Origin of the sequence: Vibrio cholerae ATCC 14035 (assembly GCF_000621645.1) — a bacterium.
Classification (GTDB): Bacteria; Pseudomonadota; Gammaproteobacteria; order Enterobacterales; family Vibrionaceae; genus Vibrio; species Vibrio cholerae.
Genome location: NZ_JHXR01000028.1, coordinates 1 through 42,367, shown reverse-complemented (window position 1 = coordinate 42,367; position 42,367 = coordinate 1). Strand labels below are relative to the sequence as shown.

Here is a 42,367-nt window from a genome sequence, read left to right as displayed (position 1 = left end):
TTTGGGTTTTGTGGGTTGTGGTTTAAGTGTGAACGCCACAGCACTTCGGCGATATCCGCCATGCCCATTGGGGCTCCCGGGTGACCAGAGTTAGCTTTTTGAACGCCGTCCATGCTCAGGGCGCGGATAGCATTGGCAAGTTGTTTGCGATTCATAGTGTTACTCATTTCAATAAAGGAGGTTGAACGGAGTGCGTTCAACAAAAATAAAAAGCAGAAAGAAGCGAGCCGGAGCTCGCTTCAAAATCAGGATTACAGCTTAGCCGCGATCATCGCTTCCAGTTTGCCTTGGTCAACCGCGAAGTTACGGATGCCTTCAGCCAGTTTTTCAACGGCCATAGCGTCTAGGTTGTGTTCCCACAGGAATTCGCTGTGCGTCATTGGAGCAGGGCGAGCTTTAGAGCCTTTTGAGTCAACCAGTTTCGCAACTAATTCGCCTTCAGCCGCTTCAAGCTCAGCCAGTAGCGAAGGTGCGATAGTCAGGCGGTCACAGCCAGCCAGTTCTAGGATCTCACCGATGTTACGGAAGCTAGCGCCCATTACTACGGTTTTGTAGCCGTGCTCTTTGTAGTAGTTGTAGATCTTGGTGACTGACAGTACGCCTGGATCTTCGCTTGCCGCGAAATCACGACCTTCTTTAGCTTTGTACCAGTCCATGATGCGGCCAACGAAAGGAGAGATCAGGAACACCCCTGCTTCAGCACACGCACGCGCTTGTGCGAAAGAGAACAGCAGAGTCAGGTTACAGTTGATGCCTTCTTTCTCAAGAATTTCCGCCGCGCGGATGCCTTCCCAAGTTGAAGCCAGTTTGATCAGGATACGATCGTTGCTGATGCCCGCATCGTTGTACATTTTTACTAGCTGACGTGCTTTCGCTACGCTGCGTTCCATATCGTAAGAAAGACGTGCGTCAACTTCAGTAGAGATACGGCCCGGAATGGTTTTTAGGATTTCTTTACCGATGTTGACCGCCAGCATGTCACAAGTGTCTTGTACTTGTTGTGCTTTGTCGTTGCTTTGAGTTTTTGCGTAGGCGATAGCTTGATCAATCAGAGGTGCGTATTCAGCAATCTGCGCAGCTTTTAGAATCAGAGAAGGGTTAGTGGTTGCGTCTTCTGGCTGGTATTTTTTGATTGCATCAATTTCACCAGTGTCGGCCACGACTGTGGTCAGTTTACGAAGTTGCGCTAATTTATTGCTCATTTCGATCGTCCTATTTCGTTGGGCTTATCTGCCGATGAGGGTCAGATAGGGCAAGCAGTTGAATGACTCAATCACTTTATCCCCTTCCTACTTGAAGCTGCAGCGGTGTTGGCTACGTTCGTTCACCCCAATCACATAGTGCATCTATGCTCATGGGGATGAACTCACTTGCCGCCTACCTGCAACTCCAAGTAGTTTGGGCAGATTTAGAGAGTGCGAGTCAGTAAATGCAAAATTTTCAGCGCCCGAACTTTTGCTCTGAACATTTGCTCGTTCGCTGAGTAAATGATGGAGCCATATTTATCCTATCTGTCGGGAAAGTCAATTCAACAACCCGGTTTATGACGCGTTGAGCGGAGTTTTTTTTCGCCTTCGCAGCCCTTGTTGCCATTAAATCGTTTGCTCAAATTTGGCCTCACTATGGGCCATCTATCAAAGGTGAGAAAACCACACTGAGAAAATGTTATGACTAAGATCATTTGCTCACTCCAAAAAGGCGAGTAACATAGCGCGCATACTGATGTTGAGCTGAATGTTGAGCGCTGCGGCATGCAAGGCCGCGGCCATAGAAGGATAGCCCATGAGCCAAATTCCAGAGATTTCGGTTGAAAGTACCGATCTGCTGACTGAAATCGCCGTCTCTTATTATCAAGATGGCGCAACACAGGAAGAGATTTCCAAAAAATACACCATTTCACGCGCCAAAGTGGGGCGGTTGCTCAAGCAAGCCCGTGATGAGGGGATTGTTGAAATTACTGTGAAATACCATCCGGTGTTCAGCGCCAAAATCGAGCAGCGCTTGATTGAGCGTTTTGGTGTGCGCCGCGCCTTGATTGCCCTTGATCAACCCAATGATGAAGCGCAGCGCCAACAAGTTGCAGGTTTGGTATCCAACTATCTTACCAGCACGCTAAAAAACGGCATGGTAGTGACGGTTGGACAGGGGCGTAATGTGTCAGCCGTAGCGCATCATGTTGGGGTGATCACGCCGCGAGATTGTAAATTTGTGTGCAGCATCGGCGGCATTCACCCACGCGGCGGTATGTTTAACGCTGACCATATTTGTCGTCAACTCGCAAAAAAATACGGCGGCAGCTCGGAAACCTTGTACGCGCCGGCCTACGCAGAAAACCCGGAGCAGAAACGGGTTTTCATGCAAAACAGTACGGTGAAGCAAACCCTCGATCTTGCTCGTAAAGCGGATATCGCACTGGTCGGAATTGGCGATATGAGTGAAAACAGCTACATGGTTGATCTTGGCTGGTTTACGCCGGAAGAGGTGGTGCAATCACGCCTGAATCAAGGTGTGGTCGGTGATTTCGCCGGGCATGACTTTTTTGATGTGCATGGACGTATCGCGAATACCGTGATGAATGATCGCGTGATTGGCTTGGGGATTGACGAGTTCCGCCCAATTGCTGAAGTGATCGCAATTGCCGCAGAAAACAGTAAACCGCTTGCTCTTTTGGGTGCACTGCGCACCGGCGCGATTGATGTGATCGCGACCAGTGTGAGTAACGCTTTGACCGTGCTCAACTTAGATGAGCAGATGCAAACGGCATTATCTGCGTCTTAAATCGCTATTTAATGGATATTTTGTAGGCCAATTTCTGTAGAAAAGAAGTGCAGCGAGCTCCGCTGCACTCTAACGACTTAGACATTACTCAATCGGCAGATCTTGCCGTTGTCCCCATTCTGTCCACGAACCATCGTAAACCGAGAGGTTTTGATAACCGCACACATACGCCGCGAGCAGCACAATACATGCGGTCACGCCTGAGCCGCAGCTAAACAGATATTCTTGTGCTGTCTCGGGCAACATATGAGTCAGTAGCGGGCGTAACTCGGCTTGCTCTTTTAGCTTGTGACCAGTGATGAGCTCTGCAAAAGGCAAGCAGGATGAGCCGGGAATATGCCCACTGCGCACGCCGGGGCGAGGTTCTGGCACTTCACCGAAAAAGCGCGCTAATCCGCGAGCATCAATGGTTTGGCTATGTGGATTATCGATCTGTTTGAGAACATAACTCGCATCAACAAAGGCTTGTGGGTTGAGTTTGCCGTCAAAGTTCCCTTTTGTTGTGGGTTCACGATAGTTTTGAGTGACGTTGTAACCCTGAGCTTTCCATTCGGTTAATCCGCCATTGAGGATATACACCTTGTGGTGTCCCATGGCTTTGAACATCCACCATGCTCGGGGAGAAGCAAAAGTGCCGCTGTTGTCGTACACCACAATAATGGAATCTTGGTTGATACCCAGTTCGCGAGCGAGAGTGTTAAAGCGCTGCTCAGAAGGCATCATGTGCGGCAAGGGCGAATCAGGGTCGCAAAACTCTTTGTCGTAATCAAAGCGCTGCGCGTTGGGAATTTTGTTGATCCAATCTTTTTCAGACTCGGTTGGAATTTGAAACTCGATGCTGCTATCGAGGATCACCAAATTGGGGTCGTGCAGATGTTGTTGCAGCCATTGCGCCGTGACGAGTGGGGAGGTCATTGTTATTCCTTATTTTTGTGATTACCCAATACGTTGACCAATACGCCACAGAACATCACTCGGGTCAACTAAACAAAACTCCAACATGCCCCAAGGTTGAGTGATGAGAGCAGTCACTTTGCTTTCAAAACGCTCTTCCAGTTGCAACGTTTTGACGTGATCGAACCAGCTCTGTGCATCTTCCACTAACAGATGCATCATAGTGTTGCCTTGATGGGGGCGCTGATGGGTGTTTTGCAGCAAAAAAGCGCATTGGCCTAAACGCAAATAAGCCACATCGCCAAATTCTGTAATCAGTTCAAAACCGAGGGATAAGTAAAACTGTTTGGACGTGGTGAAGTCCTGAGCGGGAACGAAAGATTTAATTTCCAAAACGTTGAGATTGGACATGGCTCAGCTCCTCTATTTGATCTTATTCCCATCCTGCTGAAGCTGCAGCCGTGTGAGCAGCAACTCCAAGTCGTGTGGGTATAACTTTAGTCGGCTTTAGAGGATTTAACTTCGCCATCTGGCACAGAATGGGTAGCCAGACCGTGTCAGCGTCGCAAAATTGTGACGTTAATACGGCAGGCGTTAGCTTTGCGGGTGGCAAACTGGACACTGAGGTAACTGCATCAGGTTCATTTCACGCCATGACATGCTCATCGCGTCAAGAATCAAGATCTTACCTTGCTTAGGTGTCCCCAAACCGGTCAACACCTTAATCGCTTCCATCGCCTGAACAGCACCAATAATGCCTACCACTGGAGCCATTATGCCCGCTTCAACACAACTGAGTGCCGATGAGCCGAATAGGGCGCTTAAGCATTGATAGCAAGGCTGCGCGGGATCTTGATACGTAAACACGCTCACTTGGCCTTCCATGCGAATCGCCGCACCGGAAACCAGCGGTGTTTTGTGTTTGAAGCAGAGGCGATTGAGCTGGTTACGCGTGTCGACATTATCGCAAGCATCCAGCACCAGATCGTGGCGTGCAATCAGCACATCCAATTCGTCATCACTCATACGTGCTTGGATCGTTTCTACTTGAAGATGCGGATTGAGTAGACGCAGTGAATCAGCCGCAGAATCCACTTTCGCACGGCCAATATCCGCATCATGGTGTAGTACTTGGCGCTGGAGGTTAGAGAGCTCAACCACATCATCATCAATCAATGTGATGTGACCGACCCCCGCCGTCGCTAGGTATTGGCTACTCGCACAACCCAAACCACCCGCACCGAGGATCAGCACTGAGCTCTGCTTTAGTTTCTCTTGTCCTTCAAAATCAAACGCTTTGAGAATGATCTGTCGGTTGTAACGCAGCATTTCTGCATCGCTGAGAATATCCACCATCACTCCTAGTACAGGGTTGGGTTAAACAGTTGGATTTGAACCGTTTCGCCGACTTCCACGCGGCCACGTTCACGCTCAAGCACCACAAAGCAGTTAGCCAAGCTCATTGAGCGGAACGCGCCAGAGCTTTGGTTGCCGGTGCTTTCCACCACGAATTGGCCATTTTCAATGCGGTAAATTCCCCGTTGGAAATCCGTCCGTCCCGGTGCTTTTTTAAAGGGGCTGCGAGTGATCGCCGGGATCGATTCTGGGGCTTGCCAAGCACTGTGTCCCGCCAATTTGGCAAGCATAGGTTGCACCAGCACGTACATGGTCAGCACAGCGGAAACAGGATTGCCCGGTAAACCGCAGAACCATGCATTTTGCAGCGCGCCAAATGCAAAAGGTTTACCCGGCTTGATTGCCAGTTTCCAAAAACCGATTTCACCCAGCTCTTCCAAAATATCTTTGGTGTAATCGGCTTCACCCACGCTGACGCCGCCGGAGGTGACCACCACATCCGCCAAGCTTTGCGCTTGCTCAAACGTGGCTTTCAGAGTGGCAGGGCAATCTGGCACGATGCCGAGATCAATCGCTTCGCAGCCGAAGTTTTCAATCAAGGGTTTAATGCCGTAGCGGTTGCTGTCGTAAATTTGTCCGGCTTGCAGTGGTTCACCGAGTGGTTTGAGTTCGTCGCCGGTGGAGAAAAACGCGACTTTCGGTTTGCGATAGACGGTGACATGGCTAATGCCGAGAGTCGCAATCATCGGGATATCACGTGCGGTTAAGCGCGCACCGCGTTCCAGCACCACATCATTTTGGCGAATGTCATCACCGGTTGGGCGGATATTGTCATTGAGTTTGACCTCATGCTGGCAGAACACCACACCCTCTTCGGTGATGGTCGCTTGCTCTTGCATGATCACCGCATCACAACCGGCAGGGATTTGTGCACCCGTCATAATGCGCACGCAGGTCATTGGCGGCCATTCTTCTGTAAAGGGTTGACCAGCAAACGATTTTCCTGCAACGGGCAACGGCTTTTGCTGCGCAAGTTCAGCGCGACGGACGGCATAACCATCCATCGCTGAGTTATCAAACGGTGGCACATGAATGGGCGATAAGATCGCCTCGGCGAGCACATAGCCGAGCGCCTCAGGCAGAGGCAAACGTAAAGTGGTTTGCACGGGTTGAATGCGTGACAGCATTTTCTTAAGTGCATCTTCAATCGGCATTAAGCCGGGAGCATCGCAACAGCCCATCGGGAATGTCCTATGTTGTTGTTCTTTTGCGGCAAACTGTAGCACAGAATCCTTCTGCGATGCAGAATCCACGTGAATTTTGGGGTGTAATTGTCGCTAAATCCGAGTATTCTTGTCAGCCATCCGAAAGGGGTATTTAAGAGGTAGAGGAATGTCAGGTCTTAGCGAATCCGCGAAGTTGGTGAAAGATGCGCTAGAGCGCCGAGGGTTGGAAACACCAATGCAGCCCAACTTGGCGACACCAGCAGAGAAAAAGGAAAAAATCGAACAGCATATGCGTGAGATCCTCAACCTGCTCGGACTGGACTTAACGGATGACAGTTTGGAAGAAACCCCACAACGCATCGCTAAGATGTATGTGGATGAGATCTTCTCAGGGTTGGATTATGCCAACTTCCCCAAAATAACTGTTATCGAAAATAAGATGAAAGTGAGTGAGATGGTTAAAGTGAAAGACATCACGCTGACCAGCACGTGTGAACACCACTTAGTCACCATCGATGGCACGGCAGCGGTGGCGTACATCCCGCGCGGCAAAATCATCGGCTTATCGAAAATTAACCGTATTGTGCGCTTTTTTGCCCAGCGTCCGCAGGTGCAAGAGCGTATGACGCAGCAGATCCTAGTTGCGCTGCAAACGTTGCTTGAGTCGGATGATGTGGCAGTTACCATAGATGCGACTCACTATTGCGTGAAATCTCGCGGCGTGATGGATGCAACCAGCGTCACCACAACAACCGCTTTGGGGGGGATTTTTAAATCTAACCCTGCAACGCGTGCGGAATTCCTACACGGTTTGCGTTAATTCATTCTCTTAGTTAATTCATTTTCTTAAAAGTGAATATGAATCAGCCCTCAATTTGAGGGCTGATTGCTTTTCTGGGATAGAAATAGCTATACCCAAACTACTTGGAGTTGCAGGTAGGCGGCAAGTGAGTTCATCCCCATGAGCATAGATACACTATGTGATTGGGGTGAACGAACGTAGCCAACACCGCTGCAGCTTCAAGTAGGAAGGGTATAATTATTTGAATAGAGCTAAATATTCGCCATAGCCTTGCGTTGCCATCTCTTGTTTGGGGATGAAACGCATCGCGGCGGAGTTCATGCAATAGCGCAAACCGGTTGGAGCAGGGCCATCGTTAAACACATGGCCGAGGTGTGAATCGGCAAAGCGGCTACGCACTTCGGTACGCGTGTAGAACAGGCTATTGTCATCTTTGGTGACAATGTAACTTGTATCTATCGGCTTGGTAAAACTCGGCCAACCGGTTTTGGAATCGTACTTGTCGGTGGAAGAGAACAGCGGTTCACCCGAGACGATATCGACATAAATCCCTTCTTCTTTGTTATCCCAATACTCGTTATCAAACGGACGCTCTGTACCGTCGCGTTGAGTCACCTTGTATTGCAAGCTGGTCAGTTTGGCGCGGATCTGATCATCCGATGGGCGGACATAAGCTTTGACGTTCGCTTGCCCATTTTTCTCATCAATCCACTGGCGAAGGGTTTTCGGATTCGTGTTACGGTCAGCGCCGAAAATCTCATCTAAATACTGATCGCGTCCTGATGCGTAGCGATAGTAGTTGTAGCGAACTTTATTCTTCTTGTAGTAGTCCTGATGGTAATCTTCTGCTGGCCAGAACTTTTTAAACTCAATCAACTCGGTTTTGAGTGGCTTTTTGAATATGCCGAGTTGGTCAATCTCCATCATAAAACGTTTAGCCACTTCAAGTTGCTCGGCGTTGTGATAGAAAATCGCCGGGCGATATTGCTCACCTCTATCCACAAACGAGCCTTGATCATCGGTTGGGTCGATGTGTCGGAAAAACTGATCCAGCACTTGTTCATAAGTGACGATCTTCGGGTCAAATGTCACTTGAATGACCTCGATGTGTCCCGTTTTACCCGATGAGACTTGCTTATAAGTCGGGTTATCGACATCTCCACCGGCATAACCTGAAATCACATCCACGACACCGGGAAGTTTCTCCATATCCGATTCCGTACACCAGAAGCAGCCACCAGCCAATGTCGCTTGCTGGTAATTGGCTGAAGTTGAGTCGATGGTACTTGGTTTGGTGTCCGCTTGGCTAAACAGAGAAAGGGTGAGTGCCAGCAAGGCGAAAAGTGGCGCTCCCCAAGTAAAGAGTCGTTTCATGAGCATTTCCTTTTGGTTCTTTACAAAGTTATAGAAAAAGAACGGCAAACTGGATCAGAAATTTCAGCCTTGGAGATAACTTTTTGCCAGAGATAACTTTTTGTTAGGGGAAACTTTTTAGGAAAGAATCACCGTGCTGCTACTAAGAGAAGCACGGGAGTAAGTTGGAAAAGAATTAACTTAAGCCGACGATGTTGCCGTGCTGATCGATATCGAGCGCCATAAAGGAAGGTTTTTCCGGTAAGCCGGGCATGGTCATTACACTGCCACACAAGGCGTAGACAAATTCGGCGCCTGCACATAAACGCAGCTCGCGGATCGGTACGATAAAATCACGTGGCGCGCCTTTGATTGCGGGATCGGTAGAAATCGACAGCGGTGTTTTCGCCAAGCAAACCGCAAGATGATCAAAGCCTTGGGCTTGCAGTGTGGCTAATTGCTGTGCGGCTTTATCATTCAGTGCAATCTCGGCAGCGCCATAACCTTTTACCGCGACCGCTTTGAGTTTTTCATCCAATGGTATGCCTGAATGGTAGAGCGGAGTGAATTTCGTTGGATGTTGACACTGCTCAACCACTTTTTCGGCAAGGAGTTGGGTGCCTTCACCGCCTTTGGCAAAGCCTTCTGAAATGGCTACCGATACACGGTTGGGCAGGGCTTCTATCAGCTTAACCAGTTGTTCCAGTTCTTCGGCACAATCTTGTGGGAAGCGGTTAATCGCTACCACGGCAGGCACACCATACTGGTTAACGTTATCAATATGCCATTTCAAGTTTGCAAAACCGGCTTGCAAAGCGGCGCTGTCTGGCGCGAATAGGGCATCCGGTACCGCTTGGCCGGGGCGTAAATCATACAGGCCTGAGTTGGCTTTTAAGCCGCGTAAGGTGGCGACAATCACCGCACAATCTGGTGTTTTACCGGATGCTTTGGCTTTGATGTTGCACGCTTTCTCAAACCCCATATCGGAGCCAAAACCGCCTTCGGTCACGGTGTAGTCGGCCAAACGGGTGGCAATTTCATCGGCAATGATCGAGGAGTTACCGTGCGCGATATTGGCAAATGGGCCGGCGTGGATCAGTGTTGGGACGCCTTCTAAAGTTTGCATCAAGGTCGGCTCAATCGCTTCTTTCATGCTGACTGCCATTGCGCCAGCTACTTTCAGATCTTCTGTAGTTACCGGATTACCGTCCAAATCATAAGCCAACACCACATTACCGATGCGGCGACGCAAATCACGTAGATCCGAGGCGAGAGCCAGAATCGCCATCAATTCGGAGGCGGCAGAGATATCGAAACCATCTTCGCGCTCATAACCATTAATATTTTTTCCCGGTTCATTGCGGCCGACCGTCACCATGCGCAGCGCGCGATCGTTATGATCCATCACGCGTTTCCATATGACCTGTTTGGAGTCAATGCGCAGCGCTGGCATGCCGGTGCGGCGCTCAAAATCGGCATAGCCGAGGCGCTGCTCGTGATAAATTCGCGCATCAATCGCAGCTGCCGCAAGGTTGTGCGCCGCCGTTACGGCATGAATATCACCGGTTAAATGCAGATTGAGCTCTTCCATAGGTGCAACTTGTGAATAACCACCACCCGCAGCGCCCCCTTTTACCCCAAAAATCGGCCCCATCGAAGGCTGACGAATGCACGCCATGACCGAGTGATTAAGTTTGGCCAACCCTTGTGCTAAACCAATCGTGGTAACGGTTTTACCTTCACCCAGTGGTGTTGGGGTAATCGCAGTGACCAGAATGAATTTACCTTTGGGCTTGTTGGCCAATCGCTCTAGACAATGCAGTGACACTTTGGCTTTATGCTGGCCGTGGCTTTCGTACTCATTCGCGTGCAATCCCGCTTTTTGAGCAATGGTGTCGATAGGCGCTAATGGTGTAGCGCGGCAAATTTCAATATCTGGCAGCATAAAACCCTCATCTAGAGCGGTAAAAATGGTGAGGAAAACGTTTGCGCGCAAATCATAGCGATAAATTGTGGCTTGTAAAGATTCTTATGGAGTGAATTCTGCGAGCGATTGGGATTTTAGCGGATTGCTGATTTTGATCAATTGAAGCACGAGATTTTTACTCTTATTCGGCGCGCTAAAATGGAAAAAGGCGCTCAAGTGAGCGCCTTAGAAGGGGAAATCATCCAGAGTTATTTATCTTGCTGTGCTTTTAACAAATCACGAATTTCAGAAAGCAGTTCTTGATCTTTGGTTGGCGCAGGTGGGGCTTTAGGCGCTTCTTCTTCCTTACGCTTCAAGCTATTGATCGCTTTTAAACCCATGAAAATGGCGAACGCGATAATCGTAAAATCGACCACGGTTTGGATAAATTTGCCGTAGGCAATCACTACAGCAGGGGCATCACCTTGCGCGGCAAGTAACACGAAACTCAGATCGCTAAAATTCACACCACCTAAAATAATACCGATTGGCGGCATAATGATATCGGCCACGAACGATGACACTATTTTGCCAAACGCCGCACCAATGATGATACCGACTGCCATGTCGATCACATTGCCACGAGATGCAAATGCCTTGAACTCTTTAAGTAAGCTCATTGGGTTTTCTCCAAACTGAATAAATAAATTGTTGAATTGAAGGTGACTGCGGTATCAGGAGAAGCCAACGGTTTTCCGCTACCGATTACGTTACCAAGGGTATAGCGCTGTTTGGTTATGCGCAATCTCGTCATCCAGAAATTTTATATACCTAGCATTATTGATGCGGCCGTTTCATTTGTGCAACAAATGACGACTCTGTGTTGGCCTGAGGACAAAAACCAATGCCCACTTAAAGTGGGCATTGTTATCGATTGAGTTTGTGAAACACTATGCCAGTTGCAGTAGGCGCTCAACCAATTTTTCGATACCGGAAGCGGCTTGGGAAATATTCTCTGCCAGCATGTAGGCAGGGGTGGAAAGCACTTTATGTCTTTCATCAAATACGATGCCTTCTACTGGGCAATCCACATGCTGACCACCCAACTGATTAAATGCGGCTGCGGTGCCGTGATCATTGCCAATCGTGCCTTGAGCGGCTTCGCCATAAATCATCGGGATGATGGTTGGGGCAATACAGATATAACCCGCAGGTTTTTGCGCATCCGCAAAAGCAAGACAAGCGGCAGCTACATCCGGGTTGATACTGCACTGTGCGCCTTTCACCGCAAAGTCGGTGAGATTTTTCGCGGCTCCAAACCCGCCTGGGAGCAAAAGTGCATCAAATTCATTCACATTGAGTGTGGCTACATCTTGGATTTTTCCGCGCGCAATGCGGGCAGATTCCACCAACACATTGCGTGTTTCTGGCATCTCTTCACCCGTGAGGTGGTTAATGACATGCATCTGCTGCACATTCGGCGCAAAGCAGTGCCAACTGGCTCCTTGTTTCTCGATGGCATGCAGCGCAAGCACCGATTCGTGGATCTCTGCTCCATCGAATACTCCACAGCCACTGAGAATAACCGCGACTTTCTTCATGACATTAATCCTCCATAGATTGCTTATGCGCCTTAGACGTGTCGGTGAGATGGTCTTGAGCCATCGAGGAAGGAGTGTCATGCTCCGCGCCATCTTCTGCCGCTGAATACTCTTCCTGATCGGGGTAACGTTTGACCACAAACGGGATCAACATCACTACTGACGGGAAAAAACGCTTCATAACCACTCCTTCTGCCGTTCAATGTATCGCTTCACGGCTCTTTATAAAAAGAAATGTCGGGCTACTTTTTGCGCTAAGTCACCGAATCTATCGGTTGGCGGAAATAAATTACATATTTGCTGGTGGTTTAACAAAATGATAACCATGTTCATTCGCCGCGAAAAACACTACACTGTCGGCCTGATTTTAAGGAGATCATCATGAAGTACGATTGGATCTTATTTGACGCTGACGAGACCTTGTTTCATTTCGATGCTTTTAAAGGCATGCAGCTGATGTTCGCGCGCAAAGGCGTGGAATTTACCGAACAAGATTTTCACCAATACCAAGAAGTGAATAAACCGCTGTGGGTGGATTACCAAAACGGCGATATTACTGCCGCGCAGCTCAAACATACGCGCTTTGCGGGTTGGGCTGAAAAGCTTAATACCACCACTGACGAGCTTAATAGTGCATTTTTACAAGCCATGGCGGATATTTGTACCTTGCTACCGGGCGCGATGGAGTTGATGCAGGCGCTACAAGGTAAAGCGCGTTTGGGCATTATCACCAACGGTTTTACCGAGCTACAAGATGTTCGGCTGGCTAAAACCGGCATGACTGACTTTTTTGATCAGATTGTGATTTCTGAAGAAGTCGGGATTGCTAAACCCGATGCTGGCATTTTTGCCCACGCACTAGAGCGTATGGGCAACCCAACCAAAAGCCGAGTGCTGATGGTCGGGGATAATCCACATTCTGACATTCTAGGTGGCTTGAATTTTGGCATCGAAACTTGCTGGCTCAATGTTCATCAGCACCCGAAACCAGATGGCATTACGCCACATTATGAAGTGACTTCACTGCATGAACTGAGAGAGATTTTGTTGGCGTAATGCCATGAATAAGCGAGGCGCTCCTGGTGCAAAGTGAACCACCTTGCACCAGATACCTGATTAACGGTGGAATTCGCCAGCGCGTTCAGGTTGATAGACGATATCGATGATTTCGAGGGTTTTGAGAGTACCGCCCGGCATTGGCCAAGCCAGTTGTTGACCGACTGCTAAACCAAGCAATGCGCTTCCCACAGGGGCGAAAATCGAAACATCCGCGCTGCTTTTCACATCGTTTGGATACACCAAGGTTTTTTCCATCACTTCATCGCTGCCCAAAAATTTAAAGCGCACCGTAGAATTCATAGTGACGACATCCTCTGGCATCTCTGCAGGTTCGAGCACAGTGGCGCGATCCAATTCTTCTTCCAGTTTCTCTAGCTCTGGCGACAAAGTGGCTAGGTTATCCATCAACTGGCTGATTCTGTCCATATCGCGAGTGGACACCACGATAGTATTAAGTTGAGACATTTTATTCCTCCCAAATAAATACCGCCCTGAAAACAGGGCGGTATCAATCAGTTTTGTTAAGTTGTCGGACTAACCATAGCTCGCATAGCAGAAGATTTCAAGTCCCCAATAGATAACCAGATTTTTAGAAGGGGGACGAGAAATAGAGTAAACGAACTGACCACTTAAGGGCGTTCACCGGCTAATAATCTTTGCTCAATTTGCGCGAGCACGGCAGGCAAGTCTGCAACCGTATCGATCAAATAATGCGGTTTTGCCTGTTGCAGTTTGGCTTGTGCACGTTCGCGCGCCGCTTGTAGCGTTTGGTCATCAGCATGTTGGTACTCTTCAAGGGTTAACCCGGCTTCGTTGCCTGACAGCAGTAAACCAACCGTCCACATCCCCGCATTATGACCTTCCTCGATGCCGGGCAGGGCATCATCGACTTTCACACAAGCGCGTACATCGGTCACGCCAAGCTCAATGACATTTTTGAGTGCCATAAAAGGGGCGGGGCGGCCACCTTGCGCTAAATCATCGGTAGCAACCACATAATCAGGACGATAACCGTAATCGGCAGCCGCAGCGATCAGCACATCCATCACTTGGCGTGGATAACCAGAGCAAGAGCCGATTTTGATCCCGCGCGATCGGATCTGCTCAACCACTTCAAGTGAGTGAGGAATCGGTGCAGCGTGATCGGCGACTTTGGCGATTTGCAGCGGCATAAAGGCGGCGTAAATCGCATCAATATCGCTGGCTTGCATCGGGCGTCCAAATTGCTTCTGCCAGCGCTGCGCAACGGTTGGGAGTTTTCCGACGGCTTCAATGTGCTGCCATTTGCCCAGTCCCATCGGCTCGCGAGCCTCGGCAAGGCTAATCTCAAAATCAAAGCCTTGCTTGAAAGCTTCAACAAAAATCGAGGTCGGCGCAAAGGATCCAAAATCCACAATAGTGCCAGCCCAATCGAAAATAACGGCTTGAATCGGAGAGTTCATCATTTTTCCTTAATATGAGTAATTCATTTGCTGGCTAATTGCGAGCAAAGCGGAATAGAGAATATCGAGAGCTTGATCCAGCTCTTGGCGTGAAATGATCAATGGCGGGCTAAGTTGAATCACATTGCCTTGTGAGACTTTAAAGCTCAGCCCATGACGTAAGCAGTGATAGAGTATGGCCTCGGCTTCATCGTGAGCACGCTGTTTGGTGTGGCGATCGATCACCAGTTCGATGCCCCAAAGCAATCCGATACCGCGCACATCCCCAATCAGTGAAAATTGCTGCTGCATTTGACTAAGACGTTGACGCATATAAATGCTATCAGCATGCACTTTGGCGAGTAAGTTGTGCTGCTCAATCACTTCAATCGTGGCTAATGCTGCAGCGCAGCCGAGTGGGCTTTTTTCATGGGTGTAGTGACCCAAAGAAACTTGTGCAGCCGTGTTGTATTTTTCTTTGGTAAGTAGGGCGGCAATCGGGATAAGCCCAGCCCCCAAACCTTTGCCGATACACAAAATATCGGGCTCGATGCCGAACGCTTGGTGAGTAAACCACTCACCGCTGCGCCCCATACCGTTGGGAATGTCATCAATGATCAAAAGCACATTGTGTTTATCGCAGATCTCCCTTACGCGTTGCCAATAGGCGCGGCTTGGTACTTGTACATCGGTATTGCGTACCGCTTCGGCGATGAATGCGCCAATGCCGCCTTCTTTTTCAATCACGTATTCCAAGTAATCGGCGTAGTGCACATCGCTGCCGTCTTCTCGGGGAAATGCACCGCGATAGGTGATAGCCGGAGGAATGCGCTCCACGCCTGCCATCAGTGGCCCCATGCCTTGGCGGAAACAAGCTTCGCCGCCAACGGAGATCGCATCCAGCGACGCGCCATGAAAAGCATCCCACAAACTGACCACTTTAAAATTCTGCGTGATATGACGCGCTAATTTGAGCGCCATACCAATCACTGAAGTACCGCCGGGAGCAAACAGCACTCGGTTTAGCTCACCGCCAGCAATCTCCGTGAGCTTTTCTGCGCAGCGAATCGCGGTTTCATGGGTAAAACGGCGCGGGGCGAAAGGTAAGGTTTGCATCTGTTCGGTGATTTTTTCGATCACCTGCGGATGACCATGACCGAGTTGATGCACATTATTGCCATGAAAATCGAGATAACTTTTCCCTGATACATCATACAAATAGCAGCCCGCTGCACTGGCCAATGGAGCGAGGCAAGGTGTGGACATGGCTTGATGCAGAAACACATTCGCGTCACGTTGTAATAAATTCTGAGTAGTTTCATCATTCACATGCGTTAGCCAGTCGCGACGTGCGGCGGTGGTATTGATATCACCTTCACTACGCCAGTGAGTTGGGCTATATGACGAGAGGGGATCGAATGTTTTCATCGGATTTTCCTAACCGTTTACGCTTGTTGCCAATATATTGCGTGCTGCATGGCGCTCAGTAGGCGCTCAATATCTTGCGGATACACCTCACCAATATTGCCAATCCGAAAACAGTCGGCGTGACTGACTTTGCCGGGATAAATCACAAAGCCTTGCTGTTTTAAGCGCTGATAAAACTCGGCAAACTGGTAATCCGAATGTTCAGGTGAATAGAAAGAGGTGATGATGGGGGAATGTAGCTTTTCTGGGAGTAACGGGGCAAAACCCAGTTCACGCATGCCTTTCACCAATTGGGTCTGATTGGTCTGATAACGCTGATAGCGCGCCGCGATGCCACCTTCGCTCTCCAACTCAAGTAACGCTTGGTAGAACGCACGAACCGTATGAGTGGGAGAGGTAAAACGCCACTTGCCGTGATTTTTCTCCATACATTGCCATTGGTCGAACAAATCTAAAGTGAGTGAGCGTGCGCGGCCTTGGCACTGTTCAAGCTCGCTGCGTTTGGCAATCACAAAACCAAATCCCGGCACCCCTTGAATGCATTTGTTGGCTGAGCTGATCATAAAATCGATACCCAGAGCACCAATATCCATCGGAATACCGCCAAAGCTCGACATCGCATCGAGAATCACACGCTTGCCATGCTGTTTAGCGATCTTAGCCACCTCAGCAATCGGGTTCAGCATGCCGGTGGTGGTTTCGCAGTGCACAATCGCCACATGCGTAATTGCCGGATCATGGGTCAGCACATCGGCAATCTCATCAAGATTAGGCTGCGCCGTTTCTCCGGGAGCAATAACACGACATGCGATATTCAGGTACTGCGCGATTTGCGCGATGCGTGCGCCATAAGCACCGTTATCAATCACGAGCAGCTTATCGGTGGGTAACATCACGCTTCCAATGGTGGCTTCTACCGAAGCGGTGCCACTGCCTTGCATCAACACCGAGGTGTAACCGGATTGTGTGGTGGCCAGTGTGACGAGTTTGCGGCGGATCACTTCAACAATTTCTAAGTTGTAATCATCATCCCAAGTACACCAGTCTTTAAGCATGGCTTCACGCACGGATTCTGAGGTGGAAAGCGGTCCCGGTGTCAGCAGTAGATAAGCATTCTTCATGTTATTCCTTTTTTGGACTATACCAATAAATTTAACGCTATCTAACAACGAGAAACGCACGCGGTAAACCCTTCGAAGGCGAATTTCATAAAAGTTTCATAACCGCACATGCCGGAAAAATGGCATAAAAAGAACCTAAAAACGTCGTGAAACTGCCAATTTTTCTTCATCGAATCGTCACATAGACTGGGTAGGGTAAATAACAATTCTGGTACATACCAAATTCAATCAATTGGAGAGGATGATGAACAAGCGTATATTGAAAGGAACCTTAACAGCGATCGCAGCACTTATGTCTGCTCATGCGTTTGCGGGACAAGAAGTCACGGTGTATACCGCATTTGAAACCGATCTGCTGGCGAAATACAAAAGCGCTTTTGAAAAAGAGAACCCAGATATTGAGATTAAGTGGGTGCGCGATTCAACTGGGATCATGACGGCCAAACTGCTGGCTGAAAAAGACAACCCACGTGCAGAAGTGGTGTGGGGATTGGCTGGATCTTCAATGGCTCTCCTCAAAGATCAAGGAGTGCTAAAACCTTACACACCCAAAGGAGCGAACGAGTTACGAGCTAATTTGAACGATCCGCAGGCTCAGCAAGCTTGGTATGGCAACGATGCTTTTTTTAACGCGGTATGCTTTAACGAAGCGGTGGCAAAACAGCTGAATTTACCTAAGCCACAGAGTTGGGAAGATTTGACTAACCCTGTCTACAAAGGCCACATTGCGATGCCTAACCCTGCATCTTCCGGCACGGGGTACATGCAAGTTTCCGCATGGCTGCAAAACATGGGCGAAGATAAAGCGTGGGATTACATGCAACGCCTTGATCAAAATATTGCCCATTACACACATTCTGGCTCAAAACCTTGTGTTCAAGCGGGGATGGGAGAGGTTGCGATCGGCATATCAATGGCAACGCGTGGCGCAAAACTCAAAACCCAAGGCGCACCGTTGGATGTGATTGTACCAAACGGTATTGGCTGGGAATCCGAAGCGGTAGGGCTCGTCAAAGAAAGTGATGCGGCAAAGCGTGTGGTCGATTGGTCTGTCTCGAAAGCGGCAAATGAGCTGTATATTGAGAGCTATCCTATCGTTGGCCATCAGGACGTCAGCAAGCAAGTGCCGAATTATCCGAATGTTGAAAAAGTGATGGCGAAGATGGACTTCACGCAAATGGGCGTCGATCGTGCCCGCGTGCTGCAAACCTGGTCTGAAAAGTTTGATGCTAAATCGGAACCCAAATCTTAACTTGTTCATCAAAGGAGGCGAAAGCCTCCTTTTTACCTAACTGTCATCAGATGGTCACGCATCAGCGATAAAACTGTCACTGCATTGCAATAAAGCCTTGTTAATTTTGGACTATACCAAATTAAAGGTGACTTTTATGACCATGCATCATCCTAATTTACAGCAGCACGATCGACCACAAGCGATCAGCAGAAGCTACCTCGATATTCGTCATGTGGTAAAACAGTTTGGCTCATTTACCGCGTTGAAAGAGATCAGTTTATCGATTGAAAAAGGCGAGTTTGTCTGCTTTCTTGGCCCTTCTGGCTGTGGCAAAACCACCTTGTTGCGCGCCATCGCAGGGTTAGATCTTCCCACCTCTGGCACCATCCACCAAAACCAGCAAGCGATTACTTTTTTACCACCCGAGCAGCGTGATTTCGGCATCGTGTTCCAATCTTATGCTCTATTTCCCAATTTAACGGTGGAAGAAAACATCGCCATCGGTTTGCGTAATCAAGGCATGTCAGTCCGTGATGCGTTAGAGAAAGTGGAGCAGTGGTTGGAGATGATCGGGCTCGCCACATCGGCACAAAAATACCCAAGCCAGCTCTCTGGCGGTCAGCAGCAGCGGGTCGCGTTAGCGCGTGCTTTGGCATTATCGCCGGGGTTATTACTGCTTGATGAACCGCTTTCCGCTCTCGATGCCAAGGTAAGAACGCATTTGCGCGAAGAAATTTGCCAACTGCAACGTAAATTGGGCATTACCACCATCATGGTCACGCATGATCAAGAAGAAGCGTTAACCATGGCGGATCGCATTGTGGTGATGAACCACGGGGTGATTGAGCAAGTTGGTACGCCGCAAGAGATCTACCAAAAGCCCGCCAGCCGTTTTGTGGCTGAGTTTGTTGGCACGATGAATTTTATTCCCGTTTCCATGGCGAGTTCCCAGCAACTGCGTATTGCTGAATCCCTTATTGCTTTGCCCAAAATCGAAAATTATACGCCTTGCCAAGGTGAACAATTTGATTTGGCTGTGCGCCCTGAAAATCTAGAGCTGGTTACGCGCTACAACGAGGCCATTCCAGTCGTCATTCGCCATTTGGAGTTTCTTGGCGCGTTTTATCGAGTCGAATGTGTGTTTCAAGGTGAGCGTTTGGCTCCGCCCGTGTATGTCGATTTACCGATCACACAGGTACAAACCATGAATTTAAAAGCGGGAGATGTTCGATATTTGGCATTGAGAGCAGGGCAGTTGCGTGCGTACCGTCGTAAGGTCATGTCGACAACGCCAGCAGCTACAGCCAGCTGTGCTTATGCGGCTTAAGGAGAAGAGTATGTTGAATGTTGCTCGTACTTTTTCAGTGCGGATATTGCCGCATTGGAGCCGCGATAGCCTAATTTTATCGACCACCTTATTGATCCTGCTATCACTGATGCTGTTGTTTATTGTCGCGCCGTTGGCCGCTATGTTGTTGAAAAGCGTGCAAAATGGGCAGGGTGAATTTGTCGGGCTCGCTTACTTCGCCCAATATTTTTCCTCGGCAGCGCTCTGGCAATCTTTGCGCAACACCTTAGTGCTTGGTATCAGTGTGACGGCGATTGTCGGTATCCTCGCGTTTGGTTACGCCTATGCGTTAACGCGCTCCTGCATGCCGGGAAAACATCTGTTTCGAGTGTTAGGCAGTGCGCCGATTCTCGCGCCTTCATTACTGCCCGCGATCAGTCTGATTTTTCTATTTGGTAATCAAGGCATGCTCAAGAGTTGGCTCGGCGGTGAATCCATTTATGGTGGCTTAGGTATTACGCTCGGGTTGATTTTCTGGACATTTCCGCATGCTTTGATGATTCTGACCACCTCGCTGAGCACCTCAGATGCTCGTCTGTATGAAGCGGCGAGGGCGCTGAAAACATCCCCCATCAAAACGTTTTTTATTGTCACGCTACCGGCAGCCAAGTATGGGTTGATCAGCGCCTTGATCGTTGTGTTTACCTTGGTGGTGTGTGATTTCGGCGTACCGAAAGTGATTGGTGGCAGCTATAACGTGCTTGCAACGGACATTTTCAAGCAAGTAGTGGGGCAGCAAAATTTCGCGATGGGCGCGGTGACCAGTATTGTGCTGTTGCTACCCGCCGTGTTTGCGTTTATTGCCGATCGCTGGGTGCAGAAAAAACAGCAAAGCCTATTTGATACCCGTTCTGTGGCTTACCAACCAGCGCCACATCGGCTGCGTGATGGTTTATGTCTGCTCTATTGTGTGCTGATTTGTGTGGCGATTGTGGCGGTATTAGCCACGGCGGTGTACGGCTCACTGGTGACGTTTTGGCCGTGGAATACAGCGCTGACACTCAAACATTACCAATTTGCCGAAACCAGTGCCTATGGTTGGAGCCCGTATTTTAACTCACTCACCCTAGCCAGCTTAACCGCACTGTGTGGGACGGTGATCATTTTTCTCGGCGCTTACAGTATTGAAAAAGGGCGAGTGTTCGCGCTGCTGCGTCAGGCGATGCAGATGCTGAGTATGGTACCGATGGCGGTTCCCGGCTTAGTGCTGGGTTTAGGTTACATCTTCTTTTTCAATCACGCGTCTAATCCGCTCAATGGCTTGTACGGTGGCATGCTGCTTTTGGTGATCAATACCGTGGTGCATTACTACACGGTGGGGCATATGACGGCGGTTACCGCGCTTAAACAGTTGCCACCTGAATTGGAGGCGACGGCGGCCTCCATCAAGCTGCCGCAATACCGCTTACTTTGGAAAGTGACGTTACCTGTCTCCTTGCCTGCGGTATTGGACATTGCTAGCTATTTGTTTATTAATGCATTAACCACCACTTCTGCGGTAGTATTCCTCTACTCAACCGACACCGTACCCGCATCGGTTGCGGTATTGAATATGGATGATGCCGGGCAGACGGGCGCCGCCGCTGCCATGGCGGTGATGATTATGCTCTCGGCCGCGTTAGCCAAATTGCTGCATGTGGGATTAGAGTTTGGATTGTTTGGCCGCCTGCAAGCTTGGCGCAAGCGTTAGTGGAAAGAGGCAATAGGATCGCAAGTGCAATACGTAAAAATTAAAGATGCCATCGTAGAGCAGATTGATGCCGGCATGCTGATGCCGCGCCAAAAGCTCCCCGCTGAGCGCAAGTTAGCCGAATCATTTGATACCACGCGAGTCACCTTGCGTGAGGCGCTTTCCCTGCTCGAAGCTGAAGGAAAGATTTACCGTGAAGATCGCCGCGGTTGGTTTATTTCGCCCGCGCCTTTACGCTATGACCCCACTCAAACGCTCAACTTTACTAATATGGCGTTGGCGCAAAATCGCCAGCCGAAAACGGAGTTGGTGTCTGCCAAAGCGGTGATCGCCAACAAGCAGGCGACTCGTCTTTTAAAACTCAAACCGTTTTCGGATGTGTATCGCGTAGACCGTGTGCGTTATTTGGATAACCGACCTGTGGTGTATGTCACCAACTACATTCGCCCAGAGCTGTTTCCAAACCTGCTCGATTTTGATCTGTCGCAGTCACTCACCGATCTCTATCGTGAACACTATGCGACACAATACCAGACGATTCACTACCGTATATCCACCAGCTCGTTACTGGGTGAAATGGCTCAAGCCCTGCGCGCAACGTCAGGTACACCGGCAATGGTGGTGGAGCGGGTCAACTATAACCAGAAAGGCGAGTTGATTGATTGTGATATTGAATACTGGCGTCACGATGCCATTACCATTGAATCCATCGCAGAATTAAAGCGTTAATCCATTTCGCGAAAGCGCAGATTGCTTGCCCTGTCGATGACTGGGCTTTTTGACAAGGTTGTCGTATGTCTTTTATGCCTATCATCTTAGTACTGTTTTCTGCACTGTTGCATGCGGGTTGGAATATCATCGGCAAGCGCTACCAAAGCTCGGGTCCTTCTTTCTTCCTTGGTGCCACTTCAGCGACCTCACTGCTCCTCACGCCTTATATTGTGTGGTATTTCACTAAGATTGGTTGGTCAACGCTGCCGACTCAATTTTGGTTACTCTTGGTGGTAAGTGGGCTGAGCCAAATGGTGTACATGCTGGGGCTGGCCTTTGCTTACAGCAAAGTGGATATCGGCATTGCTTATCCTTTAGCACGCGGATTGCCCGTATTGTTGGTTGGGGCAGGCACTGTGATGCTGGGCTATGACTTACAGCTTAACCAGTGGCTGGGATTTGCGTTGATCACACTCGGCTGCTTGATGATCCCGCTGCAAAAATTTCGTCAGTTCCGTTTCGCCGATTATGCCAACCTCGGCATTGTGTGGGCTCTGGTCGCAGCGCTAGGCACGGCGGGATATTCGATTATCGATAAAGAAGCGCTGGCGATCATAGAACAGACCGTAGGCTCACAAATGCCTGCCAGTTACTCTGCCGTGCTTTATTTGGGGATTCAATTTTGGGCAATGTGCATACCACTGGCGATCTGGTATTTGCTCACTGGTCAACGCGCTCCATTTGTTGAAGCATGGCGCATTCGTTATACCGCGACCCTCGCGGGATTGATGATGGGGGGAACTTATAGCTTGGTTCTCTATGCCATGACGTTGACCGAAAACGTCAGTTTTATTGTCGCACTGCGTCAAACCAGCATCGTGTTTGGACTGTTTATGGGGATCGCATTTCTTGGAGAGCGTTGGTACGTAACTCGTTTACTCGGCGTTAGCGCGATTGTGGCAGGGTTGGTTGTTGCCTTCGCCAGATAAGAATAACTGGATAAAAGAAATGGCCCGCAGGCCATTTCATCAATCATCAGCAGTCGCATTGCCATCTCTGGTTTGTGCGATGGTCTGATTCACCACTTGTTAAGCTTGCTTATCTTGGATACTTGGTGAATTCACATCTGCGGCGGCAAGCATTTTACGGATCAGGACAGATGCAAGCAGAGCCACACCCACCATGACGACTGCGAGTACCGTTAGCAGTTTGAAGTAGTCGCCGTAAATGATCTGTACGATCTGCTGCGTCACCACTTGGCCTTTTTCTAACGCGATGGAAGTCGAGAACACCGCGCCAATAATGCCACTGAGCGCCATCGCAATATAAAACAAGCTCACTGAGAAGTTCTCAATCTGCTTGGGGGCAACGGACAGAATAAACGCCACCACTAAGCTTCCCACCACGACTTCGGCAAACGCTTGGAAGAAATGGATCACCAAGAACACTTCTGGGCGGATAATTGCCTCTTCACCAACGGTGGAAACGGCAAACGTCAGAATGCCAAATGAAATAGCGGTTAGCACAAAGGCAAACGCGATTTTGGTTGCGGTTGAGAAGGTAATGCCACGCTTTTCTAGTGTAGGAAACAGATAGGAAATGACGGGACCTGCCACGATACACCAGAGTGGATTCATGGCCATCGAGGCTTCCGGCGCAATCGGGATGATGCCAAACAGCTCGCCGCGCATGGTATTAATCGTGACCATGGTCATTGAGGTCATCATTTGCCCGTAATACACAAAGAAGCAGGTGGTCAGCACCGTCACAATCAAGATGGTGCCCATTTTGAGAGCTTCCGCGCGGCGAGCTTTCAACATCAAATTGATGAAATAGACAATCGCCGCAAGCCCAATCGCATACACGATGTTTTGGCCAATCACCATGTTGGAAAACATGAAGAAAACCAACCCAACCATCGCTAATGAAAGTAGGGTGAACGCTATCCAATTGCCCATGCTGACGGATTGCTGATCTTTCTCGCTGGCCACTTCAATCAGTGGACGACGCATCACCACTAGGGTGATGGTGGCTAAGGTTGCCATTAATGCAGAAAGCGCGAAGCTGCCGTGAAAACCCAGCAGCAACACTAGCATTGGAAACAGGTATTGTCCCAAAAGTGCGCCGACGTTGTTGACCGAATAGTTTACGGGATAGCCATTATTGAAATCTTCTTCACTGGCAAAAGTACGTTTGTACAAGCTTGGATAAGAAGGTGACATTAAGCCGCGAGCGTAGCTGGCCAAAGCGATGCCAACCAGACTTAAAGGAACATGGGTGGATGACGCACCCAAAACCAATAAAGCGTAACCGATCGCAAACGTTACGTAGGAAATGGCCAATGAACGATACGCACCGAGAAATTTATCGGCAATAAAGCCTCCGGCGATGGCAAACAGGGGCCCAATCGACGAGAATGCACCCACGACCATCATGGTATCGGCTTCGCTGTAGTTGAGATCTTCCAAGAAGAAGCGAGTTAAGATCACCATAACGCCGTAGAACGAGAGGCCAAACATCATTTGGCAGAACATCATTGATTTATTGAGTCTATTCCACATATCGGTCTGTTTCTTTGCATTAAGCTGGTGTATATCTCTAAACTAAGTGTTTACATCAGCATCTAATAAAATAAGGGCGCGATTATGGCAGAAAAAATCCGTGATGCACTCATTTTCTCTATCGCAACGATTGGGTGGTGTTGGTCGGTGATGAGGGGAGAATGAATTTATTTTCCTATACCGGTTTCTAATACTGAACGTCAGAGAGGCAAGATTGAATGTCAGCAGTGTGTCCGATTTATGTGGTGCTTGGTAAACGTCTTAATGCTAACCAACTGACATTAGAAGGCAAAAGCCGCGTCGATGGATTGATCTCTGCGTTACAGTGTCACGAAAATACGGCGGCACGAGTGGTCTTTTGCGGGGGCATTACTCTCGGTCAGACGGTGTCTGAAGCAAAGCGAATGCATGAGTATTTTGAGCAACGTCGCCAACAATTAGGGCTGTCATTCCCACAAATCGATGTACTGCTTGAGCAAGAATCCACCAGCACAGTGGAAAATATTGAGCATGTGGCGCAGGTATTATTGGAAAGTGGTGTTGTGCAGCGCGGTGAAACACTTGCCTTGACCTTGGTATCCAATGACTATCACCTCAAACGAATTTTTGAAATCCAGCAACTGATGGATGAACAAGGCTTGTTACGTAAGTTGATTGAGCGCTGTGCGCAGTCTGGCGTCCGGTTAGAGATAGCGCGCGATCTTAAGGCTCATCTTTGCGTGCCGTATCCTCACCAAAACCCGCAAGGCTTACGTTTTTTGTGGGTCGATGAACTGACGACTTATCGTGTTTTTCTTGAAGGCGTCGTGGCAAACGCTTTCCAAAGGTCGCTCACGCAAGTTCAGCAGCAGCCTTATTGGATTGCGCAAAAAGCGATCGCCGAACTTCGCCACACCATGAGTGAAGAGCCCAGATTACTGTCATTGCTCGATGTGATTGAAACCGTCGTGGAGTCCACGGTTTACCAGATTCAGCATGGTCAAGTTAGTCATGAGCACGTTAACCATGAGCAAGTTAACCATAGCCTAGCGGTAAATCATTCCACCATGGACAGTCAGATAGATCAGCAGTCGTTTTGTGAAGCGTTGGCTATCTTGGATACTGAACTGACGTTATTGAACCGTTTGTGCGATCCCGAGCTCGAACGTTCAGGACGTTGGTGGAAGCGCTAACCGAAAGTGCGCTAACCGAAAGCGCGCCAATGAAAACCAAAAAGGCAGCTTAGCTGCCTCATCTATCCCAACCGGCGGTGACTATTGTTGGTCATGGTTTTGGCGAAAATATTCCCACTGTTCGATTTTCTCACCATCTTTGGTCACGCAGTAAGTGACGCGTTGCTCATTCTCTGTCACCATCTCCAACTGACCCCCTTGCTCCACACAGTAAACGGAAGCTGGGTTTGCCATAGAAGTGTATTCCTTAACGGTGTACTCATTCTCTTGGCGCGCACAGCCAGTGAGCAGAACGGCACCAACAACAGTGAGTAATAGGGCGGTTTTATTCATGCTTTCTCCATTTTTTGTTACGGGTTGCATATCAGTATTCTACAAAATTAATTTTTTGCTATATGTCAGATTTGTCAAAAGATTGATGCTGTCTACAATTAATAAAAGCTCAAATAAACAACATTTTTGTTTCATTTTAGGTTTGGTATCCCATGATTGGCCGTTAAGACGTCAATGTATATGGTGCAACAGGGTGTTTCTAATGGGCAGGGATCTCAAAGCTTTGAAGAGGGAAGAACATGTCATCACTCAAGTATCGATTAGTGACACGCAGTGATTTTGATGGTTTGGTGTGTGCAGTTTTGCTCAAAAGTATCGAGCTGATTGATGACATCCAGTTTGTCCATCCGAAAGATATGCAAGATGGTAAAGTCCCGATCACGGAGCGAGACATCATCACTAACTTACCTTATGTCGCCAACGCGCATTTGGTATTTGATCATCACCACTCAGAAACCCTCAGAAATAAAGGCGAGAGACCGAATCACATTATTAACCCGAATGCGCCTTCGGCCGCGCGTGTGGTGTGGGAGCACTACGGCGGAACCAAAACCTTTCCGTTTGAATGGGTTGAAATGATGGAGGCGGTAGATAAAGGGGATTCGGCGCAATTTACCCGCGATGAGGTCTTAGATTCTACGGGCTGGAATTTGCTCAACTTTTTGATGGATGCTCGGACGGGTCTTGGACGTTTCCACAATTTCCGGATCTCTAATTACAACTTAATGATGGCATTGATTGATCACTGCACTCACGCATCGATTGACGAAATCCTGCAACTACCAGATGTGAAAGAACGGGTAGAACTGTACCGTAAACATGAAACCTTGTTTAAAGAGCAGATCCAGCGCTGTGGTAAGGTTTACCAAAATCTGGTGTTGCTTGATCTTACAGAAGAAGAAACCATCTATGCAGGGAACCGTTTTATCATTTATGCCCTTTATCCGCAGTGCAATATTTCTATTCATAAAATGTGGGGATTCCAGAAACAGAACATCGTGTTCGCCACCGGAAAATCGATTTTCGATCGCAGCTCGAGAACCAATATCGGTGAATTGATGCTCAAATATGGTGGGGGTGGACACGCTGCCGCAGGTACCTGCCAGATCGCGATTGAAGATGCGGATCGCGTCGAAAAAGCCTTGATCACCCAGATCAATGCGGATGGTTAAATTTGATTCAGCGCAAATAGACCCTGATTTATCAGGGTCTTCGACTTTTTGATGTGTTAGCATCGCTCAAAACCGTTGGAAAAGGAGAGCCGATGAAACCTCTATATGTCGCTATACACCCTGATATTAAACCGTTGAACCAGCAGCGAATTATGCAACGTAAAGCCGCTCGCGCGATTGCTATGCGCGGTGAACGCATTTTGCTCCTCTACACTGAGCGTTACCACGATTATTCTTTGCCCGGTGGTGGATTAGAAAGCAATGAAGATGTGCTGATGGGCATGATCCGCGAGCTGCAAGAAGAGACCGGGGCGCAAAATGTCCGCAACATCCAACCCTTTGGCTTATACCAAGAATTTCGCCCTTGGCATAAACAGCAAGAAGCGGATGTGATCCACATGGTGTCTTATTGTTATTGCTGTGAGGTGGATGAAAAACTGGGTCAGACCCAGCTTGAAAACTACGAGCAACGTAATGGCATGAAACCTATGTGGGTGAACATCCACGAAGCGATTGCTCATAACGAGCAAACCCTGCTCAATGATTCACGCAAAGGCATGAGCATTGAGCGTGAAACCTACCTTTTACGGTTAATTGCTAAAACCCTTCATTGATCACATTTTCAGGGGAAGAATTTCCCCTGAACTCACTTGCCGCCGACCTGCCACTTCAAGTAGTTTGTGACTATACTATCCAAGTAACTGAATTATTAATAATTTCAAATGTCTTATACCCAAACGATTTGACGTTGAATGCCGCTAACTTGGCTGCAGCTTCAAATGGGAAGGTATTGATTATCTGTTTACGTCGTGTTGAGGGAGAAAGCCATGCGCAGTTGGAAGCCGATTGCTTTAGGAGTGACGCTCGCGTTATCGAGCCAATTCAGTTGGGCGGCCGTGATAGAAACCACTCGGCTGGTTGGGTTTGGGGAAGCTAAATACCCAGAAAACTTTACGCACTTTGATTATGTCAACCCACAAGCCCCCAAATACGGCAAAGTGACCTTCGGTGAGTTGGGCACATACGACAACTTTAACCGTTTTGCTTCACGTGGCGTGGCGGCGGCCAATACCGCAGAGCTGTATGATCCTCTCATGTTTTCTCCTGCGGATGAAATTGACTCTTACTATCCCTTGATTGCCAGTAAAATTCGCTATTCCGATGATTTCACTTGGCTGGAAATTGATCTCAATCCGAATGCGCGTTTCCATGATGGCAAACCGATCACCGCGCAGGATGTGGAGTTCTCTTTTGAGAAGTTTATGGCCGAAGGTGTCCCGCAATATCGAGTGTATTATCAGGATGTAAAATCCGTGAAAGCCATTGCTGAGCGGACAGTACGCATTGAAATGAAGCAGCCAAACCGTGAACAGTTATTTAGCTTGGCGCAATCGACCCGAGTCTTACCCAAACATTACTGGCAATACAAGAATTTGGCCGAGCCGCTCAATGAGCCTCCCGTTGGGAGTGGGGCTTATCAAATTGTCGATTTCAAACCCGGTCAAAGTGTGACCTATAAACTGAATCCGGACTATTGGGCAAAAGATTTGCCGGTCAACGTTGGGCGCAACAACTTCGCCCAGATCCAGTACGACTACTATCGCGATGACACCGTGATGCTGGAGGCGTTTAAAGCGGGTGAGTTTGATTTACGTGAAGAGAACCAAGCCAAGTTCTGGGCGACCTCTTACACTGGGCGTAATTTTGACCAAGGTTTGATTAAGAAAGAGGAAATTGCTCACCAAGCGCCAGCCTCTACTCAGGGATTTATTTTCAATACACAGCGTCCTGTGTTCCAAGATGTTCGAGTCCGTGAGGCACTCAACTACGCCTTAGACTTTGAATGGATGAACAAAAACCTGTTCTACGATCAATACCAGCGAACCCGCAGCTATTTCCAAAACACCGAATACGAGGCTCAAGGTCTGCCGAATGCCGCAGAACTTGCTGTGCTCACCCCTTACAAAGAACAACTACCCGCTCGGGTATTTACGGAAACTTATCAGCCTTCCGTGACCGATGGCAGCGGACGAATTCGCACCCAAATGCGCGAAGCATTTGCCTTGCTGAAAGAAGCGGGATGGGAGCTGAAAAATAAGGTGATGACCAACGTCAAGACTGGTGAGCCACTCAGTTTTGAACTGCTGATTTACAGTCCAACAACGGAGCGAATTGCGATTCCTCTGCAAAAAAATCTGCAACTCATGGGGATTGAGATGAAGATCCGCACGGTCGACACCACGCAATACACCAAACGTCTGCGTGATCGTGATTTTGACATGATATCGCACGGCTTTAGCGCGAATCCTTACCCGAGCCCGAATCTACTGATTGTCTGGAATTCCAATTATATGGACTCCAGCTACAACTCAGCGGGGGCCAATCATCCGGTGCTTGATGCTCTGACCGAACAAATAGCCAAAAGCCAGCAAGATACCGAAAAACTTCGCGCACTGGGTTCAGCACTCGATCGCGTGTTGCAATGGAATTTCTACATCATTCCGCAATGGCATTTGAGTATGTACCGTGTGGCGATGTGGGATAAATTCAGCCGCCCAAGTGTGCTACCGAAATATTCTCTTGGTTTAGACACCTGGTGGATAGATCAAGAGAAAGCCGCGCGGCTACCTGAAAAACGGCGTTAGGAGGCGCAATGCTCAGTTATATTCTGCGCCGTTTGTTACTGGTGGTGCCCACATTGTGGGCCATCATCACCATTAACTTTTTTATTATTCAGATTGCTCCTGGGGGCCCAGTAGAGCAGGCCATTGCTCAGTTGGAAGGTAACACCTCCGGCGTCATGGAGCGTTTTACGGGAGGCGGGCAAGAAGTCGCGGCGCCGACGGATGCGTCGGTTTCTGGTTATAAAGGTTCACGTGGACTTGATCCGCAAGTGGTCGAAGAGATCACCCGTCGTTTTGGCTTTGATAAGCCCATCCATGAACGCTATTTCCAGATGCTTAAGGATTACGCCACGTTTAATTTTGGCGAAAGCTTATTTCGTGGCGGCGATGTGATTGACTTGATTGTGGAGCGATTACCGGTTTCCATTTCCCTCGGATTGTGGAGCACGCTGCTGATCTATCTGATTTCGATTCCTTTGGGGATCAGCAAAGCGATTCATCACGGCTCGCGTTTTGATGTTTGGTCGAGTGCGGTGGTGATCATTGGCTACGCTATCCCCGGATTTCTGTTTGCGATCATCTTGATTATCCTCTTTGCCAGCGGCAACTATTTCAGTTGGTTTCCGCTGCGCGGTTTAGTTTCCGATAACTTCGCCAGCTTGCCTTGGTATCAACAAGTGCTCGATTACTTTTGGCACCTCACGTTACCCACATTAGCCATGGTCATTGGCGGTTTTGCTACGTTAAGCATGCTCACCAAAAACTCGTTTTTAGATGAGATTAACAAGCAATATGTGGTCACCGCGCGCGCGAAGGGGTTGGATGAACGGCGCATTCTCTACAAACATGTGTTTCGTAATGCCATGTTGATCATCATTGCCGGATTTCCGAGCGCATTTATCAGCATCTTCTTCACGGGTTCGATGTTGATTGAAGTGATGTTCTCGCTGGAAGGTATTGGTCTACTTGGCTTTGAAGCCACTATCCAACGTGATTATCCTTTGGTATTTAGTTCGTTGTATATCATGACATTGCTCGGGTTGTTGCTCAGCATCATTTCAGATTTGACTTACATGTGGGTTGACCCACGCATTGATTTTGAGGCTCGTTGATGGGGATGACAAAAGCAAGCAAGCGTGTGCCGAATCCGTTGACTGAGGCGCGTTGGGCGCGATTTAAAGCCAATCGGCGTGGTTTTTGGTCATTGTGGATTTTCTTATTGCTGTTTGTAGTGAGCTTGTTTGCTGAGCTTATCGCTAACGACAAGCCACTCCTCATTCAGTATGACGGAGCGTGGTACATGCCGATTGTACAGCGTTATAGCGAAACCCAATTTGGTGGAGAATTTGATACTGAAGCGGATTACACCGATCCCTATGTGGTTAGCTTGATTGAAGAGAAAGGGCAAATCATCTGGCCGCTGATCCGTTTTCATTATGACACCATCAATTTTGATATCACCGGCAGTGTGCCTTCTGCGCCGGATTCAGTGAACTGGTTAGGTACAGATGATAAAGGGCGCGACGTATTAGCTCGGATCATTTACGGTTTTCGAATCTCGGTGTTGTTTGGTTTTATTCTCACGGTGATTTCGTCACTGATTGGCGTTTTAATCGGTGCTACGCAAGGCTATTACGGCGGCTGGCTCGATCTGTTTGGGCAGCGCTTTATTGAAGTGTGGTCTGGCATGCCAACCTTGTTCCTTTTGATCATCTTATCGAGCTTTGTTGAGCCGAATTTCTGGTGGTTGCTCGGCATCATGGTGCTGTTTAGTTGGATGAGCTTGGTGGGCGTCGTGCGTGCCGAGTTTTTACGTTGCCGGAATTTTGATTATGTACGTGCTGCACAAGCGATGGGAGTCAGTGATATGCGCATTATTCTGCGCCATATGTTGCCAAACGCTATGGTCGCCTCGTTAACCATGATGCCGTTTATTCTTTCTGGCTCAGTCACTACTCTCACCTCATTGGATTTTCTTGGCTTTGGCTTGCCGGCCGGTTCACCGTCATTGGGCGAACTGCTCGCACAGGGCAAAGCCAACTTACAAGCGCCTTGGCTTGGTATTTCAGCGTTTGTGGTGCTGTCGGTCATGCTGACTTTACTGGTCTTTATCGGTGAAGCGGTACGTGATGCCTTTGACCCTCATTTACAACGGAGCCGCGCATGAACGATTGGGTATTGAAGATAGATAACCTGTCGGTGGGCTTTGGTATCGCAGGGCAGGCACGCCCTGTGACGGAAGGGGTAAGCTTAACCATTGCGCGTGGTGAAACGTTGGCTTTGGTGGGAGAAAGTGGCTCGGGAAAATCCGTGACAGCCAACGCGATTTTGCGTTTGTTGCCCAAAGGATCGGCGCACTATTTAAGTGGCAGCATTCATTTTGGCGATGTAGATACCCTGCGCTGCTCAGAGCGCGCGCTGCGCGGCATCCGCGGGGGACGCATAGGGATGATTTTTCAAGAGCCGATGGTCTCGCTTAATCCTCTGCACAAAATTGGAAAACAGTTGGTGGAAACCTTAGCGATCCATCGAGGATTACGTGCAACGGCAGCAGAGCAAAAAGCGATTGAATGGCTTGGCAAGGTGGGGATTCGTCATCCTGAAATTAAGATCAATGCCTATCCGCATGAACTCTCAGGCGGTGAGCGGCAACGTGTGATGATTGCCATGGCGCTAATCAATGAACCCGAGCTACTGATTGCCGATGAACCTACCACAGCATTAGATGTTTCGGTACAAGCACAGATTTTGGATTTACTTAAATCTCTGCAACAAGAATTGGGCATGGCGATGTTGTTCATTACCCATGATTTGAGCATAGTGCGCCGAATTGCTGACCGAGTGGCAGTGATGCAAAGTGGCCAATTGGTCGAAACTAACGCGTGCCACACTTTGTTTGCTGCGCCTGCACATCCCTATACCCAGCAGTTGATCAATGCCGATCCGCGTGGTGTGCCCGTCCCTACAGCGATGGATGCTCCGACGCTGCTGCAAGCGGAAAAGTTACGGGTGTGGTTTCCAATCAAAGGCGGTTATTTTCGCCGCACTCAAGCCTATATAAAAGCGGTTACAGATATGAGTTTCACCTTGGCCAAAGGGCAATCGTTGGGTTTGGTGGGGGAAAGTGGTTCAGGGAAATCGACCACGGGCATGGCGATTCTCAAGCTTCTCGCCTCACAAGGGGCTATCCGTTTTGCAGGGCAAGATCTGCAAGCTCTCAAACGCCGTGAAATGCTGCCGTATCGCAGTAAAATGCAGGTGGTGTTTCAAGACCCATATTCTGCGCTTAATCCTCGAATGTCGGTGGCGCAAGTGATAGGCGAGGGTTTACGCGTGCATAGCCAGCTTAATGATGACGAGATTGATCACGCGATTTGCGCGGTGATGCAGGAAGTCGGCCTAGATGTAGACACTCGGCATCGCTATCCCAATGAATTTTCTGGTGGTCAACGGCAGCGTATCGCGATTGCGCGTGCGTTGGTGCTCAAGCCTGAGTTCATATTGCTTGATGAGCCAACCTCATCGCTAGACCGAACTGTACAAGCGCAAGTACTGGATTTGCTGAAAGATTTGCAGCAGAAATACCAATTAACCTATCTGTTTATTAGCCATGATCTCGCGGTGATCCGCGCTTTATGTCACCACACCATAGTGATGAAAGCGGGGGAGATTGTCGAACATGGCGAAACTCAAAGCCTATTTGAGAATCCAAGTCACCCGTATACGCAGCAGCTAGTGCGTCTTTCTCTGTTGTAATCGGGCGAGTAATTGTCTTCCTATACTTCTTCTTACTTGGAGTTGCAGCCAACACTGCTGCCGCTTCAAGTAAGAAGGATTCACTATGAGACCACAAGTTCGCTATAGCCAGTATTGGGGTCAAACTCTCGTGTAAAGTGGTGCTGCGGATAGTGATGGATCATCAATTCTGCCGTGGTATTGATAAGGTTCCCCTCGAGCAAATGCCCACCCCAAACACGCCCCTGTGCATCAGCAACCGCGATATGCAAATGGCAATGTTGGTACGTCAAAGTGCCGGAGAGTGACAGAATCTCAAACGGGGCACTCACTTGTAGGGTAGAAACACTATCGGCAAGGCGAATATGCAACGTCGATAAGCATCCCACGCATGACGCAATAGAGCCTGCATGGATTCGATGTTGTTGAACGAGCTGTACAATCTGCTGCTTTAAATCCATTCCTCGAGTTAAGCGCAGGGCAATCAAATGGATCATGCTTTAGCCCCTGTAAAATCGCCCTCTATCAAACGGATCAAGGCTTCTAATCCCTGCTCAAGATTGGCATGGCGCTGCGCTTTGCCAAGCACGCGCATACCTTGCATCTGGGTCAAAACTAATGGCGCCAAAGAGTCCGCACAAAGATGAGCCGCAATTTGACCTTGTTGTATCGCATTGTTGAGCGCACGGGCGATCAGGTGCAGCAGATGATCAAATAACGCGTGACCTTTGTTTAAGACTTCATCGTCCGTGTCTGCATGCTCAACCAAAGCATTTTGCATAAAACAACCACGGTTTCCCTCGCGTTGGAGCGCGGCAAAATGTTGCAAAAACGCTTTCAATTCTGGCCACGCCGCACTTTCGAGCTCGAGATCTTTAAGGGCAGGGGAACTGACCAAATTCAGATAACGATCCAGCGCTTCATAATAGAGCTTTTGCTTATCACCAAACGCGTTGTAAAGGCTAAAGCGATTGATTTGTAAGTGATCGACCAAATCGGATATCGCGGTATTGGCATACCCTTTTTGCCAAAACAGCGTCATTGCTTGGTGTAATTTCTCTTCGCGATCAAAGTTGCATTTTCTTGCCATTGTAAACTCGGTTGCTTAAATCTATTCTTGACTGAACGTTCAGAAACTGCGTAGAGTATATCCAGAACGATCGTTCAGAAAAAGGAATTAAGGATAGCAACATGAAATTATATGAAACCGCGATGACGCCAAGCTGTCGCAGAGTCTCGATTTTTCTTAAAGAATTAGGCATTGATGTTGAGCGTGTTCAGGTGGACGTTCGTGGTGGTGAAAACTTATCGGATACCTTTAAAAGCAAAAGTCTGAACGGCAAAGTGCCTCTGCTTGAACTGGATGAGGGTACAACACTGTGTGAAAGTGTGGCGATTTGTCGTTATTTCGACCTTACCTATCCCAATACGCACAAGTTGTTCGGGGATTCAGCATTAGAACAAGCTCAAGTTGAAATGTGGCATCGAGTGGTTGAGTTTCAAGGCTTGTATGCAGGATTTCAGGCGTTTCGAAATCTAAGCGGTATCTATAAAGATCGTGAACACTGCGTTTACGCGTGGGGTGAAGAGAGCAAAGCACGCGTGGCAGCCTTTTTGCCACAACTTGAGCAGCGATTGGCACAGTCGCGATTTATTGCCACAGATCGTTTCACCATTGTTGATATTACCGCCTACATTTTTATTGGTTTCGCCCAAAAAGCGCTCGAACTTTCTGTGTTTGAACACTATCCGCACATCACTCGTTGGTTTGAGCAACTCTCGCAACGACCAGCCTTTCAATAAAGGATTTTTCTATGATTGATTTTTATACTGCAGCAACACCGAATGGTCACAAAATTGCCATCGCATTGGAAGAGATGGGCTTGGAATACACCACCCACGCGCTCAACCTTTCGAACAACGACCAAAAACAGCCCGCATTTACCGCGATTAACCCAAATGGGCGTATTCCGGCGATTGTTGACCGTGATAATGAAGATTTTGCGGTGTTTGAGTCGGGTGCGATTTTGCTCTATCTCGCAGAGAAAACTGGAAAGTTCTTACCCCAAGAAAGCAAAGCGCGCTCCAAAGTGATCCAATGGTTAATGTTTCAAATGAGTGGCGTGGGGCCGATGATGGGGCAGGCCAACGTGTTTTATCGCTATTTCCCAGAGAAAATCCAACCAGCTATCGATCGTTATCAAAAAGAGGGACGCCGTCTGTTTGAAGTGATGGATGGCCAGCTAGCCCAAAACCCGTATTTGGCCGGAGATGAATACACGATTGCTGATATCGCGACCTTTCCATGGGTTCGAATCCATGAATGGAGTGGGATCTCGATTGACGGTCTGACTCATTTACAGCGTTGGATGAACGAGATCGCTGCGCGTCCTGCCGTAGTGAAAGGGTTAACCGTACCACCTCCGAGTAACGTCAGTGATGATGAGCGAGCTAAACAGATCCGCAATATGGTAACACGCTAAAGATCACGGCATTTGATGGTTCCTCAAACGGCTCACGTTACTGCACACTCACACCGCTGTAGCTTGACGTCGTAAGGGAGCCACATTACTCAATATAGCGGCCAACAATCTTGTCGAGTTGGCCGCTGCTTTTTAGCTCTGCAAGAGCGCTGTTGAATGCGGCTACAAACTGGCTCTGGTAAGGGTATTGCTCGAGGTTTCGGTTGGTAAATCCGATATAGCCTTGCTCTAAACTGATTTTGGCGGCCATGGAAAAGTTAACGGTATCGACAATGCCCTCACGCTTTAATCGTGTGAGTTCCCATAAGATCGAGATGCGGTCGTTGACATAGCAATCTATTCTGTCACCGCGTAACTTTAGTAGATTGACGCGATTGCCGTTAGCGTATTTCACCTCGATTTTCTTTTCTTCGACGGCCTTCCAAAACGCTTGACCGCCTAGGCTGAATCCATCGTTCATTCCTATGGTTAAACCGTAAAAGTCCCGAGGCCATTCGGTGGACTTGCGTTTGCTGAGCCATGCGTTTTGACAAAAAACCACCACCTCTTCATCTAGGATAGGGTCTGAGTAAGGATGAATGTAAGGTCGGCGCTGCGGATAATAATAGGGGGGAAGCAAAGCAAAAATTCTTCCTGCTTCGAGTAGCTTGAGCCCACGTCGCCAAGGGATGGGTTGTAACTCAATCTCAAATTCTGTCATCAAAACATCGGCGGCACGAAGTATTTCAGGATAGATACCCACGGCACGGCCATTTTCAGCATAACTGTATGGCGGATAAGCATCATCCGCAAAAATGGTGACCCTTTGCGGCTTGGCATGGAGGCAGGTCGACATCAAGCAAAGTGAAGCAAAAAGTAACCCAATGCGCATAGTCGCCTTGTTTGAAGGAGTGGTAATTAACTTTAGTTTAGTGGCTATTTGGATTGACGTTGGTAAAAAACTTTGAAAAGGCTAAACTGCGTAAAAATTTTTTGAGAGTAGTGTCATGACCGACGAGCAATTCAACCCGCAAGATGAAGAAATCGAAATAGAAGCGATTGGTGTTGAGGTCTCTTGCCAGCCGATTGAGCTGCACAAAGTGTTAAAAATTGCCAATGCCGTAAGTGGAGGTGGTGAAGCAAAACACGTGATCAGTGAAGGCTATGTGTTTGTTAATGGCGATGTAGAAACTCGCAAACGCTGCAAAGTGTTTGATGGCGATCTGATTGAATTTAACCAAGAGTTTTATTTGGTGATTTGTGATGCACCAGTGACAGAGCCAGAGTCATTCGATACTCAACCTGAGCTAGCATCGTCGCACAAGCCGACAAAAACGCAGAAGAAGTCTTCAGCCAACACTTCGGCCAAATCCAAGCCATCAAAAAACAACAAAACCGTATCTGGACAAAAAAAAGCCAAGAACGATAAAAAATCACCACAAAGCGACAGCAAATCCCCATCAGGGCGCAGTGCTATCCGATTCTTTTGACGTGATGTTTGTTTTATGAAGGCGCTATGTTTTTGAAATCTCGTCGTTTTTATAAAAACAGTATTGAGCAGACGAGAGCACCTGAAAACCGGCGTTATTAAAAACCAGAAACTAGAGAGCACACTGAGCTTTAGAACCTTGATGTGGTGGCAGTGTACTGATCGTTGCACTCAAATCGCTGATACGGGTGCTGTGTGATGGGTGGGTCGAAAGCAGCTCAGGCGGCTGTTTTCCTCCAGACGCTTTGGCCATATTTTTCCAAAGCTCAATGCTCTGATAAGGATCAAAGCCTGCTCTTGCCATCAAGGCCAATCCTAATATATCGGCTTCTGACTCTTGGCTGCGGCCATAGGGCAAAATTACCCCGTATTGCACACCAACGCCGAGCGCGGACATGGTCAGATTACGATATTGCGCATATTCAGATGCCCCAATTGCGATATCCGTCAGTTGTAAGCCGGCATGCGCTAATTGTGATTGCGATAAACGCTCATTACTGTGGTTTGACAGCACATGAGCGATTTCATGGCCAATCACGGTCGCTAACTGGTCCTGATTCACCGCAACCTTCAGTAGACCCGTGTATACCCCAATTTTCCCACCCGGCAAGGCAAACGCGTTAACTTGGTCACTCTCAAACACGACCACTTCCCATTGCTCAAAACTACTTTGCTTGGGTACTTGAGCGGTAATCGCTTTGGTTACACACTGCACATACGCATTGGTTTTTGCATCTTTACTGATTGGAATTTCCTGTTTCATCTGCGTGAAAGACTTCGCGCCAAGCTGACTCATGTCGTTGTCAGAAAACAGTAGCAATTGATTTCGGCCTGTCGGTGAAGCGCTGCATGCCGCTAAGCCAAGAGTCATTAATAAAGTGAGCGCCAGTTGCGTCTTTTTCATCTTATAGTCCTTATTTCTGTGGCGATCGATGAATGGCGTTTATATTAGCACCATACATTCATAATGTTATCCCCTCATCTTTACTTTCGCAGACTTGGTGCACGACTTTGTGTTCGCTGGATGGAGTCGTTACAATGAGCCACTTTTACTCGTTCAGGACTCAAGCGATGTCGATTTGGAATAAGCCCATCAGTTTAGAAACACTCAATGCCACATCGAAAAATACGTTAATTGAACATTTAAATATCATTTACACCGAAGTGACAGAAAATAGCATTTCCGCCACTATGCCGGTGTGCCATTTCACACATCAACCACTTGGCATGTTGCATGGTGGCGCTTCGGTGGTGCTCGCGGAAACCTTAGGTTCAGTAGCGGCCAATTTCAGTGTGGGTGAAGACGCTTACTGTGTGGGCTTGGATATCAATGCTAACCATGTCCGTGCGATGCGTGAAGGTTTAGTGACGGGTACTGCAGTACCGTTGCACATCGGGGTATCGACTCAAGTGTGGCAAATTGAGATCAAAGATGAACAAGGACGACTGGTTTGTATTAGCCGTTTGACGGTCGCGGTGAAACGTTCACGCCCAAAGCAAGCCAAACCAGTAGCCGAGGTTTAAATGGTGATTCAATTTAGCGGTGGCAAAATCATTGTAACCCCCCATGAAGTTGTCGTGCGGCTCGGACATGAGAATCGCGTTACCTTGCAAGCCCAAGCGGAGGCCATCACGCTAATGGGAAAGGGGGCAAATGTGATGATAGCCAATGGCAGTGAAAGCAAATGGTCAGTGAAGCTCGATGATGAAGAGCAACTGAGCGCCATTGCTCAAACGTTAGGTTGTGACTTGCTTTAAAAGTTTTTGCGGTGGGCTTGCTAAAGCTGACAAAATAAGGAAACTGTCTAGAATTAGAAGTTAGATGAGATTTCCTCTTTATGAGCAGCCCGCGTTTACGTGTACAGTTCGAAACACTCTTTGAGCATTTTCAAGGTCAAGACGTTGAAACCCAACTGGAAGATGTCACCGATATTCTTTTTTGCACTCGACGTAATGCGCGTATTGTTCTCAATAAAATGGAAGAAGAGGGGTGGATTGAGTGGCATCCTGCGGCTGGGCGCGGCAAACTCTCGCAACTGCTCTTTAAACGCAGTCGCGCGGATGTCAGTGAGAACCTTGCGCGCCGTTATCTCAATGAAGGAAAGATAGGCCAAGCGTTTGCCGTGCTTGATCAGGACGCCGCAAAATTAACTCAAGTGATAGAAAGCTATCTTGGCGTTCAGCATCAAGAAGGTCTGCAAGTTGTCAGGTTGCCGTACTATCGTCAGCTATCGATGTTGAACCCACAAAAGCCGATGCGCCGCTCTGAACAGCATATTGCGCGACAGGTGTTTAGCGGACTTACGCGTCTTGATGAAGAAGAGCAATTACAGCCTGATTTAGCACACGCTTGGCAGGCGCTATCAGATACTCACTGGCGGTTTTACTTACGCCCCGGAGTGCGCTTTCATAATGGCAATCTCCTCACCACCGAACTGATTGTGCAAAATCTTTGGCAGCTACGGTTGCTTAATCTTTTTGCCCATATTGACCGAGTTGACTCACCTTACCCTTGGGCGGTCGATGTGCATCTACAAAAGCCCGATACCCGCTTACCGCTGTTGCTTGCCGAAGCCTGTGCCAAAATCCTCCCTGCGGAGTCCGATCGCAATCCCGATTTTGATTTAATGCCAGTAGGAACGGGGCCCTACAAAGTGGTTCTAAACGATGAAAAACGTTTGGTTTTGCAAGCGTTTGATGGCTACTTTGGTTTTCGTCCACTGCTGGACCGAGTTGAAGTTTGGGTGATTGATGAAGTGCACTCTTCGATGGTTTTTCCAAGCTTATCCAATCCGATGAAAACCGCTCGAGGATCATCAACCGAAGAGGTAGAGCTGGATCCCGGCTGCACCTATTTACTGCTTAATCGTCGTAATGGCGTTGCCAAAGATGAACATTGGGCGCGCTATCTCACTGATAAACTTAATGCGCTCAACCTGTTTCGTCTTCTGCCGGAAGAGAAAATCATTGAACTTGGGGTGTTGCCAGCCTATGGGTTAAAACCCGGGTGGTATCACCACTCAGCGGCAGCGCAAAAAACGTTACCGCCAGAATCCAAAGAACTTACGATTGCCTATCACGCTCAGCATCCTATGTTTCCGACTGTTGCTAATGCGATTAAACAATTGCTCAGCCAAGATGGGATCACAGTCAATGTCATCAAATATGAACACACGGTCGTTGAAACTGAAAATGTGGATATTTGGATTAAGCCAATGGGTATTGCTAATCACCGTGATGATGCGTTAGCGGGGTGGTTACTCAATTACTCCGATATTGAGTTTTTGAGCAAAGGAGAGGATTTCAATCAGTGGGTGAGTTTGATTGATGCTTGGCGTGCTGACTCTTCTGCGCTCTTCCCTGCGAAAGAACTGGGGAAATCACTGGTGGAAAAACACCAACTGATCCCAATGTTCCACTGCTGGTTAGGTATCAGTAAAGATCAGTGTGGTGCATTACAAAATGCGAAATGCAATGCGCTAGGTTGGTTCGATTTTAGCCAAGTCTGGGTAAAGCCCGACTTGTCAGAACACTAGCTTTTACTCACTCGTGGGATTTGATCTCGATCGCTAATTAGCCAGTTTCGCAAAATAAACACTGCTTGTCGGTAAGCCCAGTGCTAGACTATGTGCGAACTCAGTAGAATCGCTTAGGAGGATAAGTGGAACTGGCATTGATCATTGCTTTTATCGTTGCTGCTGCAGTAATGGTGAAAAAAGAGATGGCAGAGAACAAATAATTCATTTCATCACCTTTTAAATTCCTTTTGAATGAAGTGTTCTTTAAGAAAAAAGCCAGCGAAAGCTGGCTTTTTGTTATCGTTCCTAAACCACGGTAAAATGGTGCTTTTTAGAAGGATTTAGATGTGTGATTCATAGACATCCTTTCAACTATACTGGGTGTCTATGGACAGAGAAATCCAACAAAGACTACAGTGGGTAAAAATGTATGAGGAATGTGGTGATGCAGGCCTCGTATGTCGACGCTGTGGTATTTCCAGACCAACATTACGAAAGTGGGCTAAGCGATATAAGCAATGTGGAATCGCTGGTCTGGAAAGCCAGAGCAGACGCCCTCATTCATCTCCAGATACCAAACTCACTGATGAGCTAAGAGCATTGATCCTTACGATGCGTGACAAACGCAATTTAGGGGCGCGACGTTTACAAACGGAATTAATCCGACTTCACAAAATACACCTAAGCACAGCGACACTCCATAAAGTTTTATCCGAAGCATCAGTCAAACCCATCGTAACTTACCGACGCAAAAAAGATTTCCAAAGATATGAGCGCCCAATTCCTGGTGATAGAGTCCAGATGGACACGTGTAAAATAGCGCCTGGAATTTACCAGTATACAGCTATTGATGATTGCTCTCGCTATCGGGTTCTAAGGTGCTACTCTCGGCGCACAGCAGCAAATACAGTCGACTTTATCGATTGTGTCGTGGAAGAGATGCCATTTCCTATCCAGCGTATTCAGACGGACAGAGGGCGTGAATTCTTTGCTGAAAAAGTCCAGAAACAACTCATGATTTATGGGATCAAGTTTCGCCCAAATAAGCCTGGCTCACCTCACTTGAATGGCAAAGTGGAACGCTCGCAGAAAACAGATAAAAGTGAGTTCTATCCGACCATAGATGTCTCTGTGGGGCTGCAAGAACTGGATCTGCTACTAGCTGAATGGCAACACTACTACAACTGGGAACGGCCCCACAGCTCGTTAAATGGGCTAACCCCGATAGACAGGATTACTGAGATATCTGATCAAACTCCTTTGTCTGAAGAGGTATCTCAGAACTACCAGATCAAGAAAGAGCGGTTTCAAGAGCAAAATTACAAGCTCGATCTTCAGCTAAGAAAATTGAAACCATCTCTATGAATCACACA

At 48.3% G+C, this 42,367-nt stretch carries 43 protein-coding genes; 22 read left to right on the top strand and 21 right to left on the bottom strand.

Going from position 1 to position 42,367, the window contains the following annotated elements; genetic code table 11:
- Positions 1–155: transketolase 1 (locus T411_RS1000000120295; protein WP_002033483.1), on the bottom strand; the 155-nt coding region annotated here is incomplete at its 3' end.
- Between the two features lie 96 nt (positions 156–251).
- On the bottom strand, positions 252–1,202 hold the full coding sequence (gene tal / locus T411_RS0113660) for a transaldolase (protein WP_000066340.1): 951 nt from the start codon (positions 1,200–1,202) through the stop codon (positions 252–254).
- Positions 1,203–1,782: 580 nt separating this feature from the next.
- On the opposite strand from tal, the gene T411_RS0113650 reads away from it, so the two are divergent.
- Positions 1,783–2,778, top strand: a complete 996-nt coding sequence (locus T411_RS0113650; RefSeq protein WP_000078373.1) for a sugar-binding transcriptional regulator — start codon at positions 1,783–1,785, stop codon at positions 2,776–2,778.
- Between the two features lie 84 nt (positions 2,779–2,862).
- On the opposite strand, the gene sseA is transcribed toward T411_RS0113650, so the two are convergent.
- From sseA to moeA, 4 genes are all read right to left on the bottom strand, one after another.
- Positions 2,863–3,693 carry a 3-mercaptopyruvate sulfurtransferase gene (sseA, locus tag T411_RS0113645; RefSeq protein WP_000203689.1) on the bottom strand — a complete coding sequence of 277 codons (831 nt, stop codon included), beginning with the start codon at positions 3,691–3,693 and terminating at the stop codon, positions 2,863–2,865.
- A 21-nt stretch (positions 3,694–3,714) separates the two neighbouring features.
- The gene (locus T411_RS0113640) at positions 3,715–4,083 is read right to left on the bottom strand and encodes a VOC family protein (RefSeq protein WP_000067605.1); all 369 of its coding nucleotides are present in this window, start codon (positions 4,081–4,083) and stop codon (positions 3,715–3,717) included.
- Positions 4,084–4,266: 183 nt separating this feature from the next.
- On the bottom strand, positions 4,267–5,025 hold the full coding sequence (moeB, locus tag T411_RS0113635) for a molybdopterin-synthase adenylyltransferase MoeB (protein WP_001912253.1): 759 nt from the start codon (positions 5,023–5,025) through the stop codon (positions 4,267–4,269).
- Between the two features lie 8 nt (positions 5,026–5,033).
- Positions 5,034–6,269: a molybdopterin molybdotransferase MoeA gene (gene moeA / locus T411_RS0113630; protein WP_000501690.1), complete on the bottom strand. Its 1,236-nt coding sequence runs from the start codon at positions 6,267–6,269 to the stop codon at positions 5,034–5,036.
- Between the two features lie 151 nt (positions 6,270–6,420).
- On the opposite strand from moeA, the gene folE reads away from it, so the two are divergent.
- The gene (gene folE, locus T411_RS0113625) at positions 6,421–7,074 is read left to right on the top strand and encodes a GTP cyclohydrolase I FolE (RefSeq protein ID WP_000016195.1); all 654 of its coding nucleotides are present in this window, start codon (positions 6,421–6,423) and stop codon (positions 7,072–7,074) included.
- A gap of 219 nt (positions 7,075–7,293) precedes the next feature.
- Here the strand turns inward: folE and msrB are convergent, their stop codons facing one another.
- From msrB to T411_RS1000000121115, 5 genes are all read right to left on the bottom strand, one after another.
- Positions 7,294–8,430 (bottom strand): peptide-methionine (R)-S-oxide reductase MsrB, encoded by a 1,137-nt coding sequence (msrB, locus tag T411_RS0113620; RefSeq protein ID WP_000825397.1) that lies wholly within the window; start codon positions 8,428–8,430, stop codon positions 7,294–7,296.
- Positions 8,431–8,605: 175 nt separating this feature from the next.
- Positions 8,606–10,354 (bottom strand): formate--tetrahydrofolate ligase, encoded by a 1,749-nt coding sequence (locus T411_RS0113615; protein ID WP_000936300.1) that lies wholly within the window; start codon positions 10,352–10,354, stop codon positions 8,606–8,608.
- A 230-nt stretch (positions 10,355–10,584) separates the two neighbouring features.
- A complete protein-coding gene (gene mscL, locus T411_RS0113610) occupies positions 10,585–10,995 on the bottom strand; it encodes a large-conductance mechanosensitive channel protein MscL (protein ID WP_000054763.1) in 411 nt (136 codons plus the stop codon).
- 270 nt (positions 10,996–11,265) lie between these two features.
- On the bottom strand, positions 11,266–11,916 hold the full coding sequence (elbB, locus tag T411_RS0113605) for an isoprenoid biosynthesis glyoxalase ElbB (RefSeq protein ID WP_000754779.1): 651 nt from the start codon (positions 11,914–11,916) through the stop codon (positions 11,266–11,268).
- Positions 11,917–11,920: 4 nt separating this feature from the next.
- A complete protein-coding gene (locus T411_RS1000000121115) occupies positions 11,921–12,097 on the bottom strand; it encodes a hypothetical protein (protein ID WP_000819276.1) in 177 nt (58 codons plus the stop codon).
- Positions 12,098–12,297: 200 nt separating this feature from the next.
- Here T411_RS1000000121115 and yjjG point away from each other — a divergent pair, with 200 nt between their 5' ends.
- Positions 12,298–12,972, top strand: a complete 675-nt coding sequence (gene yjjG / locus T411_RS0113595; protein ID WP_000872931.1) for a pyrimidine 5'-nucleotidase — start codon at positions 12,298–12,300, stop codon at positions 12,970–12,972.
- Between the two features lie 60 nt (positions 12,973–13,032).
- Here the strand turns inward: yjjG and rnk are convergent, their stop codons facing one another.
- The 4 genes from rnk to phnW all read right to left on the bottom strand — a co-directional run bounded on the left by rnk (position 13,033) and on the right by phnW (position 16,945).
- On the bottom strand, positions 13,033–13,440 hold the full coding sequence (rnk, locus tag T411_RS0113590; RefSeq protein WP_000080746.1) for a nucleoside diphosphate kinase regulator: 408 nt from the start codon (positions 13,438–13,440) through the stop codon (positions 13,033–13,035).
- 164 nt (positions 13,441–13,604) lie between these two features.
- Positions 13,605–14,420 (bottom strand): phosphonoacetaldehyde hydrolase, encoded by an 816-nt coding sequence (gene phnX / locus T411_RS0113585; RefSeq protein WP_001889086.1) that lies wholly within the window; start codon positions 14,418–14,420, stop codon positions 13,605–13,607.
- Positions 14,421–14,426: 6 nt separating this feature from the next.
- Positions 14,427–15,824, bottom strand: a complete 1,398-nt coding sequence (locus tag T411_RS0113580; RefSeq protein WP_000846442.1) for an aspartate aminotransferase family protein — start codon at positions 15,822–15,824, stop codon at positions 14,427–14,429.
- A 17-nt stretch (positions 15,825–15,841) separates the two neighbouring features.
- Positions 15,842–16,945, bottom strand: coding sequence for a 2-aminoethylphosphonate--pyruvate transaminase (phnW, locus tag T411_RS0113575; RefSeq protein WP_000786490.1), 1,104 nt, complete (start codon positions 16,943–16,945; stop codon positions 15,842–15,844).
- Positions 16,946–17,186: 241 nt separating this feature from the next.
- Here phnW and T411_RS0113570 point away from each other — a divergent pair, with 241 nt between their 5' ends.
- The 5 genes from T411_RS0113570 to T411_RS0113550 all read left to right on the top strand — a co-directional run bounded on the left by T411_RS0113570 (position 17,187) and on the right by T411_RS0113550 (position 22,917).
- Positions 17,187–18,197: a putative 2-aminoethylphosphonate ABC transporter substrate-binding protein gene (locus T411_RS0113570; protein ID WP_001911715.1), complete on the top strand. Its 1,011-nt coding sequence runs from the start codon at positions 17,187–17,189 to the stop codon at positions 18,195–18,197.
- A gap of 136 nt (positions 18,198–18,333) precedes the next feature.
- Positions 18,334–19,506 (top strand): putative 2-aminoethylphosphonate ABC transporter ATP-binding protein, encoded by a 1,173-nt coding sequence (locus tag T411_RS0113565; protein WP_000177782.1) that lies wholly within the window; start codon positions 18,334–18,336, stop codon positions 19,504–19,506.
- Positions 19,507–19,516: 10 nt separating this feature from the next.
- Positions 19,517–21,217 carry a putative 2-aminoethylphosphonate ABC transporter permease subunit gene (locus T411_RS0113560; RefSeq protein ID WP_000935647.1) on the top strand — a complete coding sequence of 567 codons (1,701 nt, stop codon included), beginning with the start codon at positions 19,517–19,519 and terminating at the stop codon, positions 21,215–21,217.
- A 24-nt stretch (positions 21,218–21,241) separates the two neighbouring features.
- The gene (gene phnR / locus T411_RS0113555) at positions 21,242–21,946 is read left to right on the top strand and encodes a phosphonate utilization transcriptional regulator PhnR (protein ID WP_001200476.1); all 705 of its coding nucleotides are present in this window, start codon (positions 21,242–21,244) and stop codon (positions 21,944–21,946) included.
- Between the two features lie 65 nt (positions 21,947–22,011).
- Positions 22,012–22,917, top strand: a complete 906-nt coding sequence (locus tag T411_RS0113550; protein WP_000009279.1) for a DMT family transporter — start codon at positions 22,012–22,014, stop codon at positions 22,915–22,917.
- Positions 22,918–23,016: 99 nt separating this feature from the next.
- Here the strand turns inward: T411_RS0113550 and T411_RS0113545 are convergent, their stop codons facing one another.
- Positions 23,017–24,489, bottom strand: coding sequence for a peptide MFS transporter (locus tag T411_RS0113545; protein ID WP_001882443.1), 1,473 nt, complete (start codon positions 24,487–24,489; stop codon positions 23,017–23,019).
- A gap of 218 nt (positions 24,490–24,707) precedes the next feature.
- Between T411_RS0113545 and T411_RS0113540 the strand changes: the two genes are divergently transcribed.
- Positions 24,708–25,661 carry a YdcF family protein gene (locus T411_RS0113540; RefSeq protein ID WP_001277066.1) on the top strand — a complete coding sequence of 318 codons (954 nt, stop codon included), beginning with the start codon at positions 24,708–24,710 and terminating at the stop codon, positions 25,659–25,661.
- 81 nt (positions 25,662–25,742) lie between these two features.
- Here the strand turns inward: T411_RS0113540 and T411_RS0113535 are convergent, their stop codons facing one another.
- The gene (locus tag T411_RS0113535) at positions 25,743–25,994 is read right to left on the bottom strand and encodes a putative hemolysin (RefSeq protein WP_001043846.1); all 252 of its coding nucleotides are present in this window, start codon (positions 25,992–25,994) and stop codon (positions 25,743–25,745) included.
- Positions 25,995–26,233: 239 nt separating this feature from the next.
- Between T411_RS0113535 and T411_RS0113530 the strand changes: the two genes are divergently transcribed.
- The 6 genes from T411_RS0113530 (at position 26,234) to T411_RS0113505 (ending at position 33,546) form a co-directional block, all read left to right on the top strand.
- The gene (locus T411_RS0113530; protein ID WP_000096571.1) at positions 26,234–27,166 is read left to right on the top strand and encodes an exopolyphosphatase; all 933 of its coding nucleotides are present in this window, start codon (positions 26,234–26,236) and stop codon (positions 27,164–27,166) included.
- Between the two features lie 92 nt (positions 27,167–27,258).
- Positions 27,259–27,780: an NUDIX hydrolase gene (locus tag T411_RS0113525; RefSeq protein WP_000803725.1), complete on the top strand. Its 522-nt coding sequence runs from the start codon at positions 27,259–27,261 to the stop codon at positions 27,778–27,780.
- Between the two features lie 213 nt (positions 27,781–27,993).
- Positions 27,994–29,811, top strand: a complete 1,818-nt coding sequence (locus tag T411_RS0113520) for an extracellular solute-binding protein (RefSeq protein WP_001258210.1) — start codon at positions 27,994–27,996, stop codon at positions 29,809–29,811.
- Between the two features lie 8 nt (positions 29,812–29,819).
- Complete coding sequence (locus T411_RS0113515) at positions 29,820–30,902, top strand: microcin C ABC transporter permease YejB (RefSeq protein WP_000954187.1); 1,083 nt, start codon at positions 29,820–29,822, stop codon at positions 30,900–30,902.
- Entirely contained in the window at positions 30,902–31,957 is a 1,056-nt protein-coding gene (locus tag T411_RS0113510; RefSeq protein ID WP_000525893.1) for an ABC transporter permease, read from the top strand. Before T411_RS0113515 ends, T411_RS0113510 begins: the two co-directional genes overlap by 1 nt.
- Positions 31,954–33,546 carry an ABC transporter ATP-binding protein gene (locus T411_RS0113505; RefSeq protein ID WP_001000856.1) on the top strand — a complete coding sequence of 531 codons (1,593 nt, stop codon included), beginning with the start codon at positions 31,954–31,956 and terminating at the stop codon, positions 33,544–33,546. Before T411_RS0113510 ends, T411_RS0113505 begins: the two co-directional genes overlap by 4 nt.
- An 83-nt stretch (positions 33,547–33,629) precedes the next feature.
- On the opposite strand, the gene T411_RS0113500 is transcribed toward T411_RS0113505, so the two are convergent.
- Together T411_RS0113500 and T411_RS0113495 are read right to left on the bottom strand one after the other, a co-directional pair.
- Complete coding sequence (locus T411_RS0113500; RefSeq protein WP_000581517.1) at positions 33,630–34,022, bottom strand: PPC domain-containing DNA-binding protein; 393 nt, start codon at positions 34,020–34,022, stop codon at positions 33,630–33,632.
- A complete protein-coding gene (locus T411_RS0113495; protein WP_000101303.1) occupies positions 34,019–34,615 on the bottom strand; it encodes a TetR/AcrR family transcriptional regulator in 597 nt (198 codons plus the stop codon). Before T411_RS0113495 ends, T411_RS0113500 begins: the two co-directional genes overlap by 4 nt.
- 101 nt (positions 34,616–34,716) lie before the next feature.
- Between T411_RS0113495 and T411_RS0113490 the strand changes: the two genes are divergently transcribed.
- Together T411_RS0113490 and T411_RS0113485 are read left to right on the top strand one after the other, a co-directional pair.
- Positions 34,717–35,328, top strand: a complete 612-nt coding sequence (locus T411_RS0113490; RefSeq protein WP_000780723.1) for a glutathione S-transferase — start codon at positions 34,717–34,719, stop codon at positions 35,326–35,328.
- An 11-nt stretch (positions 35,329–35,339) separates the two neighbouring features.
- Positions 35,340–36,008 (top strand): glutathione S-transferase family protein, encoded by a 669-nt coding sequence (locus T411_RS0113485; protein WP_000565042.1) that lies wholly within the window; start codon positions 35,340–35,342, stop codon positions 36,006–36,008.
- A gap of 85 nt (positions 36,009–36,093) precedes the next feature.
- On the opposite strand, the gene T411_RS0113480 is transcribed toward T411_RS0113485, so the two are convergent.
- Complete coding sequence (locus tag T411_RS0113480) at positions 36,094–36,843, bottom strand: substrate-binding periplasmic protein (RefSeq protein ID WP_001911722.1); 750 nt, start codon at positions 36,841–36,843, stop codon at positions 36,094–36,096.
- A gap of 151 nt (positions 36,844–36,994) precedes the next feature.
- On the opposite strand from T411_RS0113480, the gene T411_RS0113475 reads away from it, so the two are divergent.
- Positions 36,995–37,477, top strand: coding sequence for an RNA-binding S4 domain-containing protein (locus T411_RS0113475; RefSeq protein WP_000129043.1), 483 nt, complete (start codon positions 36,995–36,997; stop codon positions 37,475–37,477).
- 111 nt (positions 37,478–37,588) lie between these two features.
- On the opposite strand, the gene T411_RS0113470 is transcribed toward T411_RS0113475, so the two are convergent.
- A complete protein-coding gene (locus T411_RS0113470) occupies positions 37,589–38,380 on the bottom strand; it encodes a M48 family metallopeptidase (protein ID WP_000753574.1) in 792 nt (263 codons plus the stop codon).
- Positions 38,381–38,547: 167 nt separating this feature from the next.
- On the opposite strand from T411_RS0113470, the gene T411_RS0113465 reads away from it, so the two are divergent.
- From T411_RS0113465 to T411_RS0113450, 4 genes are all read left to right on the top strand, one after another.
- Positions 38,548–39,000 (top strand): hotdog fold thioesterase, encoded by a 453-nt coding sequence (locus T411_RS0113465; RefSeq protein ID WP_000029663.1) that lies wholly within the window; start codon positions 38,548–38,550, stop codon positions 38,998–39,000.
- A gap of 54 nt (positions 39,001–39,054) precedes the next feature.
- Entirely contained in the window at positions 39,055–39,234 is a 180-nt protein-coding gene (locus T411_RS0113460) for a DUF3389 family protein (protein ID WP_227746412.1), read from the top strand.
- An 80-nt stretch (positions 39,235–39,314) separates the two neighbouring features.
- A complete protein-coding gene (locus T411_RS0113455; RefSeq protein ID WP_000098143.1) occupies positions 39,315–41,012 on the top strand; it encodes an SgrR family transcriptional regulator in 1,698 nt (565 codons plus the stop codon).
- Between the two features lie 369 nt (positions 41,013–41,381).
- Entirely contained in the window at positions 41,382–42,359 is a 978-nt protein-coding gene (locus T411_RS0113450) for an IS481-like element ISVch1 family transposase (RefSeq protein WP_001889101.1), read from the top strand.
- Positions 42,360–42,367: the final 8 nt, after the last annotated feature.

Bases quoted from the DNA above. Each gene is read 5' to 3' on its own strand.
- T411_RS0113455 (WP_000098143.1), top strand. From the start codon at position 39,315: ATGAGCAGCCCGCGTTTACGTGTACAGTTCGAAACACTCTTTGAGCAT.
- T411_RS0113640 (WP_000067605.1), bottom strand. From the start codon at position 4,083: ATGTCCAATCTCAACGTTTTGGAAATTAAATCTTTCGTTCCCGCTCAG.
- T411_RS0113540 (WP_001277066.1), top strand. From the start codon at position 24,708: ATGTCAGCAGTGTGTCCGATTTATGTGGTGCTTGGTAAACGTCTTAAT.
- moeA (WP_000501690.1), bottom strand. From the start codon at position 6,269: ATGGGCTGTTGCGATGCTCCCGGCTTAATGCCGATTGAAGATGCACTT.
- T411_RS0113525 (WP_000803725.1), top strand. From the start codon at position 27,259: ATGAAACCTCTATATGTCGCTATACACCCTGATATTAAACCGTTGAAC.
- msrB (WP_000825397.1), bottom strand. From the start codon at position 8,430: ATGAAACGACTCTTTACTTGGGGAGCGCCACTTTTCGCCTTGCTGGCA.
- T411_RS0113580 (WP_000846442.1), bottom strand. From the start codon at position 15,824: ATGAAAACATTCGATCCCCTCTCGTCATATAGCCCAACTCACTGGCGT.
- tal (WP_000066340.1), bottom strand. From the start codon at position 1,202: ATGAGCAATAAATTAGCGCAACTTCGTAAACTGACCACAGTCGTGGCC.
- elbB (WP_000754779.1), bottom strand. From the start codon at position 11,916: ATGAAGAAAGTCGCGGTTATTCTCAGTGGCTGTGGAGTATTCGATGGA.
- T411_RS0113520 (WP_001258210.1), top strand. From the start codon at position 27,994: ATGCGCAGTTGGAAGCCGATTGCTTTAGGAGTGACGCTCGCGTTATCG.
- T411_RS0113560 (WP_000935647.1), top strand. From the start codon at position 19,517: ATGTTGAATGTTGCTCGTACTTTTTCAGTGCGGATATTGCCGCATTGG.
- T411_RS0113545 (WP_001882443.1), bottom strand. From the start codon at position 24,489: ATGTGGAATAGACTCAATAAATCAATGATGTTCTGCCAAATGATGTTT.
- yjjG (WP_000872931.1), top strand. From the start codon at position 12,298: ATGAAGTACGATTGGATCTTATTTGACGCTGACGAGACCTTGTTTCAT.
- T411_RS0113465 (WP_000029663.1), top strand. From the start codon at position 38,548: ATGTCGATTTGGAATAAGCCCATCAGTTTAGAAACACTCAATGCCACA.
- T411_RS0113485 (WP_000565042.1), top strand. From the start codon at position 35,340: ATGATTGATTTTTATACTGCAGCAACACCGAATGGTCACAAAATTGCC.
- rnk (WP_000080746.1), bottom strand. From the start codon at position 13,440: ATGTCTCAACTTAATACTATCGTGGTGTCCACTCGCGATATGGACAGA.
- T411_RS0113495 (WP_000101303.1), bottom strand. From the start codon at position 34,615: ATGGCAAGAAAATGCAACTTTGATCGCGAAGAGAAATTACACCAAGCA.
- folE (WP_000016195.1), top strand. From the start codon at position 6,421: ATGTCAGGTCTTAGCGAATCCGCGAAGTTGGTGAAAGATGCGCTAGAG.
- T411_RS0113480 (WP_001911722.1), bottom strand. From the start codon at position 36,843: ATGTCGACCTGCCTCCATGCCAAGCCGCAAAGGGTCACCATTTTTGCG.
- T411_RS0113475 (WP_000129043.1), top strand. From the start codon at position 36,995: ATGACCGACGAGCAATTCAACCCGCAAGATGAAGAAATCGAAATAGAA.
- T411_RS0113535 (WP_001043846.1), bottom strand. From the start codon at position 25,994: ATGAATAAAACCGCCCTATTACTCACTGTTGTTGGTGCCGTTCTGCTC.
- T411_RS0113615 (WP_000936300.1), bottom strand. From the start codon at position 10,354: ATGCTGCCAGATATTGAAATTTGCCGCGCTACACCATTAGCGCCTATC.
- T411_RS0113490 (WP_000780723.1), top strand. From the start codon at position 34,717: ATGAAATTATATGAAACCGCGATGACGCCAAGCTGTCGCAGAGTCTCG.
- mscL (WP_000054763.1), bottom strand. From the start codon at position 10,995: ATGAGCTTACTTAAAGAGTTCAAGGCATTTGCATCTCGTGGCAATGTG.
- phnW (WP_000786490.1), bottom strand. From the start codon at position 16,945: ATGAAGAATGCTTATCTACTGCTGACACCGGGACCGCTTTCCACCTCA.
- T411_RS0113500 (WP_000581517.1), bottom strand. From the start codon at position 34,022: ATGATCCATTTGATTGCCCTGCGCTTAACTCGAGGAATGGATTTAAAG.
- phnX (WP_001889086.1), bottom strand. From the start codon at position 14,420: ATGATGAACTCTCCGATTCAAGCCGTTATTTTCGATTGGGCTGGCACT.
- T411_RS0113565 (WP_000177782.1), top strand. From the start codon at position 18,334: ATGACCATGCATCATCCTAATTTACAGCAGCACGATCGACCACAAGCG.
- T411_RS0113470 (WP_000753574.1), bottom strand. From the start codon at position 38,380: ATGAAAAAGACGCAACTGGCGCTCACTTTATTAATGACTCTTGGCTTA.
- T411_RS0113550 (WP_000009279.1), top strand. From the start codon at position 22,012: ATGTCTTTTATGCCTATCATCTTAGTACTGTTTTCTGCACTGTTGCAT.
- T411_RS0113650 (WP_000078373.1), top strand. From the start codon at position 1,783: ATGAGCCAAATTCCAGAGATTTCGGTTGAAAGTACCGATCTGCTGACT.
- T411_RS0113530 (WP_000096571.1), top strand. From the start codon at position 26,234: ATGTCATCACTCAAGTATCGATTAGTGACACGCAGTGATTTTGATGGT.
- T411_RS0113505 (WP_001000856.1), top strand. From the start codon at position 31,954: ATGAACGATTGGGTATTGAAGATAGATAACCTGTCGGTGGGCTTTGGT.
- T411_RS0113450 (WP_001889101.1), top strand. From the start codon at position 41,382: ATGGACAGAGAAATCCAACAAAGACTACAGTGGGTAAAAATGTATGAG.
- sseA (WP_000203689.1), bottom strand. From the start codon at position 3,693: ATGACCTCCCCACTCGTCACGGCGCAATGGCTGCAACAACATCTGCAC.
- T411_RS1000000121115 (WP_000819276.1), bottom strand. From the start codon at position 12,097: ATGAAGCGTTTTTTCCCGTCAGTAGTGATGTTGATCCCGTTTGTGGTC.
- T411_RS0113510 (WP_000525893.1), top strand. From the start codon at position 30,902: ATGGGGATGACAAAAGCAAGCAAGCGTGTGCCGAATCCGTTGACTGAG.
- T411_RS0113515 (WP_000954187.1), top strand. From the start codon at position 29,820: ATGCTCAGTTATATTCTGCGCCGTTTGTTACTGGTGGTGCCCACATTG.
- T411_RS0113570 (WP_001911715.1), top strand. From the start codon at position 17,187: ATGATGAACAAGCGTATATTGAAAGGAACCTTAACAGCGATCGCAGCA.